The sequence below is a fragment of the Brevibacterium sp. 91QC2O2 genome (assembly GCF_024580695.1).
GTDB lineage: Bacteria > Actinomycetota > Actinomycetes > Actinomycetales > Brevibacteriaceae > Brevibacterium > Brevibacterium moorei.
On the sequence record NZ_JANIJY010000001.1, the window covers coordinates 1 to 56,196 of the forward strand.

Annotated in this window: 51 protein-coding genes, 2 tRNA genes, 1 other RNA gene and 1 pseudogene (1 of these 55 only partly in view); 31 read left to right on the forward strand and 24 right to left on the reverse strand. The window is 66.6% G+C overall.

Going from position 1 to position 56,196, the window contains the following annotated elements; all coding sequences use genetic code 11:
• Positions 1 to 93 precede the first annotated feature (93 nt).
• Positions 94 to 2,856 (reverse strand): pyruvate dehydrogenase (acetyl-transferring), homodimeric type, encoded by a 2,763-nt coding sequence (gene aceE, locus NQ036_RS00005; protein WP_257046919.1) that lies wholly within the window; start codon positions 2,854 to 2,856, stop codon positions 94 to 96.
• Between the two features lie 280 nt (positions 2,857 to 3,136).
• Between aceE and NQ036_RS00010 the strand changes: the two genes are divergently transcribed.
• The 4 genes from NQ036_RS00010 to NQ036_RS00025 are packed head-to-tail and all read left to right on the forward strand — an operon-like array spanning position 3,137 to position 5,467.
• Positions 3,137 to 3,595, forward strand: coding sequence for a DUF3052 domain-containing protein (locus NQ036_RS00010; RefSeq protein ID WP_257046918.1), 459 nt, complete (start codon positions 3,137 to 3,139; stop codon positions 3,593 to 3,595).
• A 1-nt stretch (position 3,596) separates the two neighbouring features.
• Entirely contained in the window at positions 3,597 to 4,052 is a 456-nt protein-coding gene (locus NQ036_RS00015) for a redoxin domain-containing protein (RefSeq protein ID WP_257046917.1), read from the forward strand.
• A gap of 12 nt (positions 4,053 to 4,064) precedes the next feature.
• Positions 4,065 to 4,493: an HIT family protein gene (locus NQ036_RS00020; protein WP_257046916.1), complete on the forward strand. Its 429-nt coding sequence runs from the start codon at positions 4,065 to 4,067 to the stop codon at positions 4,491 to 4,493.
• Entirely contained in the window at positions 4,493 to 5,467 is a 975-nt protein-coding gene (locus tag NQ036_RS00025) for an Fpg/Nei family DNA glycosylase (RefSeq protein WP_257046915.1), read from the forward strand. Before NQ036_RS00020 ends, NQ036_RS00025 begins: the two co-directional genes overlap by 1 nt.
• A 25-nt stretch (positions 5,468 to 5,492) precedes the next feature.
• Here the strand turns inward: NQ036_RS00025 and NQ036_RS00030 are convergent, their stop codons facing one another.
• The 3 genes from NQ036_RS00030 to pta all read right to left on the reverse strand — a co-directional run bounded on the left by NQ036_RS00030 (position 5,493) and on the right by pta (position 10,274).
• The gene (locus NQ036_RS00030; protein ID WP_257046914.1) at positions 5,493 to 6,809 is read right to left on the reverse strand and encodes an MFS transporter; all 1,317 of its coding nucleotides are present in this window, start codon (positions 6,807 to 6,809) and stop codon (positions 5,493 to 5,495) included.
• Between the two features lie 109 nt (positions 6,810 to 6,918).
• Positions 6,919 to 8,133: an acetate/propionate family kinase gene (locus NQ036_RS00035; protein WP_257046913.1), complete on the reverse strand. Its 1,215-nt coding sequence runs from the start codon at positions 8,131 to 8,133 to the stop codon at positions 6,919 to 6,921.
• Positions 8,130 to 10,274, reverse strand: a complete 2,145-nt coding sequence (gene pta, locus NQ036_RS00040) for a phosphate acetyltransferase (protein ID WP_257056800.1) — start codon at positions 10,272 to 10,274, stop codon at positions 8,130 to 8,132. Before pta ends, NQ036_RS00035 begins: the two co-directional genes overlap by 4 nt.
• A gap of 186 nt (positions 10,275 to 10,460) precedes the next feature.
• Between pta and NQ036_RS00045 the strand changes: the two genes are divergently transcribed.
• From NQ036_RS00045 to NQ036_RS00055, 3 genes are all read left to right on the forward strand, one after another.
• Entirely contained in the window at positions 10,461 to 10,766 is a 306-nt protein-coding gene (locus NQ036_RS00045; protein ID WP_257046911.1) for a DUF6506 family protein, read from the forward strand.
• A 111-nt stretch (positions 10,767 to 10,877) separates the two neighbouring features.
• Positions 10,878 to 11,123, forward strand: coding sequence for a hypothetical protein (locus tag NQ036_RS00050; RefSeq protein WP_257046910.1), 246 nt, complete (start codon positions 10,878 to 10,880; stop codon positions 11,121 to 11,123).
• The gene (locus NQ036_RS00055; protein WP_257046909.1) at positions 11,120 to 12,115 is read left to right on the forward strand and encodes an SRPBCC domain-containing protein; all 996 of its coding nucleotides are present in this window, start codon (positions 11,120 to 11,122) and stop codon (positions 12,113 to 12,115) included. Before NQ036_RS00050 ends, NQ036_RS00055 begins: the two co-directional genes overlap by 4 nt.
• 28 nt (positions 12,116 to 12,143) lie before the next feature.
• On the opposite strand, the gene NQ036_RS00060 is transcribed toward NQ036_RS00055, so the two are convergent.
• Positions 12,144 to 13,790, reverse strand: a complete 1,647-nt coding sequence (locus NQ036_RS00060) for an ABC-F family ATP-binding cassette domain-containing protein (RefSeq protein ID WP_257046908.1) — start codon at positions 13,788 to 13,790, stop codon at positions 12,144 to 12,146.
• Positions 13,791 to 13,989: 199 nt separating this feature from the next.
• The gene (locus NQ036_RS00065) at positions 13,990 to 15,090 is read right to left on the reverse strand and encodes a CoA transferase (protein WP_257046907.1); all 1,101 of its coding nucleotides are present in this window, start codon (positions 15,088 to 15,090) and stop codon (positions 13,990 to 13,992) included.
• A 453-nt stretch (positions 15,091 to 15,543) separates the two neighbouring features.
• Between NQ036_RS00065 and NQ036_RS00070 the strand changes: the two genes are divergently transcribed.
• Both NQ036_RS00070 and NQ036_RS00075 read left to right on the forward strand, forming a co-directional pair.
• Complete coding sequence (locus tag NQ036_RS00070) at positions 15,544 to 16,131, forward strand: TetR/AcrR family transcriptional regulator (RefSeq protein ID WP_257046906.1); 588 nt, start codon at positions 15,544 to 15,546, stop codon at positions 16,129 to 16,131.
• A pseudogene (locus tag NQ036_RS00075) lies at positions 16,128 to 16,349 on the forward strand (DoxX family protein); the annotation flags it as partial. The gene NQ036_RS00070 and the pseudogene NQ036_RS00075, both read left to right, overlap by 4 nt.
• Positions 16,350 to 16,484: 135 nt before the next feature.
• Here NQ036_RS00075 and NQ036_RS00080 read toward each other — a convergent pair.
• Positions 16,485 to 16,841 carry a VOC family protein gene (locus NQ036_RS00080; protein ID WP_257046905.1) on the reverse strand — a complete coding sequence of 119 codons (357 nt, stop codon included), beginning with the start codon at positions 16,839 to 16,841 and terminating at the stop codon, positions 16,485 to 16,487.
• 108 nt (positions 16,842 to 16,949) lie between these two features.
• Here NQ036_RS00080 and NQ036_RS00085 point away from each other — a divergent pair, with 108 nt between their 5' ends.
• Entirely contained in the window at positions 16,950 to 17,573 is a 624-nt protein-coding gene (locus NQ036_RS00085) for a hypothetical protein (protein WP_257046904.1), read from the forward strand.
• A gap of 159 nt (positions 17,574 to 17,732) precedes the next feature.
• Here NQ036_RS00085 and NQ036_RS00090 read toward each other — a convergent pair.
• Both NQ036_RS00090 and NQ036_RS00095 read right to left on the reverse strand, forming a co-directional pair.
• A tRNA-Val gene (locus NQ036_RS00090) sits at positions 17,733 to 17,806 on the reverse strand.
• A 48-nt stretch (positions 17,807 to 17,854) separates the two neighbouring features.
• Positions 17,855 to 18,445: a TetR family transcriptional regulator gene (locus tag NQ036_RS00095; protein WP_257056801.1), complete on the reverse strand. Its 591-nt coding sequence runs from the start codon at positions 18,443 to 18,445 to the stop codon at positions 17,855 to 17,857.
• 158 nt (positions 18,446 to 18,603) lie between these two features.
• Between NQ036_RS00095 and NQ036_RS00100 the strand changes: the two genes are divergently transcribed.
• Positions 18,604 to 18,677: transfer RNA gene (locus NQ036_RS00100), tRNA-Pro, on the forward strand.
• A 67-nt stretch (positions 18,678 to 18,744) separates the two neighbouring features.
• On the forward strand, positions 18,745 to 20,451 hold the full coding sequence (locus tag NQ036_RS00105) for an ABC-ATPase domain-containing protein (protein ID WP_257046781.1): 1,707 nt from the start codon (positions 18,745 to 18,747) through the stop codon (positions 20,449 to 20,451).
• Here NQ036_RS00105 and NQ036_RS00110 read toward each other — a convergent pair.
• Positions 20,415 to 21,131, reverse strand: coding sequence for a peptidyl-tRNA hydrolase (locus tag NQ036_RS00110; RefSeq protein ID WP_257046780.1), 717 nt, complete (start codon positions 21,129 to 21,131; stop codon positions 20,415 to 20,417). The two genes, NQ036_RS00105 and NQ036_RS00110, sit on opposite strands and share 37 nt — an antisense overlap.
• Positions 21,128 to 21,820, reverse strand: a complete 693-nt coding sequence (locus tag NQ036_RS00115) for a metal-dependent transcriptional regulator (protein ID WP_257046779.1) — start codon at positions 21,818 to 21,820, stop codon at positions 21,128 to 21,130. Before NQ036_RS00115 ends, NQ036_RS00110 begins: the two co-directional genes overlap by 4 nt.
• A 161-nt stretch (positions 21,821 to 21,981) precedes the next feature.
• On the opposite strand from NQ036_RS00115, the gene NQ036_RS00120 reads away from it, so the two are divergent.
• The 6 genes from NQ036_RS00120 (at position 21,982) to NQ036_RS00145 (ending at position 28,670) form a co-directional block, all read left to right on the forward strand.
• Entirely contained in the window at positions 21,982 to 23,202 is a 1,221-nt protein-coding gene (locus tag NQ036_RS00120; RefSeq protein WP_257056905.1) for an alpha-hydroxy acid oxidase, read from the forward strand.
• An 88-nt stretch (positions 23,203 to 23,290) separates the two neighbouring features.
• Entirely contained in the window at positions 23,291 to 24,526 is a 1,236-nt protein-coding gene (locus NQ036_RS00125) for an NAD(P)/FAD-dependent oxidoreductase (protein WP_257056802.1), read from the forward strand.
• A gap of 36 nt (positions 24,527 to 24,562) precedes the next feature.
• The gene (locus tag NQ036_RS00130; RefSeq protein ID WP_257056803.1) at positions 24,563 to 25,798 is read left to right on the forward strand and encodes an alpha-hydroxy acid oxidase; all 1,236 of its coding nucleotides are present in this window, start codon (positions 24,563 to 24,565) and stop codon (positions 25,796 to 25,798) included.
• A 187-nt stretch (positions 25,799 to 25,985) separates the two neighbouring features.
• A complete protein-coding gene (locus tag NQ036_RS00135) occupies positions 25,986 to 26,936 on the forward strand; it encodes an ABC transporter substrate-binding protein (protein WP_257056804.1) in 951 nt (316 codons plus the stop codon).
• A 1-nt stretch (position 26,937) separates the two neighbouring features.
• Positions 26,938 to 27,909, forward strand: coding sequence for an amino acid ABC transporter permease (locus NQ036_RS00140; protein ID WP_257056805.1), 972 nt, complete (start codon positions 26,938 to 26,940; stop codon positions 27,907 to 27,909).
• Positions 27,909 to 28,670 (forward strand): amino acid ABC transporter ATP-binding protein, encoded by a 762-nt coding sequence (locus NQ036_RS00145; RefSeq protein ID WP_257046774.1) that lies wholly within the window; start codon positions 27,909 to 27,911, stop codon positions 28,668 to 28,670. The genes NQ036_RS00140 and NQ036_RS00145 overlap by 1 nt, the downstream gene beginning before the upstream one ends.
• A gap of 112 nt (positions 28,671 to 28,782) precedes the next feature.
• On the opposite strand, the gene NQ036_RS00150 is transcribed toward NQ036_RS00145, so the two are convergent.
• A complete protein-coding gene (locus tag NQ036_RS00150) occupies positions 28,783 to 30,300 on the reverse strand; it encodes a fatty acyl-CoA synthetase (protein WP_257056806.1) in 1,518 nt (505 codons plus the stop codon).
• Positions 30,301 to 30,365: 65 nt separating this feature from the next.
• On the opposite strand from NQ036_RS00150, the gene NQ036_RS00155 reads away from it, so the two are divergent.
• Complete coding sequence (locus NQ036_RS00155; protein ID WP_257056807.1) at positions 30,366 to 31,259, forward strand: Nif3-like dinuclear metal center hexameric protein; 894 nt, start codon at positions 30,366 to 30,368, stop codon at positions 31,257 to 31,259.
• Positions 31,250 to 31,978 carry a hypothetical protein gene (locus tag NQ036_RS00160; RefSeq protein WP_257056808.1) on the forward strand — a complete coding sequence of 243 codons (729 nt, stop codon included), beginning with the start codon at positions 31,250 to 31,252 and terminating at the stop codon, positions 31,976 to 31,978. The genes NQ036_RS00155 and NQ036_RS00160 overlap by 10 nt, the downstream gene beginning before the upstream one ends.
• Here NQ036_RS00160 and NQ036_RS00165 read toward each other — a convergent pair.
• On the reverse strand, positions 31,968 to 32,729 hold the full coding sequence (locus NQ036_RS00165; protein WP_257056809.1) for a peroxide stress protein YaaA: 762 nt from the start codon (positions 32,727 to 32,729) through the stop codon (positions 31,968 to 31,970). The two genes, NQ036_RS00160 and NQ036_RS00165, sit on opposite strands and share 11 nt — an antisense overlap.
• Positions 32,730 to 32,770: 41 nt before the next feature.
• On the opposite strand from NQ036_RS00165, the gene rnpB reads away from it, so the two are divergent.
• Positions 32,771 to 33,159, forward strand: an RNA gene (gene rnpB / locus NQ036_RS00170) — RNase P RNA component class A.
• Between the two features lie 48 nt (positions 33,160 to 33,207).
• On the opposite strand, the gene NQ036_RS00175 is transcribed toward rnpB, so the two are convergent.
• From NQ036_RS00175 to map, 3 genes are read right to left on the reverse strand one after another with little or no spacing between them, the layout of a single operon-like run.
• On the reverse strand, positions 33,208 to 33,675 hold the full coding sequence (locus tag NQ036_RS00175; protein WP_257046769.1) for an NAD(P)H-dependent oxidoreductase: 468 nt from the start codon (positions 33,673 to 33,675) through the stop codon (positions 33,208 to 33,210).
• Between the two features lie 38 nt (positions 33,676 to 33,713).
• Entirely contained in the window at positions 33,714 to 34,559 is an 846-nt protein-coding gene (ppgK, locus tag NQ036_RS00180) for a polyphosphate--glucose phosphotransferase (RefSeq protein WP_257046768.1), read from the reverse strand.
• 23 nt (positions 34,560 to 34,582) lie between these two features.
• Positions 34,583 to 35,482, reverse strand: coding sequence for a type I methionyl aminopeptidase (gene map, locus NQ036_RS00185; protein WP_257046767.1), 900 nt, complete (start codon positions 35,480 to 35,482; stop codon positions 34,583 to 34,585).
• Positions 35,483 to 35,545: 63 nt separating this feature from the next.
• Between map and NQ036_RS00190 the strand changes: the two genes are divergently transcribed.
• From NQ036_RS00190 to NQ036_RS00205, 4 genes are all read left to right on the forward strand, one after another.
• A complete protein-coding gene (locus NQ036_RS00190) occupies positions 35,546 to 36,301 on the forward strand; it encodes a FadR/GntR family transcriptional regulator (protein ID WP_257046766.1) in 756 nt (251 codons plus the stop codon).
• A gap of 72 nt (positions 36,302 to 36,373) precedes the next feature.
• Positions 36,374 to 36,577, forward strand: a complete 204-nt coding sequence (locus NQ036_RS00195) for a hypothetical protein (protein WP_257046765.1) — start codon at positions 36,374 to 36,376, stop codon at positions 36,575 to 36,577.
• A gap of 5 nt (positions 36,578 to 36,582) precedes the next feature.
• Positions 36,583 to 37,920 carry a glutamine synthetase family protein gene (locus NQ036_RS00200; RefSeq protein ID WP_257046921.1) on the forward strand — a complete coding sequence of 446 codons (1,338 nt, stop codon included), beginning with the start codon at positions 36,583 to 36,585 and terminating at the stop codon, positions 37,918 to 37,920.
• A gap of 7 nt (positions 37,921 to 37,927) precedes the next feature.
• A complete protein-coding gene (locus NQ036_RS00205) occupies positions 37,928 to 40,948 on the forward strand; it encodes a bifunctional [glutamine synthetase] adenylyltransferase/[glutamine synthetase]-adenylyl-L-tyrosine phosphorylase (RefSeq protein ID WP_257046764.1) in 3,021 nt (1,006 codons plus the stop codon).
• Positions 40,949 to 41,077: 129 nt separating this feature from the next.
• Here the strand turns inward: NQ036_RS00205 and glnA are convergent, their stop codons facing one another.
• Positions 41,078 to 42,502 (reverse strand): type I glutamate--ammonia ligase, encoded by a 1,425-nt coding sequence (glnA, locus tag NQ036_RS00210; protein ID WP_257056810.1) that lies wholly within the window; start codon positions 42,500 to 42,502, stop codon positions 41,078 to 41,080.
• Positions 42,503 to 42,709: 207 nt separating this feature from the next.
• Here glnA and NQ036_RS00215 point away from each other — a divergent pair, with 207 nt between their 5' ends.
• Entirely contained in the window at positions 42,710 to 43,150 is a 441-nt protein-coding gene (locus tag NQ036_RS00215) for an RDD family protein (protein WP_257046762.1), read from the forward strand.
• Between the two features lie 111 nt (positions 43,151 to 43,261).
• On the opposite strand, the gene NQ036_RS00220 is transcribed toward NQ036_RS00215, so the two are convergent.
• Genes NQ036_RS00220 through lipB form a run of 3 tightly spaced genes read right to left on the reverse strand, consistent with a single transcriptional unit; the run spans position 43,262 to position 45,749 of the window.
• Positions 43,262 to 43,996 (reverse strand): DUF4191 domain-containing protein, encoded by a 735-nt coding sequence (locus tag NQ036_RS00220; RefSeq protein WP_257046761.1) that lies wholly within the window; start codon positions 43,994 to 43,996, stop codon positions 43,262 to 43,264.
• A 29-nt stretch (positions 43,997 to 44,025) separates the two neighbouring features.
• Positions 44,026 to 45,072, reverse strand: a complete 1,047-nt coding sequence (gene lipA / locus NQ036_RS00225; protein ID WP_257056811.1) for a lipoyl synthase — start codon at positions 45,070 to 45,072, stop codon at positions 44,026 to 44,028.
• Positions 45,073 to 45,110: 38 nt separating this feature from the next.
• On the reverse strand, positions 45,111 to 45,749 hold the full coding sequence (lipB, locus tag NQ036_RS00230; protein ID WP_257046759.1) for a lipoyl(octanoyl) transferase LipB: 639 nt from the start codon (positions 45,747 to 45,749) through the stop codon (positions 45,111 to 45,113).
• A gap of 165 nt (positions 45,750 to 45,914) precedes the next feature.
• Between lipB and NQ036_RS00235 the strand changes: the two genes are divergently transcribed.
• Positions 45,915 to 47,363, forward strand: coding sequence for a hypothetical protein (locus NQ036_RS00235; protein ID WP_257056812.1), 1,449 nt, complete (start codon positions 45,915 to 45,917; stop codon positions 47,361 to 47,363).
• Between the two features lie 74 nt (positions 47,364 to 47,437).
• Here the strand turns inward: NQ036_RS00235 and sucB are convergent, their stop codons facing one another.
• The 3 genes from sucB to NQ036_RS00250 form a co-directional block, all read right to left on the reverse strand.
• Complete coding sequence (sucB, locus tag NQ036_RS00240) at positions 47,438 to 49,174, reverse strand: 2-oxoglutarate dehydrogenase, E2 component, dihydrolipoamide succinyltransferase (protein WP_257056813.1); 1,737 nt, start codon at positions 49,172 to 49,174, stop codon at positions 47,438 to 47,440.
• A 21-nt stretch (positions 49,175 to 49,195) separates the two neighbouring features.
• Complete coding sequence (lpdA, locus tag NQ036_RS00245) at positions 49,196 to 50,587, reverse strand: dihydrolipoyl dehydrogenase (RefSeq protein ID WP_257046756.1); 1,392 nt, start codon at positions 50,585 to 50,587, stop codon at positions 49,196 to 49,198.
• A gap of 136 nt (positions 50,588 to 50,723) precedes the next feature.
• Positions 50,724 to 52,232 (reverse strand): leucyl aminopeptidase, encoded by a 1,509-nt coding sequence (locus NQ036_RS00250; RefSeq protein WP_257056814.1) that lies wholly within the window; start codon positions 52,230 to 52,232, stop codon positions 50,724 to 50,726.
• A gap of 77 nt (positions 52,233 to 52,309) precedes the next feature.
• On the opposite strand from NQ036_RS00250, the gene NQ036_RS00255 reads away from it, so the two are divergent.
• The gene (locus tag NQ036_RS00255) at positions 52,310 to 53,410 is read left to right on the forward strand and encodes a quinone-dependent dihydroorotate dehydrogenase (protein ID WP_257056815.1); all 1,101 of its coding nucleotides are present in this window, start codon (positions 52,310 to 52,312) and stop codon (positions 53,408 to 53,410) included.
• A gap of 79 nt (positions 53,411 to 53,489) precedes the next feature.
• Here the strand turns inward: NQ036_RS00255 and NQ036_RS00260 are convergent, their stop codons facing one another.
• Positions 53,490 to 54,110 carry a DUF3043 domain-containing protein gene (locus NQ036_RS00260; protein WP_257056816.1) on the reverse strand — a complete coding sequence of 207 codons (621 nt, stop codon included), beginning with the start codon at positions 54,108 to 54,110 and terminating at the stop codon, positions 53,490 to 53,492.
• A gap of 20 nt (positions 54,111 to 54,130) precedes the next feature.
• Here NQ036_RS00260 and NQ036_RS00265 point away from each other — a divergent pair, with 20 nt between their 5' ends.
• From NQ036_RS00265 to aat, 3 genes are all read left to right on the forward strand, one after another.
• Positions 54,131 to 55,516 carry a dipeptidase gene (locus tag NQ036_RS00265; RefSeq protein WP_257056817.1) on the forward strand — a complete coding sequence of 462 codons (1,386 nt, stop codon included), beginning with the start codon at positions 54,131 to 54,133 and terminating at the stop codon, positions 55,514 to 55,516.
• A gap of 90 nt (positions 55,517 to 55,606) precedes the next feature.
• Complete coding sequence (locus NQ036_RS00270; protein ID WP_257046751.1) at positions 55,607 to 55,957, forward strand: iron-sulfur cluster assembly accessory protein; 351 nt, start codon at positions 55,607 to 55,609, stop codon at positions 55,955 to 55,957.
• A 26-nt stretch (positions 55,958 to 55,983) separates the two neighbouring features.
• Positions 55,984 to 56,196, forward strand: the 5' end (the start) of a protein-coding gene (aat, locus tag NQ036_RS00275) for a leucyl/phenylalanyl-tRNA--protein transferase (protein ID WP_257056818.1). Its footprint extends 420 nt past the window's final position; 213 of the gene's 633 nt are visible here — the first part of the coding sequence; the start codon lies at positions 55,984 to 55,986; its stop codon lies beyond the right edge, outside the window.

Below are 56,196 nucleotides of genomic sequence, written 5' to 3' on the forward strand. Positions count from 1 at the left end.
GTCCCGGCGGATCACTGTGGATCCGCCGGGACCGCCGCCCCCGTCGTCAAGCCGCGCGAATCGGGGCGCGGCAGGGAGGGGTGCGGGACCCGGTCAGGCCGCGGAACCCTCGGTCGAGCCCGAGTCACCGGCCGTCGGATCGTCGAGCTTGTACTTCTTGGTCGCCTGGGCGGCCAGGGCCGAGTCGACCAGTCCGAGATCGGCCAGGCTGATGAGCGTCTGCACGACGACAGAGGCGGCATCGATGAGGTAGTGACGGCGTGCGGCCGGACGGGTATCCGAGATCGCATAGTCGTCGGCGCCCAGCGACACGAAGTGATTCGGCACGTACTGCCGGATCATATCCGGCACGCCACGGGAGAAATCACTTGTGGCGATGACGGGGCCGTCGGCGCCGGCCAGCTGCTGGGCGACGAAGGGCACGCGCGGCTCGGCCTCCGGATGGAGCAGCCGCTCGTCGTCGCAGGTCAGGCCGTCACGACGCAGTTCCTGCCAGCTGGTGACCGACCAGACGTCGGCGCTGACACCCCAATCCTCTGCCAGCATCTGCTGGGCCTGCAGGATCCACGGCACACCAACGCCGGAGGCCATCAGCTGGGCCTTGGGCGCTCCGGAGATCGCAGGTCCGTCCTTGAGCTTGTACAGGCCCTTGAGCAGGCCGTCGACGTCCAGGCCCTCCGGCTCGGGCGGCTGAACCATCGGCTCGTTGTACATCGTGATGTAGTAGCTGACGTTCGGGTCGCGGGAATCGGCCGGGTCGTACATACGGTGCAGACCGTCGCGCACGATGTGGGCGATTTCGTAGACATAGGCCGGATCGTAGGACACGATCGACGGGAAGGTCGAGGACAGGATGTGCGAGTGACCATCGCCGTGCTGCAGGCCCTCGCCGACCAACGTCGTGCGGCCGGCGGTGGCTCCCAGGATGAAACCGCGCGCCATCTGGTCGCCGGCGGCCCAGAATCCATCGCCGGAGCGCTGGAACCCGAACATCGAATAGAAGATGTAGAACGGGATCATCGGCTCGCCGTGCGTGGCATAGCTGGTGCCGGCTGCCGTGAATGCGGCGGTGGAGCCGGATTCGTTGATGCCCATGTGCAGCAACTGGCCGTCCGTGGCCTCCTTGTAGGCCAGGAACAGATCGCGGTCGACGGAGATGTAGTTCTGTCCGTGCGGGTTGTAGATCTTGGCCGTCGGGAAGAACGAGTCCATGCCGAATGTGCGGGCCTCGTCGGGAATGATCGGGACGATGCGCTTGCCGAACTCCTTGTCGCGCATCAGATCCTTGAGCACGCGCACAAAGCCCATGGTCGTGGCGATCTTCTGCTTGCCCGAGCCCTTGTAGCCGACCTTGAAGTCCTTGTCATCGGGCAGCTTGATCTGCGTGTACTTCGAGCGGCGCTCGGGGACGAAACCGCCCAGCTCGCGGCGGCGTTCGCGCAGGTACTGGACCTCCGGGGCGTCGGGGCCGGGGTTGTAGTACGGCGGCTTCTTCGGGTTCTCCTCGAGCTGCTTGTCGCTGATCGGGATGTTGAAGTGGTCACGGGCCAGCTTCAGATCCTCGATCGTGAGCTTCTTCATCTGGTGCGTCGCGTTGCGGGCCTCGAAGTGCGGTCCCAGTGAGTAACCCTTGACGGTCTTGACCAGGATGACGGTCGGCTGTCCCTTGTGCTCCATCGCCGCCTTGTAGGCCGCGTAGACCTTGCGGTAGTCATGGCCACCGCGTTTGAGGCCCCAGATCTGGGCGTCGGTGTACTCCTCGACCATGGCCTTGGTCCGGGGATCGCGGCCGAAGAAGTTATCGCGCACGAAACCACCGGACTCACCCTTGTACGTCTGGTAATCGCCGTCGGGGGTCTGGTTCATCAGGTTGACCAGTGCGCCGTCACGGTCGCGGGCCAGCAGGTCATCCCATTCGCGGCCCCAGATCACCTTGATGACGTTCCAACCGGCACCGTGGAACTGTGCTTCCAGCTCCTGGATGATCTTGCCGTTGCCGCGCACCGGGCCGTCCAGGCGCTGCAGATTGCAGTTGATGACGAAGGTCAGGTTGTCCAGGCCCTCGTATGCCGCGGTCTGGAGCATGCCGCGGCTCTCGGGCTCGTCCATTTCGCCATCGCCCAGGAAGGCCCAGGTGTGCTGTTGCGAGGTGTCCTTGATGCCGCGGCCCATCAGGTAGCGGTCGAACTGGGCCTGCGCGATCGCATTCATCGGCCCCAGGCCCATGGACACGGTGGGGTGCTCCCAGAAGTTCGGCAGCTGGCGCGGGTGCGGATACGAGGGCATGCCGAAGGGCTTGCCGTCGATGCGGTGGGAGACCTGCTGGCGGAAACCGTCGAGCTGGTCTTCGCTCATCCGGCCCTCGAGGAGGGACCGGGCGTACATCCCGGGGGAGGCGTGGCCCTGGAAGAAGATGTGATCGCCGCCGCCGGGGTGGTCCTTGCCGCGGAAGAAGTGGTTCAGGCCGACCTCGTAGAGTGTCGCGGCAGAGGCGTAGGTCGAGATGTGACCGCCGACCTCGATGCCGGGACGCTGTGCACGGTGGACGAGCATTGCGGCGTTCCAGCGGTTCCAGCTGCGGTAGCGGCGTTCGACCTGTTCATCACCGGGGAACCACGGTTCGTTCTCCGGGGCGATCGTGTTGATGTAGTCGGTGGTGACCAGGTTCGGCACGCCCACGTTCTTCTCGCGGGCCCGCTCGATGAGGCTGAGCATGATGTAGCGGGCGCGCTCGGGGCCCGCGTCCTTGACGACTCCATCGAGGGAGTCGAGCCACTCGCGCGTCTCCTCCGGATCGATGTCCGGTACCTGGGCCGGTAGGCCGTTGAGGATCGGACCGTTGCTCTTGTTGTCCAAGGCGCATTCCTTCCGCTTGGGATTTGGTCGGAAACGTTGTCTGCCCATGCCAGTTGAACGGTCGTTCGAAAGGTATGGAGTTTAGACTTTTACCGTCACTAGTTTATGACAGTCAGGGTCCCGATATGTCGTGGCCGGGCGCATTGTGCCCTGTCAGAGCCCTGATCGGGTTGTGGAACCGATCACCGGCGCTGGTCGGTGTCTCCCATGGTGGGACGGACGGGCACGTTTCTGGCCGGGCATTTGCCCGAATGCCGCTTCACATGAAAAATTAAGGAGTATGGCAACGACTTCCTCTAGTAGGACGAGCAATAAGGATTCCGCACCAACCGCAGCCACCGACCCGGGGGCGAACAATCCACTGGGGCTGAGCGCGGGACAGTACATTCAGGAATTGGGCTACGACGACGATGTCGACTTCGCGCTGCGCGATGCCATCGCACAGATCACGGGCGAGGACATGGCCGCCGACGACGTCGAGGACGTTTTCGACGCCGTGGTGATGTGGTGGCGTTCGGACGACGAAGATCTGGTCGACGGCTTGGTCGACGCTCAGACCATGCTCTCCGAGACCGGCACGGTCTATCTGCTCACCCCCAAGGCCGGGCGACCCGGACACATCAGCCCGGTTGAGATCAACGATGCGGCGCCCACCGCCGGCATGCACGTGACGACCACCGTCAGCGTCGGCCCGGACTGGTCGGGCGTGCGTTTGGTCGCCAAGAAGAGCAACGGCTGAGATGAACGGCGCGGCTCCGGTCCCCGGCGTTCCGGCGCCGGAACTGATTCTGCCGGACCAGTACGGCTCGACCTTCGTGCTCTCCGAGGCCAGCCGGGAGTCGGCAGTCCTCTTGGTGTTCTACCCGTTCGCATTCTCTCCTGTGTGCGGCCGGGAGATGTCACTGCTGACGGATCTGGCCCGGACCGGGGAACCAGGCGGCGGAATCCGTGCAGTGGGCATCAGCGTCGACTCGAAGTACACCCTGGCGGCCTGGAGCCGGGAGGCAGGGATCGGCATCGAGTTGCTCAGCGATTTCTGGCCGCACGGTGCGGCCGCACAGACCTATGGGGTGTTCGACGAACAGCGTGGTGCCGCCCGACGTGGTACTTTCCTCATCGACACCCACGGAATCATCCAACGCGCGGAGACCGGCCCTGTGGACCGGGTCCGCGACCTCGCTTCATGGTTGCACTGAGGAGGCCACACCATGCCCAGCATCTTCTCCAAGATCATCTCCGGTGAAATCCCCGGCACTTTCGTCTACCAGGACGACCTGTGCGTCGCGTTCCTGGACATTCAGCCACTGACCGCCGGCCACACGATGGTCGTCCCGCGCCAGGAGATCGACCACTGGCTCGATCTGCCCACCGAACTCAACGCACACCTGTTTACGGTGGCGCAGCTGATCGGACAGGCCCAGCAGGCCGCCTTCGGCTGCCAGCGGGTGGGCGTCATGGTGCAGGGCTACGAGGTGCCCCACGTCCACATCCATGTGTGGCCGACGAACTCGCTGAAGGACTTCCATGTGCTCGAGCGCGGCTCGGTCGCCTCGCCGGAGACCCTGGAGGCGGCGGCGGCCAAGATCCGCGCACAGCTGGGCGAGCAGGCCGCGACCGGCCCCGGCGCCACGGCCTGATGCCCGAGGGACATTCGGTCCACAGAATCGCGGCCCGCTTCGCCGACCTGATGGTCGGCAGGCGGGTCGCGGTGTCCTCGCCCCAGGGCCGGTTCGCAGCCGGCGCCGCGCTCCTCGACGGCCGGACGATAGAGGAGTCCTACGCGGTGGGCAAGCAGCTCTTCCTGTCCTTCTCCGGCGAGCTGTGCCTGCGGGTCCACCTGGGGCTCTACGGGGCCTGGGATTTCGCCCGGCTGACCGGGCAGGGGGAGCGCGCGGGGCAGACGGGCGAGTACTCGCTGGCCCAGCGCAGCATGGGCGCGCCCAGGAAATTGCGCGCTGGCCGGGTGACCCGGCTGCGGGCCGGTGAGAACGAGTTGCCCCGCCCGGATGAAACCGCGGCCGAAACCGTCGGCGGGCCCGTCTGGCCCCCGGAACCCGTCGGCGCGGTGCGTGCCCGCCTGCTGACAGCCGACGCCTGCGCCGATCTGCGCGGGCCCACCGCCTGCGAGGTCTTGGAGCCAGGGGAACTGACGGCCCGTTTGCGGAAACTGGGTCCCGATCCGCTGGTCGACGGCCGGGCCGCCGGGGGCCGCCGGTTCATCTCCGTGGCCCAGCGCAAGCGCACGCCGATCGGCACAGTGCTGATGGACCAGGCGGTGGTTGCGGGAATCGGCAATATCTACCGGGCCGAGCTGCTGTTCCGGGCCCGGGTGAACCCCCATACGGCGGCGAATGCCCTGCCCGTCGAGGTGCTGCGGGCCCTGTGGGACGATTGGTGCCGACTGTTGCCGATCGGCGTGGAGACCGGGGTGATCGTCACCCGTACCCGACTGCGCGGTGCGGCGAAGCAACTGGCCCTCGAAACGGTCGAGGGCCGACACGCGGTCTACGGTCGGGCCGGGCAGCCGTGCTACAGGTGCCACACCCCCGTGGCCCTGGAAGTCGTGGCCGGGCGCAAACTGTACTGGTGCCCCGGCTGCCAACTCGCCTGAGCCTGCAGCCGGGGCGCCGCGGGCATCACCAGGCGGCTTTGGCCCGCTGGACCTGCTTCATGCCGATGAACAGGCCGATGGCCGAGAGTACCCCGCCCAGTGCGACATAGGCCGAGATGCCCGCCGAGCCGGCGCCGGAGGCCAGCAGCGCCTGGGCGATCGAGGGGGAGAGGCCCCCGCCGAGTACGGCTCCCAGGTTGTAGGACACTGCGACCCCGGAATACCGGTGCGCCGGGTCGAACAGGCTGACGTAGAACGCGGCCATGGGACCGAAGACGAAGCTCAGTCCGATGTAACCGACGACCACGGCGAGGTAGAGGCCGACCACGGAACCCGAGTCGATCAGCAGGAAGTACGGGTAGGCCCACACCAGCTGGAACAGGGCCCCGCACATCATGACCTTGATCAGGCCGAAGCGGTCGGCGGCCCAGCCGGCGACGAAGACCGCGATCAGCATCCCCAAGCCGCCGACCAGTCCGGAGATCAGCGTGTCGGTCTGGCTGAACCCGATCTGCTTGACGGCGTACGACGTGGTGAAGGAGTTGATGATGAACATGAACTGGTTGAAGCCCAGGTTCACCAGGACGCCGGCGATGAGGAACGGCCAGGCGTGTGCGATGACGCCGGCCAGGGGCAGTTTGGCGACGGCACCGGCCTTGGAGATCTTCTTGAAGGACGGGGATTCGTCGATGCCCACGCGCACGTAGATGCCGATGATGATGAGGATGGCCGAGGCGATGAATGGGATGCGCCAGCCCCAGGTGGCGAAGGCGTCGCCGGTGAACAGGGCCGTGAGCTGGAATACGCCGATGCCCAGCAGGGTGCCGATGGGGGAGCCGGCTGTGACGAAGGCGCCGAAGAAGGCCTTGCGGCCGCGCGGGGCGTGTTCGGTGACCATGATGAAGGCGCCGGACTGTTCGCCGCCCATGAAGAAGCCCTGGAGGATGCGCAGGGACACCAGCAGGACGGGCGCCAGCGCACCGACCGTGCCGTAAGTGGGCAGGCACCCGATGAGGACCGTGCAGGTGCCGGTGGCGACCAGGCATATGACCAGCATGGTCTTGCGCGAGACCCGATCACCGAAGTGGCCGAAGACGATTCCGCCCAGGGGCCGGGACAGGAAGCCCGCGCCGAAGGCCATGAAGGACTGCAGCGTGCCCATCAGCGGATCGGAGCCGGGGAAGAACAGCTTGGGGAAGATAAGGCCCGCGGCCAGGCCGAAGATCAGGAAGTCGTAGAGCTCGATGCCGGTGCCGAAGGCGCTGGCGGTGGAGATCTTGCGCATATCCTTGGGGGATGTCTGATTGGCGGGCGCCGGGGACGCCGCCGCTGGAGCGGTCATAGGAGAACGGTCACTTTCGATTCCGGGGAGTTAACCGGAATATTATCCGCCCGCCGCCCGCCCCGACGCGCGTCGTCTCAGAGTGCAAGAATCACTTCAGACATGTGTTTCACGCGTTCGCGGCCTCCAGGGTCTGCCGGGCGATTTCCAACTCCTCGTTCGTCGGCACCACCAACACCGTGACCGGCGAATCGTCCGGGGATATCACACTGATGCCGGAGCCGGCTTGGGCATTGCGCACGGGATCGATGTGGATGCCGGCGAAGCCCAGCGTTGACAAGGCATCCGCCCGGACCGCGGGGGAGTGTTCGCCGACCCCGGCTGTGAACACGATGACGTCGGCCCCGCCGAGCTGTGCCAGATACGAGCCCGCATAGGCGCGCAGCCGGTGGACGTAGACGTCGTAGGCCAGTGCGGCATCCTGATCGCCTGCCTCCCTGCGTTCGAGGACGTCGCGCATATCGGATGCCCCGGTCAGGCCGAGGAGGCCCGAGCGCTTGTTGAGCAGCGTGTCAAGGTCACCGGTGGACATATCGGCGCGCCGGGCCAGGTGGAACAGCGCGGCCGGATCGATATCGCCGGACCGGGTGCCCATCACCAGGCCCTCCAAGGGGGTGAAGCCCATGGACGTGTCGACGGATTTGCCACCGGACACGGCAGTGGCAGACGCCCCATTGCCCAGGTGGAACACGATCTGTTTGAGTTCCTCCGGCTGCCTGCCCAGGAACTGGGCCGCGCGTTCGGAGACGAACTTCACACTGGTGCCGTGGAAGCCGTACTTGCGGATACGGTTCGACGTGGCCACCTTCTTATCGATCGCGTAGGTGTAGGCCGCCGGCTCGATCGTCTGATGGAAGGCCGTGTCGAACACCGCCACATGCGGCACCCGGGGGAAGGCGACCTCGGCGGCGTGGATGCCGGCCACAGCACCCGGATTGTGCAGCGGGGCCAGCAGGGAGAGCTCGTCGATGTTGATCTCCACCAGCGAGGTGATGACCGTAGGCGCGAAGAACCGGGCGCCGCCGTGGACCACCCGGTGACCCACGGCGACCGGCGGGTGCTCGTACAGGGAGGGCCCGTACTGGGCGAAGGCGTCGAGCATCACCCGGCAGCCGGCGGCATGGTCCGGGATCGGCAGGTCCTGGGTGAACACGCTGTCACCGCCCTCTGCGTGCGGCCAGTGGTGCACGGTGTGCCTGGCCCGGCCCATGTCCTCGCCGATCCGCTCGACCACCCCGGAGGCCAGCGGGATCTCCGCTTCGACGGCCATCAGCCGGTACTTGAACGAAGAGGAACCGCTGTTCATGACGAGCACGACGCTCATGACCTACCACCCTGTGCCTGGATCGCGGTGATCGCGATCGTATTGACGATATCGTCGACCAGCGCGCCACGGGACAGATCGTTGATCGGCTTGTTCAAGCCCTGGAGCACCGGCCCGATCGCCAGTGCGCCGGCGGACCGTTGGACCGCCTTGTACGTGTTGTTTCCGGTGTTGAGGTCCGGGAAGACGAACACCGTCGCCCGGCCCGCCACCTGCGAACCCGGCAGCTTCTTGCCGGCGACCGCAGCATCGGTCGCGGCGTCGTACTGGATCGGACCCTCGACTGCCAGATCCGGGCGACGCTGGTGGACCAGTCGGGTCGCCTCGCGGACCTTGTCGACATCCGCACCGGATCCGGAATCGCCCGTGGAGTACGACAGCATCGCCACCCGCGGCTCGATGTCGAATCCAGCGGCTGTGGTGGCCGAGGAGATCGCGATATCGGCCAGTTGCCCGGCATCGGGATCCGGTATGACCGCGCAGTCGCCGTAGACCAAAACCCGGTCGGCCAGTGCCATGAGGAAGACCGAGGACACGACCTGTGCGTCGGGGCGCGTCTTGATGATCTCGAACGCCGGCCTGATTGTATGCGCCGTGGTGTGCGCGGCTCCGGAGACCATGCCATCGGCCAGACCCTCGTGGACGAGCAGGGTGCCGAAGTACGACACGTCGGTCACGGTATCTGCCGCCCGGTCGTACGTCATGCCCTTGTGGGCCCGCAGCCTCGTGTAGACCTGGGCGAAGCGGTCGACATATCCGGGATCGAAGGGACTGATGACCGTGGCGGCGTCCAAATCGCAGCCCAGCTCCGCTGCCCTGGCGCGCACCTTCGCCTCGTCGCCCAGGATCGTCAGGTCCGCGATGCCGCGACCCAGCACGCGCGCCGCCGCCCGCAGGACTCGGTCGTCATCGCCCTCTGGCAGGACGATCCGCTTGCGGTCATTGCCCGCCCGCTGCGCCAGGCCGTACTCGAACATCAGCGGGGTGACGACCTGCGAGCGCGCCAGGCCCAGGCTCTTGGCCAGCACCCCCGCGTCGATGTGGCGCCGGAACAAATTCAATGCCGCATCGTAGCGTGTCGGCGAAGCCGCAGCCTGTCTGCTCTGCGTGCGCATCACGCGCGCCGCGGTGTCGAAGGTGCCGCCGGGGGTGGTCAGGACGGGCAGCGGCGAGCCCAGACCCGCGACGAGCCGGTCGACGGCCTCTGGCAGGTCGAAGGGGCCGTTGAGTACGATGCCGGCCAGGGATGGGAATGTGGCCGATGCATGGGCCAACAGACACGAGAGCAGCACCTCGGTGCGGTCGGCGGCGACGATCACCAGGGAGCCGTCGTGCAGGCGGGGCAGTACATTGTCCATCGACATGCCCGCCATCACGACTCCCATCACCTCGCGCTCGAGCAAGGCGGGATCCCCACCGACGAACTCAGCGCCCAGGCAGTCGCGTACATCGGCCACCGACGGCGCTACCAGAACCGGGTCCTCGGGCAGGGCCCACACCGGCAGCGCGGCATCCGTACCGCCGACCGGCGGAACGGCGCGGGCCGCGGCCTCGCGCACGGCTTCGGAGGTAGCCTCCAAAGCGTCCGGGTCCGCCCGGTTGACGGCGATCGCGAACAGTTCAGCCCGTTCCTGGCCGAGTTCGGAGAAAGCCACGGTGGCCACCTGCGCGAGTTCGGCCGGGGTGCGGGCGGTGCTGCCGCCCAAACGCACGTTCTCACCCTGTGGGGCGCGCCCGCCGAGTACCAGCAGGACCGGGGCGCCCAGGTTCGCAGCGATCCGCGCGTTGTCCGCCAGCTCGGCCGGGGTGGACACATCGGTGTAGTCGCTGCCGAGCACGACGACGAATTCGCATTGGGCCTCGACGGCCTTGAAGCGCTCGACGATGAGCGCCAGGGCGGCGTCGGGATCCGCGTGCAGCTGTTCATATGTGGTGCCGATGCACGTCTCGTAGTCCAGGCCGGCGGTGGTGTGCTCCAGGAGCATGTCGAGGACGTAGTCCCGGGAATCCCGGGTGCGGGTGACCGGCCGGAACACCCCGACCCGTGGACTGGTGCGGCCGATGACGTCGAGTACTCCGAGTGCGACCGTGGACTTCCCGGAGCGACCTTCTGCTGATGCGATGTATACGCTTGCGGACATGTCTCAGCCTAAACACGGATCGGGCGCCGAAGATAGTGCGGAGTCCGAATATGATCGCCGGGCGCTCGCAGGCTGGGATCGGTGGTCATCGCAGGCGGAAAAGGGCCACACTGGCGGTGGGTGGCCCCTCGAGGGCCCACCGGGAGCGACCGACAGCGAAGTCGGCGACATCGAAGGAGAGTAGTGATGAAACTCAAAGCGGCATTCATCTTCCTGGCACCGGGTGCCGATTGGCACACCGACAGGCAGACCGTCGAGACACCGGGGGTCGACCTGACGGTCGTCGGTGCTGCGGACTACGCCGATTCCGAGGCCGCGGCCCGGGAGCTGGCGGCCGCCGGGGTCGGCGCGATCGAATTGTGCGGGGGCTTCGGGATCGAGGGGACCGCGCGGATCAAGGCCGCGGTGCCGGATACCGTGGCCGTCGGCGTGGTCCGCTTCGAGAACCACCCCGGGCTGGAGTACAAGAGCGGCGACCAGCTGTTCGGGTGAGGTCGGGGACTGCCTGCACGGTGGGCTGCATCGGGACGCGGGAGAAGGGGCTGATCATCTCCGTTGGCAACAATGGTTGACAACTGACCGGTAGCAACATAGGTTGACTGCATGGAGTCAACACAGATAGCCGAAACGGCTGCCGACACACGGGATCCCCGAGCGGGGCTCAGAGCCATCTCCTCCCTGCGTGCGCTCACAGAGCGCCTGGAACTGGCGCAGGTTGAAGCAGGACTGTGGGCCGGGATGAGTTGGCAGGACATCGCCGGCGCGCTCGGAGTCTCACGCCAAGCGGTGCACAAGAAGTATGCGAAGCGAATCGACCCGTCGATTCCCGTCCCCAGGAGGACCCGATGAACAAGCTCAGCGTCCAAACCGCAACCAGTCACACTCTGTCCATCACGGCCATGGAGGAAGCGTCCCGCCGCAAAGAGCGGACTGCGGGGATCGACGACCTGTTCCTCGCCCTCGTCCTCAGTGAACAGCGTGCCGGCCAACTCCTACGGAGCCTCGGCATCACCCTGGAAACCGCTCGCGACGCCATAGAGCGGCAGCACGAGGAACAGCTGAACTCACTCGGGATCCGGACCGAGTCCCCACAGCCCGGCAGGATCACCTTCCATGAAACCGGAGCAGTGGATTGGCACCCCCGGGCTTTGGAAATCATCAAGAACTCGGCTCGGGATGGGAAGCGGGGCGATGCGGCAGCGATTCTGCGTGAACTGGTCGTCGAACCCAGCGGATTGATCGAAGCCGTGCTCGGGCGCCTGGGCACGACGCCCGCAACCGTGATCGCCCGACTCGACGAGGCCGAACGCCATGCCCACGACGCTGTGGGTGGAACCGAGGCGGATAGCCTGTCGGGGACACGGGAGTGCTTCGTGCCAGCCCCCATCGACCGGGTATGGGAGCTGCTGGCCGACCCTGCGCGAATGCCGGAATGGGAGCCAGGCACCGGATGGATCGAGGCTCCGCCCGCCGTGGTGAGTGTCGGTTCGACGTGGACGGCACACGCCGTGACCGAACACCCCGACGGCAGACCCTCCCGGGTGAAAGCGCAGCATCGATCCGCGCGAGTGGAGACAACCGACTGGCAGGAGGGGCTGCTGGGCGAATGGCGCTTCACCTGGCCCGATGCCCCGAAGGCCAACGCCCGCGTGATCCGGATCGAATTGGAGCCGGCCGCCGGCGGCAGTCACCTGCACATCACCACCGCGTGGGTGCACAAGGGTCGCCGGCGAAACGTCCTCCGGGCTGCAGCGGGCCGGGTGCTGCGACCGGTGCATCACTTCGCCATCTGGCTGCAGCTGAGCCAGTTGGCGGCGGCGATCAGCCGGGTGTTCCGGTGACCGGCCTCGGGCTCATCGAGAGTGCCGGCTATCTGAGAGCAGCAGGGGTCGCCACCTCGATGCTGGGCCAATCGGATATGTCCCGGCGCAGCTGCCGGTCATGGGTCGACATGACCACGGCGGCACCAGTCGCCCCCAGGGCCTCGGTGAGTTCATCGACGAGTGCGATGGAGAGATGGTTGCTCGGCTCGTCCAACAACAGCACGTGCGGCCGACGCGCCAGCACCAGGGCCAATTCGAGGCGCCGCTGCTGCCCCATCGAGAGCTCTGCCACCCGTTTGCCCGACTCGCCGGGCTTCAACAGGCCCAGCTGCGACAGGCCGATCGCCTCGGCCTGCGGCAGAACCCCATCCGCTAGGAGCGCAGCGAGGCGCGAGGCGTAGAGCTCGCTTGCGCGCAGCTGGCCGGGCAGCGCCGATTCCTGGTGCAGGAAGCCCAGCCGTGTGCCGCCGGATAACCGGGCCGAACCGGTATCGGGGGCCAGGTCACCGGCACAGACTCGGAGCAGGGTCGATTTGCCCGCACCGTTGGGGCCGAGCACTGCGAGCCTGCCGTGCTGTGAGAGCGAGAAGGACACCGGTCCGGCCAGTCGGCCGGAGACGCCGACCTGGTCGACGGTCAAGAGCGATGCTCCGGCGCGTACGTGCAGTTCGGGGAAGTGGAACACCTGGGGCGGCTGCGGAACCGTAATGGCGTGCGCCTCGAGTGCTGCCTGGCGACGGTGGACGCTCTGGACCAGACCGCCGGCCCGTGTGGCGCGGCCGTGCTTGTTCGTGCCCTTGTCCGGCCGCCAACCGGAGACCAGGCGATTTTGCGCGGAACTGAGGCTGTCCTGCAGGCGGCCTCGTTCGGCTCGTTGGCGCTCATACTCCTGCTCCCACCGTTCCCGCAGGGCGATGCGCCCCGTCCGGTAGCCCTCATATCCACTGCCGTAGATCGCGGGACGGCCGTCCGGAGTCGGATCGAGGTCGACGACGGTCTCGGCGAAGTCGGCAAGTAGCGCCCGGTCGTGGGTGACGACGGCAACGCCGCCGGACCTGGAGCGCAGCTGGGCCGTCAGGAATTCGAGACCGCCGCGGTCCAGGTGGTTCGTCGGTTCGTCGAGCAGGAGGAAGTCGGTCTCGGTGCCCAGCAGGCAGGCCAGCCGGACACGATACCGTTGTCCGACGGACAGTTCGGCCAGGGGCCTGGCCATATCGGAATCGGCCTGGAGTGCATCGAGGGCGATCCGGACGCGACGTTCGGCATCCCAGGCGTCGAGCGCCTCGGCGCGCTCCAAAGCGGCGGTGTATCTCTGGACTGCTGTCTCGGCTCCGCCGGCCAGGGCGCCGCTTGCCGCGTCGAGCTCGGCGAGTGCCGCCAGGGATTCTGCGATCGCCTCCGCGACTACCTGGCCCACAGTGCGGCCATCCGTGGCGTCGAACTCCTGTTCGGCCACGGCGATCGTGCCGATCCGGTCAACCGTGCCGGCATCGGGGGCGAGATCACCGGCGAGCACGTGGAGCAGCGTGGACTTGCCCCTGCCGTTCTCGCCGACCATCGCCACGCGCGACGTCGGCGAGAGGTTCAGATCGACATGGTTGAGGATTGGCGTTGCACCGCGTATGACGGAGACGTCGGTGGCAATGAGTTGCGCGCTGGAGCGCGCATGGGCGTGAAGTGATGAGGTTGGCACAGTAGATCCTTTGAACAAGCGCAGCCACTGGCTCGGAGGCCCGGAAAATGGGTGCGCGAAATGACGGTGACCCGCACAGGGGTCGGGAGAGGCGGTCGCCGCGGCTCGGAGGAATTTCGACGAGTGCGGTGGACCTACTCGGCCGTCACAGGAAATACAAATGCATGGGCGCAAGTCTAGCGCCCATCATCGGGCAGTGCTACGGCCGGTCCGTCCACTGTGCGCCGTGCCGGGCCAGTGGTCCGGCAGGATATGCCCAAACCGGCTGGACACCCGCTATATGGCCGGGCAACGGCACCCGTAGTGCGGGGCCCCAATCCGTTTGGGTCTCCTCCAAGCCGGGCTCGGCCTGATTCCCCGGCACCGGTGGTCCATCCGGTGGACTCATGGCATAGGGCAGATTGGCCGTGCCGATCAGCGAACCGGTGATGTGTGAGACGGTGGACGATGAGAGCCGACGGTGCAGCGCTCGGGTGATGGCCGTGGCCAGGAGCCACCCGCTCGCATGATCAAGGGCTTGGACGGGCAGCGGGACCGGCTCCTCACGGGCGTAGGCGGATGCTCCAGTGGCGGCGATTCCACAACTGAACTGCACGAGGCTGTCGAACCCGCGCCGATTCCGCCAGGGCCCCGCCCATCCATAGGCGTTGAGCTGTGCGGTGATGAGGCCCGGATTGAGGGCGGCCAAGCGGGCCCTGTCATAGCCGATGCGTTCCAGGGCATCGGCCCGGTAGCCCATCACAATGACGTCGGCCGTTCTGACCAGCTCCTCGAACGTGCTTCGCCCCGCACGGTTAGCCAGATCGAGCGCTGCCGCGCGTTTGCCCAGTGTGGTCTCAGACAACAGGGAGGCCACCTCGGTGAAACCTGGCGGGTCGATGCGCAGCACTTCGGCACCGTAGCCGGCGAGGATCTTGGTGTACACCGGCCCTGCGATGACGCGCGTGAGGTCGAGGAAGCGGACTCCGCTCAGGGGTAGATCCGCAGTGGTCTGCGCCCAGCCGACCCTTGCGGTGCCGGGGTGTTCCCGGACTGTGATCGGGGGAGCATCACGGGCGGCGCGACCCGCTGCGGAATCCAGCCAGGCCTCACGGGTGTGCAGGGTTGCTGCCGCGCCGCCCGCAGCGACGACGGCGCGCTCGATCTCCTCGGCCGGGAGTGTGGCCACCGCTGCCTCCACGCCGGCGCGGTCGTGAACGCCCAGCACATGGACGACTGCGTCACGGTGGTGACTGTAATTGGTGTGCAACCGGATCCAGTCGGTCGCAGTGCGATAGTCGCCCGCCAGGGGATCCCACAACGGGGCAGTTCCCAGCCGACTGGTGTGAACAGCCGTTCGGCGGCGAACGCGGCACAGGCCTCGGCGCTGTCGACGGTTACAGGGGCGGCAGGCCTTGCCCATCGGGCGGCGTGCAACCGAGCCAGCGCCAGCGTGGTGGCCGCGATTGCCCCGGTGGCCAGCCCCGTCACGTCGAAGGCGGAGGGAAGCACCTCCCGGGGGCCGGCGAAGGTCACCGCGTCGAGGGCCTGTGGCACCGTGGAGTCGGACGTGCCGGTGATCGCCCAGATGCGGGACAGGATGTCTGGGAAGGGTAGGGGTTCCGGGTACGACGCGGCCATGGTTCGATCATCCCCATTGGACCCCTACTGTCAAGCGATTCGTTACGTTCGGTTTCGATTCACCCTGGCCGGGTGGGCTCGTCATAGCATAGGATGAACATGTTCAGTGAACATGTTCATAAGGGTGGGGACGATGAAGACTCGTGACGTTCAGCGCCGCGCGACCAACGCGAAAGTGCTTGCAAGCGCGGACCGCTTGTTCCGCACCCAAGGATTCGCCCAGACGACCATTCGAGAAATTGCAGCCGCCGGCGGGGTGAGTGTCGGGACGGTCATGTCCGTCGGTGATAAAAATGCGCTGCTCCTGGAGTGTTTCGACCAGCGGATCCGCGAAGTCCATGTCCAACGAGGCGGTGCTGCCGATAGTCGGGTCCAGGCGGGCATCACCGAGCAGATCATGGAACTGTTCGGGCCATTCCTCCTCCTGTTCTCCAGTGACTTTGCTCTGGCGCGCACCTACGGTTCCATCCTGGTCCTGGGCGCACACGAGTCGTCGGTCTTCACGGAGTTGGCCGCGCGGCTGTCCGGTGAAATAGCCGCGGTCCTGCGCGAGGGAGGGGTACCCGTCGAGCGGGCCGCTGCGCTCGCCGGGGGAATCTACTTCGCATACATCGGGCGGCTCTTCACCTGGCCTGGTGATGCCCCGGATGTCCACGCACTGCGCGATAGTCTGCGCAGCGTGATCGCCGCACTCACCAAACACGCGGGGGAGGGGGAATGAGCCTGATCCCCGATCCCTGGTGGTTGTCCTGTCTCCTCGGCGCAGCGCTGCTCTTCGATGTGATCGTCTCGCTCCGGCCGCCGAGGTTCATCAGCGACTGCCTTGAAGGTGTGCGGTTCCCGCGTGATTGGTGGTGGGCGCTCGTCGTCGTCAAGGCGTGTGCGGTGGTGGGTTTGATCGCCGGTCTGTGGGTGCCCGGCGTCGGACTGGCCGCGCATGCCGGGGTCATCGTGTACTTCCTCTGTGCAATCGCAGCGCATCTGCGAGCGCGGTTTCCGGGGCGCGCGTGCTGGGTTGAACTGCCTGGGAATGTTCGGCCGTGCAGTCGTCACCCTGGTCTTCGGTTACCTGATCTAGGAACTGTGCATTCCGACGTTGACGACTTTTCCGCCGCTGTCGCGGTAGAAGAACCGGGTGACTCCCCATGGTTCTTCAGTGAGTGGATGCACGATCTCCAGCCCGGCCGAGCGGACTCGATTCAGCGCTTCGGCCACGTCGTCTACGAAGATCGAAACCGCCGGGTTCATCGGGGCGGAGGCGTCGGCGGTCATCAGACTGAGCTGATGTCCTTCATCGTCGCCAAGCGTGACAATCCAGCCATGGTCCATGAGCACGTCTAGCCCAAGAGCGGCCCGGTGTTCGTCGACTGCTTTGGACAGGTCCGTGACGGTCAAGTTCGGCACTACTCTGTGAACGATCATGCTGCCCATTGTGACAGCGGATGTGCGCGATGGCGGTGGCGTCGTACTAATTGAACAGAACTGCCATTCCGATTCACGCCCTGGCCGCCGGCGCCCTAGGTGTGAGGAGTGAGCGAGATGCTCGATGAGCTCGGTAGTGGGCACGATGACGCAGCTCGGGGAACCGGGGCCGGGGTGCGTGGCATGATGGGCCGCCAACCAGGCACACAGTTCCTCGACGGTTGCGAACGAGACGACGGCGAGCTCCTCTCCACGGTCGGGGAGGTTGCCTGCACGGCCCTCTACCTCGGGCCGGCCGCGAACGCGCGCTCCATCAAGGACACTGACATGACACCACGAATCAACGACTCACGCGGAGACCGCCCGGTTCCACCCCTGATCCTCGTCGGCCTGGGAGCCCAGATAGTCGGAGTAGCCGCGCAGGCCGCCTTCCACCTGTCCGATGGGAACCTGCCATCGTTGACGGAGGCGGGCACCTCTGTCATGGACCACGTCATTTCAAATGTGGGCGTCGTCTGCCTGGCGTGGCAGGCGGGGCGCTGGCTCCGCGGGCGGTCCGCATGGTCGACTCTTAGTAGGCGGCTCATGATGATCGGTACCGGCGTCGAGGTTGCAGGAGCGATGCCCGACGGGATCGGACACGTCGTCGGAGGCGAGTTCCGAGCCGCCTTCGCCGCCATCGGCGTTGGCTTCCTTCTGGTCTCAGGAGGTGCCATGATCAGCACTCGGTCCGCACACTAGACCGACCCCGCCAAGAGCTACCAGTCACCCATCCGCAAAACCGGATGAACCCCCATCCGAGTCCGGACAACACGAAGGCCCCGGAGGGAAAACTCCGGGGCCTTCGTGTCAGCCCTGTCGCGGCTCATCTGTCAACGATCTCGCGACTCAGGACGTGGGTGGGCCCAGAGGGACTCGAACCCCCGACCCCCTCGGTGTAAACGAGGTGCTCTAGCCAACTGAGCTATAGGCCCAACGGAAACCAAGTATGCCACAGGTGTGGTGGACCGCCAAAAGCGGAGTCAGGCCTCGGAGGCGGTGCCGACCAGCCTCTGCAGTCCGGCGGCGAAGACCTCCTCGGCGCTGGGCATTCCGAGCGGCGAGGAGTTCCTCGCCGCTGCGCGCGCAGCCGAACCGGGCCCTGTGTCCAGCCGGGCCAGCAGGTCCCGATTCTGTTCGATCGCGGTCAGCCCCAGCACATAGCCGATCCACGCGTCGACCTCGCCGGTCCGGTCCGCGGCTGCCGCCGCTGCGGTCAGTGTGCCGGGCAGGACCTCGGTGCCGGCCTGAGCGTAGGCGACAGTGAAGATCTCCGCACCGTCGCGGTAGCGCAGCAACACCGTGCGCAATGCCGCGAGCGCCTCGGCGATCCCGGTCTGCGTCTCGGTGTTCGGGCCGCCCTGTCGCGAACCACCCTGCAGGGAATCGACCTGTGCGGACATGCGTTCGGCCAGCAGGACGAACACGTCCTGTTTGTTCTTCACGTGCCAGTACAGTGCCGAGGGTTGCACGCCCAGGTCGCGGGCCAGTCTGCGCATGGACAGATCGCCCAGGCCGAACTCGGTGAGGATCGCCAGGGCGGCGTCGGTGATGAGGGCGCGGGTCAATGCCATAGGGCGATCCTATCGGCACCGCCGGCGGCTCCCCGATAATCACCCTACAAACGTGTGCTTGCTCACTTTGGGTCGAATCGGGCCGTCTCGATTTGCGCGGCACCCTGGGACCGGATATTGTTTTATTCGTTGCCAAGCACGGCAATGAGAAGTGAATACGGGATATGGCGCAGGTTGGTAGCGCGCCTCGTTCGGGACGAGGAGGTCGTGGGTTCAAATCCCGCTATCCCGACAGATACCCTGGGTCTTCGGACCCGGGGTTTTTGTTTTCCCCAGACTCATACTCCACGGAGGCAGGCATGCGATCCGACCACCACCTGACCGAACTGCTGCGTCGCCTGGACGGGCGCAGCTACGGGGGATATAAAGAACTGCGCGGGGACTTCGACTTCGGCGATGTGATCGTCTCCATCGACAAGGTGCAGACGGACCCCTACGCCCCACCCTCGCTCATGCGCGCGGCCTTCGACATCCGCGACGCCGCCATTCCCTCCCACCTCATCGACGACCGCGAGGGCCGCATCGCCACCGCGGACTTCCTCACCCGCGCCTTCGAAGCGGCCATCGGCAACCGGGCGATCGGCGTGGGCCGGGTGGGTCAGGAGGTGCTGGAGCGGACCAATGTGCTCATCGCCCCGGACTTCGTCGAGGCCCGTCTATCGGTCCAACTGCCTGCCGCCGGTCGGCGCATCAAGGGCCGCGAGGCCGAACGCCTGCTGACCCGCGAACTGCCGGCGGCCGCTCGCGCCGGCCTGCTGTACGAGAACCTGGACCATGCGGCATTGGCCGCGCACGTCGCGCTGTACCGCGATCAACAGGCACTGCGCCGGGCCCTGCGCGAACGCGGCCTGGTGGCCTTCGTCGGTGACGGGGCGATCCTGCCGCGGCGCTCCGGCGATTCCGACCTGCCACTGGCCCGCGGTGCAGTGCCCTTCACCTCACCCGATTCGCTGCGCTGCACCTTCGAACTGCCCAGCGGACGCACGGTCACCGGAATGGGAGTGCCCGTGGGCATCACCGTGATCGTCGGCGGTGGCTATCACGGAAAATCGACGCTGCTGCGCGCCCTGGAGCGCGGCGTCTACCCGCATATCGCAGGCGATGGCCGCGAATGGGTCCTCACGGTCGACGATGCCGCGGCCATTCGCGCCGAGGACGGCCGGGCGGTGACCGGTGTGGACATCTCCCCGTTCATCTCCGGTCTGCCCTCGGGTGCCGACACCCGCGATTTCTCCACCACGAATGCCTCGGGGTCGACCTCGCAGGCGGCCAATCTGGTCGAGGCCGTCACCGCCGGGACGAGCGCGCTGCTGATCGACGAGGACACCTCGGCGACGAACTTCATGATCCGCGACGAGCGGATGCGCGAACTCATCCCGGCCGACCGTGAGCCGATCACCCCCTTCGTCGACCGGATCCGGCCCCTGTACGAACAGGCGGGGGTGTCCACAGTGCTGGTCGCCGGCGGCTCCGGGGCCTTCTTCGCAGTGGCCGACACCGTGGTGGCGATGGACGCCTATGTCCCTGCCGAGGTCACTGCGCGCGCCAGGGAGATCGCAGCCGCCCACGCCGAGCGGCCTGCGCCGGGGGAGGCCGCCGCAAACGAGACCACGATCGCGGGGCTGTTCGCCACCTCGGGCCGACGGGTGCCGGTCGCCGGCGCGCTGGAACCCGCCGATAAGCGCAAACCGGCGCGCGCCCGCGGCCTGGGGGAGATCCAGCTGGGCCGCGAGTCGATCGACATGTCTGCGGTGGGCCAGCTGCTCGACGCCGCGCAGACTGCCGGTGTGGCCGCTGCCCTCGAGCGGTTGTCCCGCCGGTTCGACGGCCGCGTCGACGCCCTCACCGCAATCGCCGAGCTCGCAGCCGAGCTGGATGCCGAGGGCCTGGACGCCCTGGCCGTCGGCCGGGCCAATCCCGGCCATCTGACGCGGCCCAGGATCCAGGAGATCCACACGGCGCTGTGCCGCTATCGCGGCCTGCGACTGTCCGCTGCGCGCCAGTAGGCGCGCACCGTCTCCGTAGGGCCGGAGAGTTCGGTCAGACCGGCGTCCACGATCGACACGGGACGCTCGTTCACCGCCCATTGCGCTTGCGTGGGGACGCGCACGTCGATGGCGTAATCGGCTGCCCGCCAGGCGGCGAGGACATCGTCCGGCGCCTCATCGAGGACGGCCTGCACGGCGTGACCCACCTGGGCCGCGGTCTTGCCCGTGCTCATCTGAAGACCGGGGTCGACCTCCACGATGACGATGGCATCCGCTGCGCTGTCGGCGGATCCGGTTGTATCACCCGACTCGTCCGTGCGCGGGAACTCGGTGCCGCCGACCTGCAGTCTGGACAGCTCCCTGGGCAGGGGCCGCAGGGGAGCCGGGGGATAGGCGCGGACCCGCGCGGTACCCGAGGCCCGGGTCACCCCGGGCAATTCGATCGCGTCACGCCAGCGCTTTCCATCGGCGCGGCGGGCCACCTTGCGCACCCAGCCGGCCCGCCAGTGTTCCACCGCCGAGCTCCAAACGCCGCTGCGGGACCGCTCATCGTCGAGCAGGGCCGCCACGGCGGCACCGGCGGCGCGCAACACCTCGGTATGGCCGGCAGGGTTCGCCCGATCGCGGAAGATCACCATCTGCAGTGCCCAGGGCTCGGCGTGGTCGGGCCGGAGCTGTTCTGCATCGGGCTCGCTCATGCCCCGTCCCCCTGGTGTGGGTGAACCGGGAGTACGCGCACTGCGTCGGCGGCGCTGAGCCCCAGTTCCACTGAGCGGTCGTCGATGCGCACCGAGACCGTTCCGGCGATCGGATTCGCCGAGACCAGGGTGAGCTCGGTGCCTACCTGCAGGCCGTGGCCGGCCAGATAGCGCAGCAGTTCATCGGACCGGTCGGAGACCCTGGCGACTCGGACGGTGACCTCCTGGGCCACATCGAGCAGGGGGATGGAGGAGTCCACGGCGACGGTGCCGTCGGCTGTCGGAATCGGATCTCCGTGGGGATCGTGGCTGGGATGTCCCAGGGCGGCGTCCATCTTCGCGAGCACCAGATCCGACAGGGCGTGTTCGAGCCGATGCGCCTCCTCATGGACCTGGTCCCAGGTCAGGCCCAGGGCCCGGACCAGGTAGGTTTCGAGGATCCGGTGGCGGCGCACGACGCCGATGGCGATCTGAGTGCCCGCCGGCGTCAGGGTGATGGCCCCGTAGGGGCGATAGTCGATGAAACCGTCGCGCGAGAGCTTCTTGAGGTTGGCGGAGACCGTGGGCGCGGTGACGCCGAGCTGTTCGGCCAGATCACCGGTCGACGGGCCCTGGCCGGGCAGTTCGTGGGCCTTCCAGATGATCGAGGTGTAGTCCTCGACCAGGCGGGAATTCATGGGAGTGGACATCGCCACGATTCTACTTTGATTTCGTCTGGGTCTGCGGTCGTGTAGCGTATAAGGTAAGGCGCGCCTACGAACGTTTGCGCGTCCGTGTGAACGCTCACCTGAACGAAGGAGAGAATCCTGTGAAGCATCAGTTGCCCGACCTCGACTACTTGAAATCCGTCATGGTCTTCAAGAACCCGGTGAAGAACCCCAAGACCGTCCGTCTTGCCAAGGCTCCGACGGTATGGGATCTGCGCCGCATCGCCAAACGCCGCACTCCCAAGGGCCCCTTCGACTACACGGCGGGCGCGGCCGAGGGTGAGGTTGGCCTGCAGCGGGCCTATGACGCATTCCGAGATGTGGAATTCCATCCGACCATCCTGCGTGATGTGTCGAAGGTCTCGACCTCATGGGATGTGATGGGTGCGCCGGTCGCCTATCCCTTCGGCATCGCCCCGACGGGGTTCACCCGGCTGATGCACGCAGCGGGGGAGCGCGCGGGGGCTGCGACCGCCCAGGAATTCGGCGTGCCGTTCGCCCTGTCGACCCTGGGCACGACGGGACCGGAGGCCGTGCGCGAGGCCGCGCCCACCGGGCGGCTGTGGTTCCAGTTGTACATGATGAAGGAACGCTACCGCTCCTATGAGCTGGTGGAGAGGGCCAAGGCGCAGAACTTCGACACCCTCCTGTTCACCGTGGACACCCCGGTGGCCGGGGCCCGGCACCGTGATAAGCGCAACGGCATGTCCTTCCCGCCCCAGCTGACCTTCAAAACGGTGCTCGACGCGGCACCCCGTCCGGAATGGTGGTTCAACTTCCTGACGACCGAACCCTTGGAGTTCGCGGCCGTGCGCAACTGGAACGGCACTGTCGGAGAACTCCTCGACTCGATGTTCGACCCGACCGTTAGCTTCTCGGACCTGGCAGAGGTCCGCGAAGTGTGGGGCGGGAAGATCCTGGTCAAGGGAGTGCAGAACGTCGACGACGCCAAACACCTGGCCGATCTGGGAGTCGACGGGATCCAGCTGTCCAACCACGGCGGTCGCCAGCTCGACCGCGCACCCGTGCCCTTCCGCCTGCTGCCCGAGGTGGTGCGCGAGGTCGGACAGGACCTCGAGGTCCATGTGGACACGGGCATCATGTCCGGTGCCGACGTCGTCGCGGCCATCGCCCATGGAGCCCGCTACACGCAGGCCGGGCGCGCCTACCTCTATGGCCTGATGGCTGGCGGCCAGGCGGGTGTCCACCGGATGTTCGAAATCGTCACCGGGGAGATCGAACGGGTGATGCGCCTGCTGGGCGTGTCCTGCCTGGAAGAACTCGAACCCCGCCATGTGACCCTGCTGGACAATCTGCGCCCCCGCCTGGCACAGGAGGCCGCCCGCGAGGCCGAACGGGCCTGAGGTCGGCCCGCCCCGGGAATGTCCGAATCCCGGGGCGGCTCCCACTCCGGCGATGGCCGCCGGCACCGGGGCGGCATAGGCTGGCCCCGTGAGCGCTACACCACCGCAACCATCCTGCCGGCACTTCGCCGCATTGATCATCGGCGCAGGACAGGCGGGACTGGCAGCCGCGCACGAGCTGGTGCACCGCGGCCTGGTACCGGGAGAGGACTTCCTCGTCGTCGACGCGAACACCGGTCCCGGGGGCGCCTGGCAGCACAGATGGGATTCCCTGACCCTGGGCCGGGCCCACGGAATCGCCGACCTGCCGGGCCTGCCACTGGGCGATCCGCCGGCGGATGTCCCCGCCGCGCGCATCGTCGCCGACTACTACGGCCGCTACGAGGACGCCTTCGACCTGCGGGTGCACAGGCCCGTCACTGTCACCAGGGTCGACTCCCCACAGGGCCGGCGTGAAGGACCCTTGCACGTCACCCTCCGCGACGAGTCGCGGCCCGGGGCCGCTGGGGCGGACCAGGCGCTCACCGCCGACCTGATCCTCAATGCGACCGGCACATGGACCAGGCCATTCATTCCCTACATCCCCGGACGGGAGACCTTCACCGGCCGGCAACTGCACACCCACGACTACACCAGGGCCGAGGACTTCCGCGGCCTGCGCACCCTCGTCGTCGGCGGGGGCCTATCGGCCGTGCAGTTCCTGCTCGAGCTGGCTCCGGTCACCAAGACCCTGTGGGCCACCCGCCGACCGCCGAACTTCCTGGCACGCGCACACGACCCCGAATGGGGCAGAGCGGTGGAAGCCGGCGTCACCACACGCATCAGGGCAGGTCTGCCAGCGGCCAGCGTGGTGCGCCATACCGGGATCCCCCTATGGCCCGAATACGTCGAGGGAGTGCACGACGGCACGCTGATCAGCCACGGCATGTTCAACCGGATCACCCCGCATGGTGTCGTCTTCGCCGGCCCCACGACGAATGCCACCGCCGGACTGGGACCGGCCGGCGGGCGAACCGCCCTGGTCCAGCCCCGATCCTGGCAGCCCTACCCGGGCGGACACACCGAGGACGTCGACGTGATCTTCTGGAACACGGGCTTCCGCCCCGCCCTGGACCACCTCGCACCCCTGCACCTGCGCGGGCCCAACGGCGGCATCGCGATCGCCGACGAGGTCACCGTCGACGCCGACCCGCGGATCTACCTGGTCGGCTACGGTTCCGCGGCCTCGACCATCGGAGCCACCCGCGCCGGCAGACTGGCCGGACGCGCGGCCGCCCGAAGGCTGACCCGGGCGGGCCACGGTGTGGAATCCGCGCACGTCTAGAGACCACGACAGAAGACAACCGAAGAAAGGCACTCGATGAAACACCAACTGCCCGACCTGGACTACCTCAAGCAGATCCTCGTCTTCAAGAATCCGGCGCGCAACGCCGCCGTGGCCCGTCTGGCCAAGGCCCAGACCGTCTGGGACTTACGCGACATCGCCCGCAGGCGCACCCCGAAGGGCCCCTTCGAATACACCTTCGGGGCAGCCGAGAACGAAGTCGGCCTGCAGCGGGCCTACGACGCCTTCCGCGACGTCGAATTCCACCCGACCATCCTGCGCGACGTCTCGCAGGTCTCCACCGGCTGGGACGTCATGGGACGCCACGTGGACTATCCCGTGGGCATCGCGCCCACCGGTTTCACCCGCCTCATGCACTCCGCCGGGGAGTCCGCCGGGGCGAGGGCCGCACAGAACTACGGGGTGCCCTTCGCCCTGTCCACCATGGGCACGACCAGCCCCGAAGACGTCAGGGCCGCCGCACCCGGCGGCCGCCTGTGGTTCCAGCTCTACGTCATGAAGGAACGCGAGCGCAGCTTCGAACTGGTCCGCCGTGCCAGGGAACAGGGGTTCGACACCTTACTGCTGACCGTGGACACGCCCGTGGCGGGCGCCCGGCATCGCGATAAGCGCAACGGCATGTCCTTCCCGCCCCAGCTGACGCTCAAGACCATGTACAACGCCGCACCGCGGATCGAATGGTGGTTCAACCTGCTGACCACCGCACCCCTGGAATTCGCCGCGATCAAGAACTGGCAGGGCACACCCGGCGAACTGGTCGACGCGATGTTCGACCCGTCCCTGAGCTTCGATGACCTCGCCGAAATCCGCGACATGTGGGACGGCAAGATCATGATCAAGGGCGTGCAGAACGTCGACGACGCCCGCCGTATCGCGGACTTCGGCGTCGACGGGATCCAGCTGTCCAACCACGGCGGTCGCCAGCTCGACCGGGCGCCCGTGCCCTTCCGCCTGCTGCCCGAGGTGGTGCGCGAGGTCGGACGGGACCTGGAGATCCACATCGACACCGGCATCATGTCCGGTGCCGACGTCGTCGCGGCCATCGCCCAGGGTGCCCGCTACACCCAGGTGGGGCGGGCCTATATGTACGGGCTCATGGCCGGGGGTGAAATGGGGGTCAACCGGATGTTCAGCATCATCACCGGGGAGATCGAACGGGTGATGCGCTTGCTGGGCGTGTCCTGCCTGGAAGAACTCGAACCCCGCCATGTGACCCCGCTGGACCGGCTGCGCCCCCGCCTGTCCGAATAGCTCCGGAGCAGTCGACCGGGGCCGGTGGCCCTCCGAGCGCGTTATGCCCCGGAGGATCATCGGCTCCGGTGTTGTATTGCGGTAAGGTTTACGGCGAATATCCACTATGTGTCATAAATCACCGGATGAGGAAAAACACGTTAGGATTCCCTAGGCCAGTACACCGACAACAAAGGACACAGCACCCATGAAGGGGATGAAGACGCTTGCGGCGGCAGCCTGTGCCACTGCGCTCGCGTTCACACTCAGCGCCTGTGGCGCCAGACCGCTCTCGGAGCTCTACGAACAGAAAGCCGGCGGCGCCGTCGAGGTGAAGGTCCCCGCGGACGAGAAGGCCAAGGGCGTTCTCGACGCTGTCCAGGCCGATCCGCAGCTGACCGAACTGGTGCCCGAGGACATCAGGGCCACCGGTATCAAAATGGCCAACTCCGTGGGGTATCCGCCCATGGAGCTCTTCGCCGACAATGGCAAGGACATCCTCGGAGTCGATCCTGCGATCGCCGCGGCCATCGCCAAGAAGTTGGGCATCGGCTTCCACGTCGAGGACCAGGAGTTCGCCTCGATGATCCCCGGTATGAAATCCGGCCGCTACAACTTCGTCATGTCCTCGATGACCGACAACAAGGAGCGCCGGGCCCAGGCCTTCATGGTCGACTACGTCAAGGCCGGCAACGCCATCCAGGTCTCTAAGGGCAATCCCAAGGGGATCAAGGGCCCGCAGGACCTGTGCGGCCAACCGGTGTCGACAGTCCAAGGCGGGTCCTCCGAAGCCCGGCTGAAGACCTTCTCCAAGGACTGCGAGTCCAAGGGGAAGCCGGCGATCAAGATCCTGGGCTTCTCCGCCGACGGGGAGGCGGGGCTCGCCATCAAATCGGGCAGGTCCGTCGCCTCGCTGACCGACTATCCGCCCGCAGCGGATCGTGCAGCGGATCCCGAATCCGGATTCGACGCGGTCGAGGTCTCCGGTGGCGAGTCCATCTGGGGGATCGCCATCGACAACAAGAACAAGCCCTTTGCCGAAGCCGTGCAGAAGGCTCTGCAATCGTTGATCGACGACGGTAGCTACGGCAAGATCCTCGATGCCTGGAGCGTGGACAAGCTGGCCATCGACAAGGCGACCATCAACGGAGGCGACTGAGATGAGCAAGCACAGAACCGCCGACATCGTCGCGGCCGACGGCACCGCCGTCGCGATCAAGCGCCGGATCCCCTGGGCCCGGGTCGTCGTCGCCGTCATCGTGGTCTACATCGTCGCCTGGATGCTCAAGACGCTGTTGTTCAACGAGAACATCCAGTGGGCCACGGTGGGCGAATACCTGTTCAACGAACGCATCGTCTCCGGCATTGGCGTGACCATCTGGATCTCCATCGCCGCGACCGTCGTGGGCCTGGTCCTGGGCGTCCTCCTGGCCGTGATGAAACTATCGGTCAATCCGGTGCTGCGTTGGATCGCCGAGGCCTATATCTGGTTCTTCCGCGGCACCCCGGTCATTGTGCAGCTGATCTTCTGGTTCAACCTGGCCTTCCTGCTGCCGCACATCATTGTGAAGATCCCCTTCACCATGGTCGGCGTCTACTGGGACACCAATGAGCTCATCACCGGTTCCACCGCCGCGATCCTGGGCCTGGGCCTGAATATGGCCGCCTACTTTGCAGAGACGGTGCGCGCCGGTATCCAGGCAATCGACGCGGGCCAGTCCGAGGCCGCGCAGGCATCCGGTATGACCCGTGGACAGACCATGCGATTGATCGTGCTGCCGCAGGCCATGCGGATCATCATCCCACCCACGGCCAATGAGTTCATCTCCATGCTCAAGACCACCTCTCTGGTCATGGTCGTCGCCGGCACCGACCTGATGACCAACGCCTCGCAGATCTACAAGGTCAACAACCTGGTGATCGAACTGCTCATCGTGGTGAGCATCTGGTACATGCTGATGACCGCGATCGCCACCTATCTGCAGAGCCTGTTGGAGAATCGCTTCGGTCGCGACCGGGTCCGCCTGGTCCGCAAGGGCTCCTGGATGCAGCGCCTGTTCGATACCCGGTCGGGCACGAAGCCCGTCACCACCCTTCCCGATTCCGCCACCGAGGCCAAGGAGAACATCTAATGGCCGAGTCCATCATCACCGCGCACGGCGTCACCAAGGCATTCGGTGATCACCAGGTCCTCAAGGGCGTCGACTTCGCCGTCGCCCCGGGAGAGGTCAGCTGTATCATCGGGCCCTCGGGATCGGGCAAGTCGACTTTCCTCCGGGCCGTCAACGGGCTCGAGACCATCGATTCCGGCAGCCTCGAGGTGCTGGGCGATCAGGTCGGCTACTCCCGCCATGGCGATCACTTCACCGAATGGGGCGATAAGCGCTTCGCGGAATTCCGCGCCCGGATCGGTATGGTCTTCCAGCGTTTCAACCTCTATGCCCACCTCGACGCGGTGGAGAACGTCGCGCTGGCGCTGACCCACGTCAAGGGGATGAGCCGGCATGCGGCACAGGCCAGGGCGAAGGAGGAACTGGCCAGGGTGGGCCTGGCAGAGCACGGGCACAAGAAGCCCCACCAGCTCTCCGGTGGCCAGCAGCAGCGGGTGGGCATCGCCCGTGCGCTGGCGATGGATCCCGAGCTCATGCTCTTCGACGAGCCGACCTCGGCACTGGATCCGGAACTCGTCGGGGAGGTGCTCACGACCATGCGACAACTGGCGGACGACGGGATGACAATGGTCATCGTGACCCACGAAATCGCCTTCGCCCGCGAGGTCGCCGACACCGTGGCCTTCTTCGACCAGGGGATCGTGATGGAGAAGGCGGCGCCGGCCGACCTGCTGACCTCGACGAATCCGCGCGTCAAGGGATTCCTCGACAAGGTGCGCTGAGCCAGCACCACCGCATCGCACGGACGAGACGGGGGCCGGAAGTCCATCGACTTCCGGCCCCCGCTACATGCCCACCCCATTGTGGGCGAGGACGTGGTGCGTCCGCGCCCGCCTACGAGGCCTCGGCCCGGCGCAATTCGCGCTTGAGGATCTTGCCCGCGGAGTTCTTCGGCAGGGTCTCGACCAGGTGGACGGCCTTGGGCACCTTGAAGCCGGCCAGGCGGGTCCTCGTATGGGCGATGACCTCCTCGGCGCTCAGCGGGCCCTTGGGCACGACATAGGCTGTGACCGCCTCGATCCACTTCTCGTCAGGCAGCCCGACCACCGCGACCTCGGCCACATTGTCCAACTCGAAGATCGCGTCCTCGACCTGCCGCCCGGCCACCAGTACGCCGCCGGTGTTGATGACGTCCTTGACCCGGTCGACGACCTGGATGAAGCCATCGGCGTCCTGGATCACCAGGTCGCCCGAGTGGAACCAGCCGCCGGCGAAGGCCTCGGCGGTGGCCTCCGGTTTGTTCCAGTAGCCCTCGCACAGCTGCGGGGAACGGTAGAGGATCTCGCCCTGCACTCCGGGTTCGACATCCACGCCGTCGCCGTCGACCACGCGGGTCTCGACGAAGAGCACCGGCTTGCCGGCCGAACCGGGATGCTCGACATGGTCCTCCGGGCGCAACACGGTGCACAGGGGGCCCAACTCCGACTGGCCGAAGCAGTTGTAGAAGCCCAAGTCCGGCAACAGCTCCTGCAGCCGGCTGAGGACCGGTCCCGGCATAATGGAGGCGCCGTAGTAGGCCTTCCGCAGAGTGCTCAGATCGACCTTTGTCAGATCCGGATGATTCGCCAGCGCCACCCACACGGTGGGCGCGGCGAAGAACGTGTCGATGCTCTGCTGGGCGAACATCGCCAGCAGTTCTCCCGGTACAGGGGCCGGCACGATGATGTTGTACGACCCCTGCATCAGGGCCGGCAGCAGGAACACGTGCATTTGCGCCGAATGATACATGGGCAGTGCGTGGACCTGCCGGTCAGTCGGCCCGAAGTCCAGGACATTGACGGCGGAGAGGTACTCGGCGACCAGAGCCCGGTGCGTCATGATCGCGCCCTTGGGAGCGCTGGTGGTGCCCGAGGTGTAGAGCAGCTGGGCGATATCGCCGTCGGTGGCCGCGAACTCGTCGAGGCCGGCCGGCTCCCCGCCGGTGCGCGCGGGCTCCAGCAGCGATTCGAAGGTCGCGAAGTCCGTGGCCCGGCCGGTATCCGTGGCCTGGACATAGGTGGAGAAGTCCTGATCGGCGATGACGAGGTCGGCGCCGGAATCGGCCAGAATGTATTCGAGTTCGTCACCGGTGAGTTGATAGTTCACCGGCACGTGGATCAGTCCGGCCCTGGCGCAGGCCAGGAACAGGAGGAGGTACAGGTCCGAGTTCTTCCCATAGGCGGCGACCCTGCACCCGGGCGTCAGCACCTGGGATAGCAGGTGCCGGGCGACGTCGGTGATCGCCTGGTCCAATTCCGGATAGGACCAGGATCGGTCCCGGAAGACCACGGCGGTTTTATCGGGGTAACGGGCGGCCGAACGGCGGACGATATCGGCGATGGTATTCGTCCGCAAACCTGTGAGGTGCGTCATGTGTTCAATGTAGCAATGCGCCGTGCGCCTGCCAAGCGGCCGTGGACGCCAGTAGAGTTGATCCTATGACCGCACGTGTATCCGATGTCATGGCAGCAGCAGAGTCCCTCTGGCCGGCGGCCTGGGCCGAACCCTGGGACACGGTGGGCCTGGCCGTGGGCGATCCCGACGCCGAGGTCTCCACCATCCTGGCCGCACTCGATGCCACCGACGCCGTCGTCGACCAGGCGATCGGGATCGGCGCCCAATTCCTGTTCACCCACCACCCCCTGCTGCTGCGCGGGGTCACCTCGGTGGCGGCGGACACCCTCAAGGGTGGGGCCGTGACCCGGCTCATCCGCGCGGGGATCGCGCAGTTCAACGCCCACACCAATGCCGATTCCGCACCCGGGGGAGTCACCGATGTGTTGTGCGATGCGATCGGACTGGGACAGCGCGCCCCACTGGTTCCCCAGAACGTTCCAGGAGTGGGCATCGGACGTGTCGGCACCCTGGCCACCGCCTGCACGGTCGAAGAGCTGGCCCGTCGGCTGGCAGCATCCGTTCCCGCCACTGCCACCGGAATCCGCATCGCCGGAGACCCCACCGCCCGCATCGAACGGGTTGCGGTGCTCGGCGGGGCGGGGGACTCCGAATTCGATGCGGTCCGCCGGGCTCGGGCGCAGGTCTACATCACCTCCGATCTGCGCCACCACCCTGCCACCGAGGCCATCGACACGGGCCACCGCACCGGGGCCGGTCCGCAATTGATCGATATCGCCCACTTCGCAGCGGAATCCCCGTGGATCACCACCGCCGCACACCAGCTCACCTCCGTTTTGGCCCAGGCCGGGCACCGGGTGCGCCTCGCGGTATCCCACGTCAACACCGACCCCTGGACCATGCGCATCGCGCAGGCCGGTGCACCGGCTGCGGAATCGAATACGAACACGGAACGAGGAAGCATCACATGGCTTTGACCACCTGGACGGCAGACCCCGCCGCAGCCGCAGAACTCATCGCACACCTCAGGGAGTCCCGCCGGGAGACCCATCGCAGGGCCCAGACGGAGCTCGTGGCCGAACTGACCGAACTGGCCGCCCGGCACCGGGAACTGGCCGTCCGGAGCGGGGAACTCACGACCGCGTTGGAGGACAAGCACAGACAACAGCGTGAAACGGCGGCCAGGACCGCTGACCAGCAGAGCAAGATCTCCGCGATGGAGGCCCGGCTGAACGCAGGCGAGGGCATGACCTCGCGGGACCTGGTGGCGCTGCAGGGCGACATCGACTCCGCCAAGGCGGCTCTGGCGAAGCTGGAGGACGCGGAACTCGAGCTGCTCGAATCGATCGAGGAGCTCCAAGGGGACGTCGCCGGGCTCAAACAGGAGTCTGCCGGAATCGCCGCGCAGGGCAAGGAGAAGCAGGCACTGCGCAAACAGGTGGAAGCCGAGATCGCCACCCGGCTGGCCGAACTGGAAACGGCCACCGCCCAGGACCTGGCGCACATGGGCCCCGCCGCAGACCCGGTCAGGGCGGACCTGGACGCCGGTGGCCCGGGCCTCATGCCCTGCGACGCCGGCGCCTGCGGCAACTGCGGCGATGCCCTGGCCGGGGCGGACCTGGCCGAGTTCAAGGCCCTGCAACCGGGCACCGTGTTCAGCTGCCCCGACTGCGAGGTCCCCCTGCTCAGGCAGTGAGGATGATCGCCAGCTCCGCCGGCTTCCTGGGGCCGGCGGCCGTCAGCTCGACCGTGAAGGCCTCGCCCGCGGCCCCGGCCAGTTCCTGCGGAGAGTCCGGGTCCGAGCCGGTGCGCTCGAGCAGGTGCCGGGCCAGCAGGCCGCGGGTGTGTTTGGCATTGTGGCTGACCACGCTGCGTTTGCCGGCCCGCTCGGTGTAGACATTGACCACCACCGTGTGGGCCGGATCGCCCGGCCAGGACTTCCGGTAGTCGCCCGAGCGGCAGTCGACGACGAGTTCATCGGCGAAACGGGCATCGAGCACAGGGGTCAGGCGCTTCTTCCACCAGGTCGAGAGCACGCCGGTTTCGGGCAATCTGACCTTCATCGCCAGTCGGTAGGCGGGGATGAGGTCGCCGGCTGCCACGATTCCGAACAGCCCCGATGACACATACAGCGAACCCAGCCTGTGCTGGGCCGTGGTGGTCAGGGTCGGTGCATCGAGGGCTGCGAACAGCACCCCGGTGTAGGTCTGGAGTGCGGGGGCGCAGGGGATCCGGGTCAATTCCAGATTGCGCGCCACCTCGCCGGACAGGGTAGGTCCGACCCCCAGGATCTGCAGGGAGTCCGGGGCGGCCGAGGTCTGCTGCAGGGCCTCGAGGACCTCGAGCCGGGCGGCGGTGAGTTCGGGGAAGGCCAGGTCCTCGAGGTTGAGTGCGGGTCCGGTGGAGGCGGGGGTCTTGCCCTCGGAGGGCGGCAGCAGAATGATCACAGTCCAACCCTACCCAGGTAGGGGAGTAGACTTGGGCGCGGACAGGTCGTCGAACGGTCGCGTCGACACGCCCGGAAGGGTGCGTCGCCGAGGAACGTCCGGGCTCCACAGAGCACGGTGGTGGGTAACGCCCACCCGGGGTGACCCGCGGGATAGTGCCACAGAGAACAGACCGCCCCTGCTCCACCATTGGTGAGGCGGGGGTAAGGGTGAAACGGCGGTGTAAGAGACCACCGGGGACCCAGGTGACTGGGTCTGCCAGGTAAACCCCACCGGGAGCAAGATCAGACAGATGGTTCGGGCTGCTCGTCATGCCATCGGGTAGATCGCTCGAGGCCGTCGGCAACGGCGGTCCTAGATAGATGACCGTTGATTGGGATCCGGGTAACCGGCCCATGCACAGAACCCGGCTTATAGGCGGCCTGTCCACCCTCACCAGGGAAAACGCTAGATTAGGGCGCGTTTCGTCACCGAATCGTCACAGCGCACTGGCCAGGACGGTCGCCGTCATCTCCTGGACCCGGTCGAGCTGCTCGGTCTGCACCTCGCCTGTCCACACGACCGGCTCGTGGACCAAAGACCACCCCAGGCCCGTGGTGATGGCCTCCATCGCCCGCTGCGCGCCCGTCGTGTCGTAGCCGCCGTGGATCCAATACGAGAACGGCCTGCCCGCCGTGGGCTCGCGCACCTGGTCGTAGACGGTGTCGAAGAAGTGCTTGAGCGCGCCGCTGATATAACCGAAGTTCGCGGTCGTGCCGAGCACATAGGCATCGGCGGCCAGGACCTGGTCGATGTCCGGTTCGAGCGCTGCGGTCTCCACGAGTTCGAGCTGCCCGTCGCTGACCAGGTCGTGCAGATCATCGAGCCGGAGGGCCGCCAGGGCGGCATCGGCGATCCGCCTGGTCGCGGGAGTGGGCGAGTGATGGATGAGGAGTACGCGTGTCATCCCTTCACGCTAACGCACAAGCGCCACCCCGGGGCGGATCAGCGGGATTTCTTGCCACGCAGTCGCTTGGGCACCCCCGCCTTGGGCTTGCCACCGTGGGCGGCGAAGAGAGCGGCGCCTACGATACCCGCCTCATTGCGCAACTGGGCGGGTATCAGGGCAGCATTGGTATGGATGAGCGGGAGGAATTCCGCATGCCGTTTCGACACCCCACCGCCGACGATGAAGGCATCGGGGTTGAGGATCTTCTCCAGCTCCGCATAGTACCGTTGCAGGCGCTCGGCCCAAGCCGGGAAGTCCAGTCCTTCCCGCACTGCCACTGACCGTGCGGCCACGGCCTCGGCCTCGGCCCCGTCGAGTTCGATATGGCCCAGTTCGCTGAACGGGAAGAGCCGGCCGGCGGTGAACAGTGCAGTGCCGATCCCGGTGCCCAGCGTGGTGATGACGACGGTGCCCCGTCTGAAGCGCCGACCGGCCCCATAGGCCATCTCCGCCAGTCCAGCGGCATCGGCGTCGTTGAGCACATGGGCACAGCCGGTCAGCCGGCCTGCCAGCTCGCCCAAGTGTGCGCCGATCCAGGAGGGGTCCAGATTGGGTGCATAGCCGACCACACCCTCTTTGACGACCCCGGGGAAGGCGGTGCCGGCCGGCAGTCGGTCCAGCCGCGGCGCCCTGTCCGTACCGTACTCGGCCACCGTCTGCGACTGCAGGTCCGCCAGGGCCGCACGCAGGGATTGCTCCACCGCCGCCGGCGTCGCCGGCTGTGGCGTATCCACTCTGGCCCGTTTGCCGACCAGGCGCCCGCGTGCCACGTCGACCAGCCCGGCCTTGATGCCGGTGCCGCCGATGTCGATGCCGATGGCGAGATTTCCGTGAGTGGGCATGCTCGGGGTCCTTTACGTCGAGGCTATTTCCAGAAGTCGGTGAGCTCGTCTGCGAATTCGCCGGTGGGCAGGGTGAGGATCTCCGGACCGTCCTCGGTCACAACCAGGGTGTGTTCGAACTGGGCGGAGGGGAGCAGATCGGCGGTCACCACTGTCCAGTCGTCGTCCCATTGCCGCCAGTCGGCGGTCCCCAGGTTCAGCATCGGCTCGACTGTGAACACCGTGCCCGGCTCGATCACCTCGGCATGGGCCGGTGCGGCATCGTAGTGGGGGACCACCAGGCCGGAGTGGAAGTCCCTGCCGACTCCATGACCCGTGAAGTCGCGCACCACGCCGTAACCGAAGCGCTTGGCGTATTTCTCGATGACGCGGCCGATGACGTTGACCTGCCGACCGGGACGCACCGCCTTGATCCCGCGCATGGTCGCCTCGTAGGTGTGTGCGACCAGGTCCTTGACCTCCGGGGCCACTGTGCCGACGCCGAAGGTGAAGTTGGTGTCCCCGTGTACGCCGTCCTTGAAGACGGTGACGTCGAGGTTGAGGATGTCCCCGTCGGATAGCACCGTGGAGTCGGGAATGCCGTGGCAGATGACTTCGTTGACGGATGTGCAGATGGACTTGGGGAATCCTCTGTATCCCAGGCACGAGGGATATCCGCCCATATCGCAGATGTACTCATGGGCGATCCGGTCCAGTTCGTCGGTTGTCACGCCGGGGGCGATGGCACGTCCGGCCAAGGCGATCGCGTTGGCGGCGATGGCTCCGGCGGAGCGGATATGCTCGATTTCCTCCGGTGTGTGTTTATCACCGGTGCGCCCTTCACGCGGCTCTGGCCGGCCCACGTACTCGGGGCGGTCGATGGAGGTGGGAACTCTCCGGTGCGGGCTCAGGGTGCCTTTTTCAACGTGGGTGTTCTTTGCCATGATAGGAATCAGTCTAGACGTCCGAACAATCGAACAAGCGAACAATCGAACAGGTGGTCGTTTATGCAGGAACTCAAAGGGTTGGAGACAGTGGTCTCCGTGCCGACGACGGGCCAGCAGATATCCGATCACATCCTCTCGGCGATCGCCGTCGGCGCTCTACCGGTCGGTACGCCGCTGCCGAGCGAACGTGAGCTCGCACAGGCCCTGCAGGTCTCGCGCTCATCGGTGCGCGCCGGCTTGGACCGCTTGGAACGGGCCGGCTTCGTACTCCGGCGTCGCGGCAGGGGCGGGGGCACCTTTATCGCAGCGGGCGACGCGGGCGAACTGGCCGGACAGCAGGAGCACCTGGCGACCTTCCGCGCCGAACGCGAATCGCTGCTCGACGCCAGGGCGATCGTCCACGGGCGACTGGCCCATGTGGCGGCGCTGCGCCGCACGCCGGCGGACGCACACGATATCAGTGCCGCCGCCGCCCGCTATGCACAGATGGCTGATCCGATCCACGCCCGCAGCGCTGACGCGCATTTCCACCATACGATCGCCAGGGCGACCGGAAACGAGGAACTGGTCAGGATCTCAGTCGACCTGGACCGGCGGATCAACGCCGGCTTCCGACACGACCCGTTTTCGCCCGAACTGTTCGCAGCAGCCCAGCGCGACCACGCTGCGATCGCCACTGCCATCGCAGCGGGACGCGCGCAGGAAGCCGGCGTCCTGTGCGAGGAGCACTTCCGCGCTACGACGATGCAACGGGGTTCCGCCGGGGCCGAAGAGGACGCTCGTGCACTCGGGGACGACACAGTCGGCAGGCGATAGGCTAGAGGCGATACGCCAGAAGGCGGTCCACGACTCCGCCGGGTGGCGGACACGGCCGAAGAAGGAGACGAGATGGCTGAGGAGAACGGACTTCCCGGTGACGTCAAGTACTGGTTCAACGTGCGCACCGGCCAGGTCGAAGAGGGCCCGCTGAGCGGTTGGGAGAACCGCATGGGCCCGTACGATACGCGTGAAGAGGCACAGGCGGCGCTGCGCACGGCCGCCACCCGCAATCGGGATTGGGACGACGAGGACAAGGACTGGGACGGCAAATGACCGGGTTGAGTAAACAAGAGGAATTCGTCCTGCGCACGGTCGAGGACCGCGATGTGCGCTTCATCCGCCTGTGGTTCTCCGACGTCCTGGGTCGGTTGAAGTCGGTGGCGATCGTGCCGGCGGAACTCGAAGGATCCTTCGGCGAGGGCATCGGGTTCGACGGTTCGGCGGTCGAGGGCCTGTCACGCGTGTTCGAGGCGGACATGGTCCTCAAACCGGACCCCTCGACCTTCAGCCTGCTGCCGTGGCGCGGAGAGGAAGAGCCCACAGGGCGGATGTTCTGTGACATCATCTCGCCCGACGGTGGGCCCGCGATGTCGGATCCGCGCAATGTCCTCAAGCGGACGATGGACCGTGCCGCTGCCCTGGGCTTCACGTTCTACGTCCACCCGGAGATCGAGTTCTACCTGTTTCAGTCGGGGGAGCTGAACGGCGGACTGCCCATTCCCGTGGACTCCGCCGGCTATTTCGACCACGTCAACGGCGGCACGGCCAATGACTTCCGCCGCACCGCGGTGCAGACCCTGGAGGCCATGGGGATCTCCGTCGAGTTCTCCCATCACGAGGCGGGACCTGGCCAGAACGAGATCGACCTGCGCTACGCCGACTCCCTGACCATGGCCGACAACGTCATGACCTTCCGCGCGATGGTCAAGGAGGTGGCGGCCGCCCAGGGCGTGTACGCGTCCTTCATGCCCAAGCCCCTGGCCGACCAGCCCGGCAACGGCATGCACACGCACGTCTCCCTGTTCGAGGGCGAGGAGAACGCCTTCTACAGCCCATCGGGGGACTATCAGCTCTCGACCACGGGACGCCAGTTCGTCGCGGGCCTGCTGCGCCATGCCCCGGAGATCTCCGCCGTGACCAATCAGTACGTCAACTCCTATAAGCGCTTGTGGACCGGGCACGAGGCCCCGTCCTACATCTGTTGGGGCCACCGCAACCGTTCGGCCCTGATCCGGGTACCGCAGTACAAATCGGGGAAGTCGTCCTCTGCCCGGATCGAGTTCCGCGGGCTGGATTCCTCAGCCAACCCCTATCTGGCGTATTCGCTCATCCTGGCTGCGGGCCTCAAGGGCATCGAGGAGGGCTACGAACTGCCCCCGGAGGCCGAAGACGATGTGTGGCTGCTCTCCGACGGGGAACGCCGGGCACTGGGCATCGAGGCCATGCCGGCCTCGTTGAACGAGGCGATCATCGCGATGGAGAACAGCGAATTGGTCGCGCAGACCCTGGGCGAGGAGGTCTTCGACTACTTCCTGCGCAATAAGCGCAAGGACTGGGAGGACTACCGCGCGCAGGTCACCCAATTCGAACTGAGCCGCGACTTCAGTTCCCTGTGAGCAGCTGATGCCGCAGACGCGACGGTCCCAGCCGACGGGCCGGCCGGGCAAATCGGGCCGGCCCCAGGCCAGTTTCCGCTATCCCCGCTTCCTCACCGAGGCCGCGCAGTTGCTGGACCGACCTGCGCTGTCCGCCGCTGCCGCCACGGCACTGGCGCGTTCGGTGGCCGACCCCGACGCCGCCGGTCTGGCGGTTATCCGTGTGGCCGAGGCCGTGGCAACTCATCCGGATGCCTCTGGATTGGCCGACCTGCTGGCCACGTCACAGGTCCTGCGTCGGGTCATCGCCCTGGGTGGGTATTCCGAGGCGTGCATCGACTTCATTATCCGGCATCCGCAGTCCCTGCGAATGCTGGCCCTGCCGGAACCGGGGTCCACCACCTGCCTGCTGGGAACCTCTGCGGCGGCGCAGCCGGCCCTGCGCGCGCACCTGTTCGACGCCGTCGGAGCGGACCCGGAGGCACCTGCGCCAGTGGCCATGGTGCGCGGGGAGGAAGGCCGGACCGCACTGCGCGTGGCCTACCGGGAACTGCTGATCCGGCTGACCGCCGATGATCTGCTCGCACAGTGTCCCACTGATGTGGTCGCCGAGGTTTGCCGGATCCTGGCGGACATGGCCGCCTCGGCGATCGATGCGGCACTGGCGGTGGCACGGGCGGAATTGGATCCGGATGCCCGAGTCCGCTTGGCCGTCATCGGAATGGGCAAGTGCGGCGCACGCGAATTGAACTACGTCTCCGATGTCGATGTCGTCTACTGTGCGGAGCCTGCGGCCGAACGCGAACTGGCCACTGCACTGGCCAACCGCGTCGCCGAGCTCATCGACCGGCCGGCCGCGGAGCCCGCACTGTGGGAACTCGATGCGGCACTGCGTCCGGAGGGCAAGGCCGGCCCGCTGGTCCGGCCCCTCGAGGAATTCCGCTCCTACTATGAGCGAACCGCTGAGAACTGGGAGTTCCAGGCCCTGCTCAAGGCCCGTCCGATCGCCGGCGACGTCGCGCTGGGGCACGAGTGGTTCGAGGCGTTCAATCCGCTGGTGTGGACGGCGGCGGCCCGTCCGGGCTTCATCGACGGGGTACGCGCCATGCGGCGGCGCGTCGTCGATCTGATCCCGGCCAACGAGGCCGCCCGCCAGCTCAAACTGGGCAGCGGCGGACTGCGCGACGTGGAATTCTCAGCCCAGCTGCTGCAATTGGTCCACGGGCGCGAGGAGCAGGAGATCCGTGTTACGGCGACCCTCGACGTGATCCCGCGGCTGGCTGGATTGGGCTATATCGGGGCCGATGACGGCCGCGATCTGGCCGCGGCGTATCGGTTCATGCGGGTCGTCGAACACCGTCTGCAGATCCCCCGGATGCAGCGCACGGCTTTGTTGCCGGATGATCCGGGCCGACTGCGGACCCTGGCCAGGGCCGTCTACGCCGATGGGGACCGAAGCGCCGAGCGCCTGGCGGCCGAGCGGACTGTCCACTCCCGCCGAGTGCGGGTCCTACACCAGCAGATCTTCTACCGGCCCATTCTGCAGGCCGCCGCGGGAGCCGACTCCATCGTGCGGATGTCCGATTCGGCCGCCCGCGACCGCCTGGCCGCCTTCGGCTACAAGGATCCGAAGTCCGCGCTGCTGCACATCGGCCGCCTGGCCCAGGGCACCGGGCGCAGCGCACACGTGCAGAAGCAGGTGTTGCCGGCCCTCCTGGACTGGTTCGCCGACGGCGTGGATCCGGATGCGGCTCTGCTGTCCTTCCGCCGCCTGTCCGAGTCATTGTCCGGTTCGACCTGGTATCTCAAGATGCTGCGCGACTCGGGTGTGGCGGCCAGGGCAATGGCCCGTGTCCTGTCGCTTTCGGCGTATGCTACGGAACTCCTGTTGAAGAATCCCTCGGCGGTGGCCTGGCTCGAAGAGCCACTGACGCTGGCCGTGCGCAGCGATCTGCGGGCCGAGACGGCGGGCCTGCTGCGCCGGCACGGCGCAGAATCGATTCCGGCTATCAGAGGCCTGTACGGGCGCGAACTGTTGCGCTGTGCGCTGGCCGATGTGCTCGAAGTCGGGGACCGAACGGAGATTCCGGCCCGGCTCGCGCAGATCGTCGATGCCACGATAGCGGCTGGCTGCCAGGCCATGCGCCTGGCCATGGACACCCCGGAAACGCCCGCCTACGAGTTCGCGGTCATCGCGATGGGCCGGCTGGGCGGTGCGGAGGTCGGCTATTCCTCCGATGCGGATGTGATGTTCGTCTACCGTCCGGCAGGCGATCTGGACGACGACGCCAGGAGCCGTCTGGCCACTCACGTTAAGAAGCTCGCCCTGCGCCTGATCCACGAGCTGGGCCAGGCGGGCGCCGCCCCGGCCGTCGAGCTGGACGCGGATCTGCGGCCGGAGGGCAAGAACGGACCGCTGGTGCGCACCCTGGAGAGCTACCGGGCGTACTACGGCAAGTGGTCGGAGCCCTGGGAGGCTCAGGCCCTGCTGCGGGCGCGTCCGATCGCCGGCGATCAGAGTCTGGCTGCGGACTATCTCGAACTCATCGAGCCGCTGCGCTACCCGGCAGTCGTCCCCGAGAGCTCTTTGCGCCAGATGCGCAGGCTCAAGGCGCGGATGGAGGCCGAGCGCTTGCCGCGCGGGGCCGATATCCGCAGGCATTTGAAGTTGGGCCACGGGGGACTATCGGACGTAGAGTGGACGGTTCAGCTGTTGCAGCTGGTCCACGGGCACGGGGAAGCGGCCCTGCACACCACCTCGACCCTGCCGGCCTTGCACGCTGAGGTGGCACTGGGCGTAATCGGTGGGGAAGACGCACAGGTTCTCGAGGAGGCCTGGTTGGCGGCCACCCAGATCCGCTGTGCAGCGGTGCTCTTCCGCGGGCGCATCGCAGATTCCCTGCCGGCCCGGCCGGAGGACCTGGAAGCGGTTGCACGGCTGATGGGTTACGGCCCTGGTCTGTGGCAGGAGTTCCAGGACGACTATCTGCGTGCGGCACGGCACGCCAGGAAGGTGGTCGAGCGGCTGTTCTTCGGCTATGAGGAGTGACGCGAGTCGAGATCCGAAGCGCGGTGCCAGGGCAGCGTGCGTTCCACCCACAGAGAACGATAAGGGCTGTGGCCCGCAACCGAAGCGGTTGCGGGCCACAGCCCTTATCGTTGAGCCGGTCTGATCGGATCAGACGGTGTAGTACAGCTCGAACTCGGCCGGAGTCGGGCGCAGGCGCACGACGTCGAGTTCGTTCTCACGCTTGTACTTGACCCACGTTTCGATCAGATCGGGCGTGAAGACATTGCCGGCGGTGAGGAACTCGTGGTCGGCCTCGAGTTCGGCCAGGGCATCCTCGAGGGAGTTCGGGGTGAGCTTGATGTCGCCCAGTTCCTCCGGGGGCAGTTCGTAGAGGTCCTTGTCGATCGGCTCCGGCGGCTCGATGCGGTTCTTGATGCCGTCGAGGCCGGCCATCAGCTGGGCGGCGAAGGCCAGGTAGGGGTTCGACGAGGGATCGGGCACGCGGAACTCCAGGCGCTTGGCCTTGGGCGACGAGCCGGTGACCGGGATGCGGATGGCGGCCGAGCGGTTGCGTGCCGAGTAGACCAGGTTGACCGGTGCCTCGTATCCGGGAACCAGACGACGGTAGGAGTTGATCGTCGGGTTCGTGAAGGCCAGCACGGCGCCGGCGTGTTCGATCAGGCCGCCGATGTACCAGCGGGCCAGATCGGAGAGGTTGGCGTAGCCGTTCTCGTCGAAGAACAGCGGCTTGCCGTCCTTCCACAGCGACTGGTGGCAGTGCATGCCGGAGCCGTTGTCACCGTACATGGGCTTGGGCATGAAGGTCGCGGTCTTCTCGAATTCGTTCGAGACGTTCTTCACGACGTACTTGAAGTCCAGCAGCTGGTCGGCGGCCTTCTGCAGGCTGTCGAACTTGTAGTTGATCTCCTGCTGGCCGGCTGTGCCTACTTCGTGGTGGGCGCGTTCGACGGAGAAGCCGATCTCCTTGAGCGTCAGTGAGATAGCATCGCGGATGTCGGCGAAGTGATCGGAGGGGGAGACGGGGAAGTAGCCGCCCTTGATGGGGGTCTTGTAGCCCAGGTTGTGGCCGCCCTCTTCGGCGCCGGTGTTCCAGGCCGCTTCGACGGAGTCGATCTTGTAGAAGGCGCCGCCGGGCTGGCTGTCGTAACGGATCGAGTCGAACAGGTAGAACTCGGCCTCAGCGCCGAAGAAGACCGTGTCGGCGATCCCGGTGGACTTCAGGTAGGCCTCGGCCTTGGCTGCGACCTGGCGGGGATCGCGGGAGTAGGGCTCGTCGGTGAAGGGATCGACGATCGAGTGCGTGACGACCAAGGTCTTGGCCTCGCGGAACGGGTCGATGAAGGCCGAGGTGACATCGGCCAGCAGCTTCATGTCCGATTCGTTGATCGACTGGAAGCCGCGGATGGACGAGCCGTCGAAGAGCAGGCCCTCTTCGATTTCGTCCTCGCCGTAGGCCTCAGCCGGCATGTTGAAGTGCTGTACGGTGCCCGGCAGGTCGCAGAAGCGGACGTCGACGAACTCGACGTTCTCTGCCTTCAGATAGGCGACGAGTTCAGAGGCTGATGTAAACAAGCTCACTCCCAGTGTCAATCGATACGCGATACATATGAATTACCGCGTTGCTCTGACCACTTTAGCCAGATGCCGTAACCGCTGAGTGTCCCGAATGTTTCGGAGATGTTTCAGCGACCACTCCTTCATCCTATGCGGTGCAGCCCTGCAATGTGGCGAAGGCCTCCGGATGCGGTCGGGAATCGTCTCAGGCGATACCCTGGTGGGGTGATCGACAGAGATGATATCGGCTCCTGGCTCAACGGCCCCGACCTCTCCATGCGCCCGGGCGACTGGCCCGGCAAACGCCTGGGTCTGCCGCAGGAGGGCCCGGGCTCGGTTGCCCCACACTGGAAGAGGTTCCTGTCCCTGTGCATCGACTGGGGCCTGTGCCTGCTCATCTCCACCGCGTTCTTCCACGGGGACTCCTGGGTGACGCTGGGGCTGTTCCTGGTGGAGAACTGGGTGCTGCAGTCCACCCTGGGGTACACGATCGGTCAGCGGGTGCTGCGGGTGCGGCTGCTGGGCCCTGGCGGGACTCGCCGCAATCCGGGCTGGATCCTGGTGCGGGTTGTCTTGCTGGCTCTGGTCATCCCGGCAGTCGTCTACAACGGCGATCGTCGCGGTTTGCACGACTTGGCGGCGAACGTCACCGTGGTCAGAATGTGACCGATGTCCTCCGCATTCGGATGGAGGGGACGACGAAGACGATGAAACAGGGCCCCTGTTCACCACACGGAGTGTGGATGGAACAGGGGCCCCGTTTCGTGCTGCGAGGTATCAGCGACCACGCATGGCGCGGCGGTCCGGGCGCGCCCGGCTGGGGTCGATGCCCTTGGGGATCGGAGCCCGCTTCGAAATGGTGCCCAGTGCGGTCAGGCGCTTGCGAATGACCAGGACCTCCGACTTGTTGAGCTTCCGCGGGATCTTGTAGACCTCCTTGGTCAGCCGATTCATCGGGATCTGTCCCTCGCCCTCGCCACCGAGCAGGGTGTTGACCGGAACACCGGGGAGCACCCGCTCATGGCGCTTGCGTTCTTTGTCCACCAGCTTGGCCACACGGCCGGCGGGGCCCTCGCCCACCAGGACGACGCCGCCGCGGCCGGTGGCGCGGTAGACGAGGTCGCGTGTCTTGGGGTCGACTGCCACTGGCTCGTCGTCGGCCAGCCAGGACTTGCGCACCGTGTTGAGGACCGCACCGTAGGCGCCGGGCTTGCCACGCATCTCCTCGAACGCCGCGGTTTCGGCGAAGCGGCCCAGGATGAAGGTGGCACCGAGTACGCCGACCATCAGGCCGAGGATGATCCACAGCCAGATGGGCGGTAGGAGCAGGCCGACCAAGGCGCCGAGGGCGCCACCGCCGAGCACTGCGGCGGCCAGGATCCACGGCAGGGCCTTGTAGTGCTTGGCCGCCAGCTTGTAGACCTGCTTCATCTGGGCGATCCGGCCCGGATTGTTCGGATCTTTCGGCTTGCGCTTGAAGCGTTTGGGCTTCGGTTCGTTCGAAGTAGACATGGACTCGTTTCTTGACAGTTGCGGACTGCTCAGTATTTTACCTCTTCGCCCGCGCCGAAGGTATCGACCACCGCCTGGGCCTCCTGCCTGGCCGGGGATTCGGAGTCACGGTCGAGGTGGGCCAGGTGGGCCGGAATCGGGCGCCCCTTGCTGCGCATGGCCTGCGCCCACAACTGCCCCGCCCGGTATGAGGAGCGGACCAGCGGTCCCGACATGACCCCCAGGAAGCCGATTTCTTCGGCTGCATCGCGCAATGCGACGAAGTCCTGTGGTTTGACCCACCTGTCGATCGGATGATGGCGCGGTGACGGGCGCAGATACTGGGTAATCGTCAGCAGGTCGCAGCCGGCGGCGTGGAGGTCCTGCATGGCTGCGACGACTTCGTCGTTGGTCTCTCCCATGCCGAGGATCAGGTTCGATTTCGTCACCAGGCCGGCCGCGCGGGCCTTTGTCAACACGGACAGCGAACGGTCATAGCGGAAGCCGGGGCGAATACGTTTGAAGATGCGGGGGACCGTCTCGACATTGTGGGCCAGGACCTCGGGGCGGGAGGAGAAGACTTCAGCGAGCTGGTCGTCGTCCGAGTTGAAATCGGGGATGAGCAGCTCGACGCCGGTGCCCTGTCCGTCGGCGGTGTCCAGCCCGTGGATGAGGCGAACCGTCTCGGCGTAGAGCCAGGCCCCACCATCGGCCAGATCATCACGGGCCACGCCGGTGATCGTCGAATACCGCAGGCCCATGGTGGCGACCGATTCGGCGACCCGGCGCGGTTCGTCGGCGTCGAAGTCGGCGGGCTTGCCCGTGTCGATCTGGCAGAAGTCACAGCGTCGGGTGCACTGTTCGCCGCCGATGAGGAAAGTCGCCTCGCGATCCTCCCAACATTCGAAGATGTTCGGGCACCCGGCCTCTTCGCATACCGTATGCAGCCCGGACGTGCGCACCAGGGATTTCAATTCGGAGAATTCGGGGCCGATATGGGCCTTCGCCTTGATCCAGTCGGGTTTGGACTCGATCGGGGTCTCCGAATTCCTGGCTTCGACGCGCAGTAATCTGCGTCCCTCGGGTGCGATTGTCACGTGCTGGTCCTTCCTGTGTGGGGTCAGGCTGTGTGGGGTCAGGCGGTGATATGGCGATTCAGAAGTGCGATGGCCTCATCGGCGAGTGCGGCGGGAGTGACCTCCCTGTGAAGCTCGCGGCTGATGGAGGTCACCCCGGCGTCGACTATTCCGCAGGGGACGATGTTGTCGAATCCGGAGAAGGAATTGGAGCAGTTAATGGCGACGCCGTGCATGGTCACGCCGTCGTGGATGCGAATGCCAATCGCGGCGATTTTGCGTTCGGGACCGGTGGCATCGGCCTCCAGCCAGACTCCGGCACGCCCGTCCACGCGTCCGGCTTCGATTCCCAGGCCGGCGAGCAGTTCGATGACGGCATCCTCGATTTGGCTGACGTAGAGGCGAACGTCCTTGGCGTCGTTGAGTCGGTATACCGGGTAGAGGACCAGCTGGCCGGGTCCGTGCCAGGTAATCTTGCCTCCGCGGTCGATGTCGATGACCTCTGTGCCGTCGAGGGGGCGCTCGTGGGGCTCGGTACGCTTGCCCGCCGTGTAGACGGCCTCGTGTTCGAGTGCCAGGAGCGTGGAGTCCCGTGTGCCGGCGACGACCTCGTCATGGTAGGCGTTCTGAATGCCCAGGGCGTAACGGTAATCGACGAGTTCGGGGGCGAAGCCGAGTTTTTCAACGGTGAGGACCATGGCACCACCCTATGTCCCGCCGGGTGCTGTGGGCAAAGACACCCGGCGACGGGCGCTGGGAACCGACGGGAGGAGTGATTCAACCGGTGTCGGGCTATTTCTGGTGGAGAGCGTTATCTATTATCAACAAAACGAGATAAACGCTCTTAGCCATTGGAACTGATTATGAACGATGACGAGCAGCAGGAAACAACGGGTGTCCGCGAGGATGACCAGGAAAAATGGACGCTTGTCCATCAGCTGGAGCCCGACCTCTTCCGTGTTGAAGCGGATGGCCGCAGCCGCTGGTTCGTCACCGGCGCCGACGCTCCCGGTGGCGCTTGGACGGGTGCGCGGCCCCGCGTCGCGCGGATGTACGACCCAATTGACGGACAGACGTTAGAGGGCCTGCTGGTGTCCCGCTGTGAAGGCGGGACCCTGCGCATGTATCTGGGTACGGCAGGGCCGCTGAGCGTGTCCCGCTGTCTGTTCCTACTGCACCGGGTGGTCGAGGTGCTCGACGGCGCGCCACCGCCACCTGAGGGGATGAGCAGGGTGCACCTCGATGCCTTCGGCGTGGATGCGAGAGGCGACATCGTGCTCGTCCCCGGGAGGTACGGCTCCGCCGCGGGACGGGATGAGGCATGTGCTCTGGCCCGTCTGGCCGTGGTAGCGCTGAGTGGAGACCTCACCGCCGACATCGGCACCCCGCCCGCTTTGCTGGCACCGGGTATGCCAGACGAACTGGCCGAGTTCCTCAGCGACCTGGCTTACGGCAGCGCCCGCTACGCCACGGACTACGGCCTGGCCACCGAGCGGGTGCGCGAACGTCTCGACGCCTGCGGCCAAGGTGAGCCCCTGCCGTTCATCGCGGCGGAGACCGGCGTGGCCGTCGAACAGGCACGGACGGCGAGCACGCCCGCCATCGGGCCGGGAGCGGAGGCGCTGAGCGCGCGTCGTGCAGGTGTGCGGTCGAGGCCGCACGAAGACGGTCAGGCGGACTCCGTTGCGTTATTGCGGGCCGCACGGGGGAGCCGGCTGGTCCGCCGGTCAGCGGAGCCGTCCGAGGGCCGGATGGGTCGGCGTCGGTCCCGTCGGTCCGGAGGATGGGCAGTCTTGGTGCGGCGTTCGGCCGTACCCGTGCTGGGTGGGGCGTTGCTGCTCGTGGGGGTTGGGATTCTCCTGTCCGGTCCCTGGCATGATGCCGAGAAGATCCCGGCGGTGGGGGAGGCCGGCGGAGCGACTTCATCGGCCGTGGCGGCCGAGTCGGATTCACTGCACGATCCGGAGGAGCCGGTCGGCGCCTGGCGGGCACTGACGCGCTTGCGCGAGGCCGCGTTGGAGACCGGGGATGCTGGGGCGCTGGCAGACCTCAGCGTGCCGAACTCACCTGCGGCTCGGGCTGACGCGCAGACAGACCCGGGGACGCACCGGGGATCCGACGTGCAACTGAGCGTTGAGCCGGGCGCTCCGGAGGTGGTCGGCGCGCAGCGGGTGCGGCTGCGCAGCACCATGGGCGCGAAGGTGACGGGTGCCTCGGGCACGGTGGACTACGGCACGCGCACGGTGTGGGTCGAACTGAGGTTCGCCAACGGCGTCTGGAAGGTCTATTCGGTCCTTGAAGCCGAAGGTTAGTCCAGACGCCGAAGCGGCGGGGCGGAGCGGGATACCCGCTCCGCCCCGCCGCTTCACACGGGGTCGTGGAGTGCTCAGAGGTCCAGATCGGCCTCGAAGTTGCCGTCCTCCAGACGATCCTTGACCGTCTTGAGGAAGCGACCGGCGTCTGCGCCGTCGACCAACTCGTGGTTGTACGTCAACGGCAGGTAGACCATATCGCGCAAGGCGATCGTGTACTCGCCGTCGGCGCCCTTGACCGCCACCGGACGCTTGGTGATGGTGCCGGTGCCCAGGATGCCCACCTGCGGCGAATTGATGATCGGCGTGTCGAACTGCGCGCCGAAGCTGCCGATGTTCGTGATGGTGAAGGTACCACCGGTCAGTTCATCGGGACCGATCTTGTTGTCGCGGGTGCGGGAGGCGACATCGTCGATGGCCTTGGCGATCTCGGCGACGGACAGACCGCCGGCGTTCTTCACAATCGGCACCACCAGACCGCGCGGAGTGTCGACGGCGAAGCCGATGTCCTCGTGGTCGAAGTAGGTGATCTGCTTCGAGGCGACATCGTACTGGGCGTTGACCGCCGGGTGGATCTGCAGTGCCTCGGCGACGGCCTTGGCGAAGAACGGCAGGTAGGTCAGCTTCACGCCGTGCTTGGCCTGGAACTGTGCCTTGTGGGCCGCCCGCAGCTTGGAGACCTTGGTCATGTCGACCTCGGTTACCTGAGTGAGCTGCGCCGTGGTCTGCAGCGACTCGCGCATGCGCTTGGCGATCGTCTGCCGGATCCGCGAGGCCTTCTGCGTGGTGCCGCGCAGCTTCTTGGCCTCCTCCGGGATCTCCAGCTGGAAGGGTGCCCGCGGTGCACCGGTTGCAACCGGCGCGGCGGCGGGCGCCCCGGCGACCGACTGGGCCGCCTGGGCCACAGCAAGCACGTCCTGCTTGCGGATACGTCCACCGACTCCGGTACCCGACACGGTCGACAGGTCGACGCCCTTCTCCTTGGCCAGCTTGCGGACCAGGGGGGTGACGTAGGCGGAGACATCCGAGCTGGCCACGGTCTGTGCAATCGAGGGCGCGGGTGCGGCGGCGGGTGCCGGAGCGGGCTCCGGTGCCGGCGTCGGCTCAGCGGCGGCCTGTGGTGCGGGCTCAGGCTCGGGTGCCGGTGCCGGTGCCGGTTCGGGCTCAGGCTCGGGTGCCGGTGCAGCGGGCGCTGCAGCCGGGGCACCGGAGCCGACGAGGGCCAGCGCTCCGCCGACCTCGACTTCGTCATCCTCTTCGGCCAGGTGCTGGAGCACTGTTCCGGCGACGGGGCTGGGAATCTCGGTATCGACCTTGTCCGTCGAGACCTCGAGCAGCGGCTCATCGACGTCGACGTGTTCGCCGACCTCCTTCAGCCAGCGGGTCACGGTGCCCTCGGTGACCGACTCGCCCAGCGCGGGCATCACGACGGTCTCGGAGTCGCCGGAATCACCGGATGCGGTCGGTGCTGCGGATTCCGCGGCGGCCGGGGCCGGTTCGGGTTCCGGAGCAGGTTCGGGTTCCGGCTCGGCGGCCTGCGGTGCAGCGGCGGCGGGTGCCTCTGAGGCGCCGGTGCCATCGCCGATGACCGCTAGGTCGCCGCCGATCTCGACTTCGTCGTCCTCATCGGCCAGGATCTTCTCGACGACGCCGGCGTACGGGCTGGGAATCTCGGTATCGACCTTGTCCGTCGAGACCTCGAGCAGCGGCTCGTCGACGTCGACGTGTTCGCCGACCTCCTTCAGCCAGCGGGTCACGGTACCTTCGGTGACCGACTCACCGAGGGCCGGCATCTGTACGGTATTTGACATGGTTTACGTCTCCCTCGTGGGTCAGTTGTGGAAGTGGAGCGGCTTGCCGGCCAGGGCCAGGAAGGCCTCGCCCAGTGCTTCGTTCTGCGTCGGATGCGCGTGGATGAGCTGCGCTACCTCTTCGGGGTAGGCCTCCCAGTTCACGACGAGCTGTGCCTCGCCGGCCTGCTCGCTGAGGCGCGCGCCGATCCCGGTGACGCCAACGACGGGGCCGTTCTTGACGCGGATCGCCTTGATGAAGCCCGTGGTCTTCAGGATCGCGGACTTGGCATTGCCGCCCAGCGGGAACTTCACGGATTCGATGTTGTCCGCGCCGTACTCCTCCTTGGCCTTCTTCTCGGTCAGGCCGACGGAGAAGATCTCCGGATCGGTGTAGGTCACGCGCGGGATGCCGGATTCCACGGGTACCACCGGGTTGAGGCCGGCGATCTCCTCGGCGACGAACATGCCCTGGGCGAAGGAACGGTGTGCCAGCTGCAGGCCGGGGACGATGTCGCCGACGGCCCAGATGTTGCCCACACCGGTGTGGAACCGGTCGTTCGTGATGACGAAACCGCGGTCCATGGTGATGCCCTGCTCTTCGAAGCCGAACCCCGCGGTCACGGGACCGCGGCCCACGGCTACCAGCAGCACCTCGGCCTCGAGGCTGGTGCCGTCGGCCAGCGTTACGTGCACTCCGTCCGCGTCCTGCTCGACACCGTCGAAGAATACTCCGGTCTTGAAGTTGATCTTGCGCTTCTTGAATGCACGTTCGAGGGCCTTGGAGATGTCCTCGTCCTCATTGGCCGCCAGATGGGGCAGACCCTCGACGATGGTCACATCCGCGCCGAAGGAGTTCCAGATGCTGGCGAACTCGATGCCGATCACGCCGCCGCCGAGGACGATGGCCGACTTGGGCACGCGGTTGAACTTGAGCGCCTCGGTGCTGGTGAGCACGCGGTCGCGGATCTCGATGCCCAGGGTCTTGGAGGTCGAGCCGGTGGCCAGGACGATATTCGCGCCCTTGACGTCGATCACGCCGTCATCGGTGGTCACCCGCACGGTGTCCTGCGACACGAGCTTGCCCTCACCGGAGATGGTGTCGATGCCGGCGACCTTCACCAGGCCGGACAGGCCCTTGTAATTGCCGTCGATGATGCCCTGTTTGAACTTCAGGACACCGTCCATGTCGATGCCGCCCAGATCGGCCTGGATGCCGAAGGCCGCGGCGTCACGGACGGTGTCTGCGACCTCGGCCGCGTGCAACAGGGCCTTGGTCGGAACGCAACCACGGTGCAGGCATGTACCGCCCACCTTGTCGCGTTCGATCAGTGCGACCTTCATATCCAGCTGGGCAGCACGCAGTGCTGTCGCGTATCCGCCCGTGCCACCACCCAAGATGACGAGATCGTAGGTGTTGTCGGAATCGCTCACGAATTTCTCCTCTTATAAGAGTTGACTTCGGACCGCCAAGCGCGGTTTGTCACTAGTGTTCCATTCATCGCCGCACCGGTGGGACCCGGGCGCCGTGTTCCGCGCGTGAGATCGGAGGAATGGTTACGTTCCAATGTTATTCTTCTGCGTCCGTCGTACTCAATCCACGAGCCACTTCGATCAGTGTGCGGACGGGCACACCGGTGCCCTCCTTGGGGGTGTATCCCCAGGCGCCGTGGCCGTTGAAGGCGGGACCGGCCACATCGATGTGCGCCCAGGCCTGCTCGGATGTGACGAGTTCCCCGAGGAAGACGCCGGCCAGGAGCATGCCCCCGGGGCGTGGTCCGGCGTTCTTGAGGTCGGCGGTGTGGGAGTCGAGGCCCCTGCGCAGTTCCTCGGGCAGTGGCATGGGCCAGACGGGTTCGCCGGCTGCTTGGCCGGCCAGGACGACACGGTTGCGTGCACCCGTGGTTCCCATCACGCCGGAGGTGCGTTCTCCGAGGGCGACGATCTGGGCGCCGGTGAGGGTCGCGACGTCGATGACCAGATCCGGATCCTCCTCCTGCGCGGCCACCAGGCCGTCGGCGAGGACCAGGCGTCCCTCGGCATCGGTGTTCGTCACCTCGACGGTGGTCCCGCCGTACATCTTGAGGACATCAGACGGGCGCTGGGCGGATCCGCCCGGCATGTTCTCGGCCAGTGCCAACCAAGCGGTGACTCGGACCGGTAGCTGGAGATCGGCGATTGCGAACAGGGCCTGACCGACGGCGGCGGCGCCGGCCATATCCGACTTCATCTCCTCCATCGAAGCCGGCGGCTTGAGTGACAGTCCGCCGGAATCGAAGGTGATGCCCTTGCCCACCAGGGCCATGTGCTTGAGTGCCTTCTTGGGGGAGTACTCGAGCTTGACCAGGCGGGGTCCGCGCGGGGACCCCTGACCCACTCCGGTCAGTCCGCCGAAGCCGCGTTCGCGCAGAGCCTTGTCGTCGATCACCGTGACCTTGAGGCGTCGTTCTTTGGCCTGCGTCGCGAATTCCTGGGCCATGGACTCCGGGTACAGATCGGCGGGCGGCTGGTTGACCAGATCACGGGTGCGGTTGACGGCCTGGGCGATGAATCCGGCATTGCGGACGGCAGCGCCGTGGTCCTCGACCGTCAACATGGTGAGCGCACCGGGTTCGGTGGCGGAGGCGGATTTGTAGGAGTCATAGGTGTAGGCGCCCAGCAGCGCTCCGGTGGCCACCGCCTCGGCAGCGGAATCGTCGGTGGTCGGCAGGGCCAGGGCCACGGAATGTCGCCGCTCGACCGTGCGCAGGGCAGTACCGGCGGCCCGCCGCAGCGCCTCGCGCGCGGCTTCGGAGGTCTCGGCGTCCTCGAGCAGATCGGCGGTGAAGTCGCCCAGCCCCACCAGCAGTACGGCGCGGGCCTTGAAACCGGCCGGCGCGGGCAGCATGACGGTGGCCATGCTGGACCCGGTGAAGCCCACTGCCTGTGCCGCGTCGGCCAGGGCCAGGAGCTGGCTTGCCTCGAGGCGGGTTCCCGAACCCTCGGGCCCCGATTCGGTGAATCCGACGACCAGAACGTCGGCGGGGACGTCCTGTGGTCTTGTGGTGTTGGGCGTGAGCGCGCGGAGGGCGTTGGCCATGACGGTCCTTTCCTAGGGCAGTGGTTCCCGGACATCGTATCGTGGGTCTCCTGCGCCGGATCGGAGCGGAGGCCGATATGCTGAAGCGCGTGTATCGCCTTATCTACAATGCCGTCCTCAGACACATCGATGCTGAGCGGATTCATCATCTGAGCTTCTCCGCCCTCAAAGCGATCGACGCGGCGCCCTGCGGTGGTCGTCTCATGGACCTGGCCTTCGGCAACCGGGCACATCCCGGCTCCCGCGCCACCGTCATGGGGCTGGACTTCCCCAATCGGGTGGGCCTGGCCGCGGGCTTCGACAAAGAGGCAACTGGCGTGCGGGCCATCTCCCGGATGGGCTTCGGCCATGTCGAAGTGGGGACCATCACCGCCGAAGGGCAACCGGGCAATCCGCGTCCGCGCCTGTTCCGACTGCTGTCCAAACACGCGATCCTCAACAGGATGGGGTTCAATAACGCCGGGGCCGTGGCCGTGGCCGGTTGGCTGCGCGAACAGCGGGAACTGTTGGCGGAACTGCCACAGGGAAAGCGGCCGGTGATCGGAGTCAACATCGGCAAGACGAAGGTGGTCCCGGCCGCCGAGGCCGTTGCCGACTACCGTGCCAGCACCAGGGTGCTCGCGCCCCTGGCCGACTACCTTGTCATCAACGTCTCCTCCCCGAATACTCCGGGGCTGCGCGACCTGCAGGCCGTCGAATCCCTGCGGCCGATCATCACCGCGGTGCAGGAAGAGGCCGAGGCGGTCGTACGGGAGCCGCGCTCGACCCTGGGCCATGTGCCTCTCGTGGTGAAGATCGCACCCGACCTGGGCGATGAGGACGTCGAAGATGTCGCTCGGATGTGCGTGGCCGCCGGCGTCGACGGAATCATCTGCACGAATACGACCATCGATCGCGATGTGGTTGATGGTGCTGATCGCGAGTTCGCGCAGTCACAGGCCGGCGGCATCTCCGGTCCGCCGGTCGCCGAACGCTCCTTCGAGGTGCTGCGTCTGGTGCGCCGGACGGTTGGAAGCGCACTGACCATCATCAGCGTCGGCGGAGTGACATCACCTGCTGACGCACGGGCCCGGCTGGGCGCCGGCGCAGATCTGGTGCAGGGCTATACCGGTCTGATCTACGAGGGTCCGTGGTGGCCGGGACGGCTGGTGCGCGGGTTGGCCCGCTCACGGGTCTGAGGAGAACGAGGGGGCCGGTTCCGAAGAATCGGAACCGGCCCTTCATGACGGCCTCTACCGGCCGGGACGACTCCGGCTATTACTCCGGGTACTGGCGACGTTTGACCTGCGGCTTGGGCATGCGCAGGGGGCGCAGCTGAATGGCGCGCATCACCGCGTACCAGGTGGTGCCGCGCTGGATCTTGTCCTTGCCACCGAACTTGACGGCCATCCGGCCCTTGAGTTGATAGTTCAGGACGAACGAGTCGAGGATCAACAGGGCGAAAAGCGCATAGACGACGATCGTCGCGTAGACCTGGACCGTCTGGTTGGTCAGGAAGCCGATGATGAGGACCACCACGGCCACCGGGATCAGCAGCTCGCCGATCGAGTACCGCGCGTCGATGAAATCACGGACGTAGCGGCGCTGTGGGCCCGCATCGCGGGCCGTGAGGTAGCGTTCGTCTCCGTTCATCAGGCCGAGGCGGGCATCCTCGCGCTGCTTGCGCATCTCCTCCTTTGACGCCTTGTCCGCGGCCTTGCGGTCCTCTGGCACCAGGGGACGGCGGTTGGCCGCCTGCTGCTGGCTGCGCTTGGGCGTGGGGCGGTTCTTCTTCTGCTCCGCGGGGTTCCCCTGTGGAGCGTCCTGCGCCGGCGTTGCGGCAGGTCCGGCGGTCACGCCGGGGACTTCGTCTTGACTCTTCTTATTGCGTCCGAACACGATGCCCATAGTATCGGACTATGACACACAGCGATTTCACGTCCCCTGAACTGACCGCGGACACACTCCACACCGAACTGGGGCGACTCATGCCCGAGGTGATCGAGCGGTGGCGCACCCTGGTCGCCATCCCCTCGATTGCCTGGCCCAGCTATCCGGCGCAGGAAGTGCGTCGCAGTGCGGAGCAGGTGGCCGACTTCGCGCGCAGGGTCGGATTCGAGACGGTCGAGGTGCTGACCGCGGCGCGTCCCGACGGCACCGAGGGCTATCCCGCCGTCATCGCGCGCAAGCCCGCTACGGCGGGAAGACCGACGATCGTGCTCTACGGCCACCACGACGTGCAGCCGGTCGGTGACGAATCCCTCTGGGACACCCCACCGTTCGAACTGACCCAGCGCGGGGACCGCGTGTTCGGTCGAGGCGCTTCGGATGACAAAGCCGGTGTCATGGTTCATCTGACAGCGCTCGAACTGCTGGGTGACCGGTTGGGCGTCGGCGTCACGATGTTCATCGAGGGCGAGGAGGAAGCCGGGTCCCCGAGTTTCTCCGACTTCATCCACCGCTATCGTGACAGGCTGGCCGGCGATGTGATCGTCGTCGCCGACTCCGGCAACTGGGCTCCCGGCGAGCCCGCGCTGACGGCGAGCCTGCGCGGGATGGTCGCCCTGGAATTCACCGTGCGCACGCTGGACCATGCCGTGCATTCGGGAATGTACGGTGGCCTGGTGCCAGACGCCGGCCTCGCACTGACCCGACTGCTGGCATCCTTGCACACGGCGGACGGCTCGGTCGCTGTCGCCGGTCTGGTGTCGAACACCACCGGGGGAGTGGAATACGCAGAGGACGTGCTGCGCGCGGATTCGGGAATTCTGCCCACATCCGAGTTCATCGGCCACGGTCCATTGTCCAGCCGGGTGTGGAATCAGCCCAGCCTGACGGTGATCGGTGTCGACCTGCCCAGCGTCGACCACTCGTCGAACACCCTGCAGCCGGCTGCCAGGGCCAAGGTGTCGATGCGTCTGGCGCCCGGGCAGGATCCTCAGGCGGCTCTGGCGGCTCTCAAAGAACACTTGCGCGCCAATGTGTCCTTCGGAGCACAGGTGGAATTCGGGGCGGCGGAGGCGGGCAGCCCGTGGAGTGCCGATCCGCACGACCCCGTGGTTGAAACGGCCCATGCCGCGCTCAGTGAGGGCTTCGGACACCCCAGTGTCGCCATGGGCCTGGGCGGGTCCATTCCGTTCATCGCGGATCTGCTCGAGGTATTCCCCTCGGCCTCGATCCTGGTCACCGGAGTCGAGGACCCCGATTCGCGGGCGCACAGTGCCAACGAGTCGCAGTATCTTCCCGATCTGCGCAATGCAATCGTCTCCGAGGCCCTGTTGCTGGACAAACTCGCGCGGGGCTGAGCCGAGGGGGAATAACGGGGAAACGCCGTCGGTTACGGTATATGCTCGTCCCAGCAGCGGGGCATCGCTGAGAGTCTGCTAAGGAGAATTATGACCGTCACGACTGAAATGCCGACCCACGAAGTCGAGCTGTCGGCGCCCGCCGCGGGCAAAGTCCGCAGCCTGCTGGAGCAGGAAGGGCGAACGGATCTGCGGCTGCGCGTCGCGGTGCAGCCCGGTGGCTGCTCCGGATTGATCTATCAGCTGTACTTCGACGAGCGACTGCTCGACGGGGATGCGGTACGCGACTTCGACGGGGTCGAGGTCGTCGTGGACAAGATGAGCGTTCCGTACCTCAACGGTTCGACCATCGACTTCGCCGACACCATCGAGAAGCAGGGCTTCACGATCGACAACCCGAATGCCCAGGGCTCCTGCGCCTGTGGCGATTCGTTCCACTGAGCCCCACGGACTCGGGAGGCGAATACATGGACCTGGGGGAGGTCAGCGCGGTTACGCCGGCGTTGACCATCCCCCAGGTCCTTCGTGCTTATCGGACGGGGATGTTCCCGATGGGCCTTGGCGAGAGGGGAGCGGCGCCCTATGGCTGGTGGTCTCCACATATGCGCGGGGTCTTGGAACCGGGACGTCTAAAGATTACAAAAAGTTTGCGGAAATCAGTTCGGCGTTTCTCGTGGAGT

What these genes read in the sequence shown, in the direction of transcription:
- NQ036_RS00195 (WP_257046765.1), top strand. Translation starts at nt 36,374, where the DNA reads ATGGCTGAGGAGAACGGACTTCCCGGTGACGTCAAGTACTGGTTCAAC.
- NQ036_RS00135 (WP_257056804.1), top strand. Translation starts at nt 25,986, where the DNA reads ATGAAGGGGATGAAGACGCTTGCGGCGGCAGCCTGTGCCACTGCGCTC.
- NQ036_RS00235 (WP_257056812.1), top strand. Translation starts at nt 45,915, where the DNA reads ATGAACGATGACGAGCAGCAGGAAACAACGGGTGTCCGCGAGGATGAC.
- NQ036_RS00155 (WP_257056807.1), top strand. Translation starts at nt 30,366, where the DNA reads ATGACCGCACGTGTATCCGATGTCATGGCAGCAGCAGAGTCCCTCTGG.
- NQ036_RS00150 (WP_257056806.1), bottom strand. Translation starts at nt 30,300, where the DNA reads ATGACGCACCTCACAGGTTTGCGGACGAATACCATCGCCGATATCGTC.
- NQ036_RS00160 (WP_257056808.1), top strand. Translation starts at nt 31,250, where the DNA reads ATGGCTTTGACCACCTGGACGGCAGACCCCGCCGCAGCCGCAGAACTC.
- NQ036_RS00025 (WP_257046915.1), top strand. Translation starts at nt 4,493, where the DNA reads ATGCCCGAGGGACATTCGGTCCACAGAATCGCGGCCCGCTTCGCCGAC.
- NQ036_RS00250 (WP_257056814.1), bottom strand. Translation starts at nt 52,232, where the DNA reads ATGGCCAACGCCCTCCGCGCGCTCACGCCCAACACCACAAGACCACAG.
- NQ036_RS00050 (WP_257046910.1), top strand. Translation starts at nt 10,878, where the DNA reads ATGGAGTCAACACAGATAGCCGAAACGGCTGCCGACACACGGGATCCC.
- sucB (WP_257056813.1), bottom strand. Translation starts at nt 49,174, where the DNA reads ATGTCAAATACCGTACAGATGCCGGCCCTCGGTGAGTCGGTCACCGAA.
- NQ036_RS00080 (WP_257046905.1), bottom strand. Translation starts at nt 16,841, where the DNA reads ATGGGCAGCATGATCGTTCACAGAGTAGTGCCGAACTTGACCGTCACG.
- NQ036_RS00270 (WP_257046751.1), top strand. Translation starts at nt 55,607, where the DNA reads ATGACCGTCACGACTGAAATGCCGACCCACGAAGTCGAGCTGTCGGCG.
- lipB (WP_257046759.1), bottom strand. Translation starts at nt 45,749, where the DNA reads ATGGTCCTCACCGTTGAAAAACTCGGCTTCGCCCCCGAACTCGTCGAT.
- NQ036_RS00105 (WP_257046781.1), top strand. Translation starts at nt 18,745, where the DNA reads ATGCGATCCGACCACCACCTGACCGAACTGCTGCGTCGCCTGGACGGG.
- NQ036_RS00190 (WP_257046766.1), top strand. Translation starts at nt 35,546, where the DNA reads ATGCAGGAACTCAAAGGGTTGGAGACAGTGGTCTCCGTGCCGACGACG.
- NQ036_RS00140 (WP_257056805.1), top strand. Translation starts at nt 26,938, where the DNA reads ATGAGCAAGCACAGAACCGCCGACATCGTCGCGGCCGACGGCACCGCC.
- NQ036_RS00130 (WP_257056803.1), top strand. Translation starts at nt 24,563, where the DNA reads ATGAAACACCAACTGCCCGACCTGGACTACCTCAAGCAGATCCTCGTC.
- NQ036_RS00110 (WP_257046780.1), bottom strand. Translation starts at nt 21,131, where the DNA reads ATGAGCGAGCCCGATGCAGAACAGCTCCGGCCCGACCACGCCGAGCCC.
- NQ036_RS00010 (WP_257046918.1), top strand. Translation starts at nt 3,137, where the DNA reads ATGGCAACGACTTCCTCTAGTAGGACGAGCAATAAGGATTCCGCACCA.
- NQ036_RS00045 (WP_257046911.1), top strand. Translation starts at nt 10,461, where the DNA reads ATGAAACTCAAAGCGGCATTCATCTTCCTGGCACCGGGTGCCGATTGG.
- NQ036_RS00115 (WP_257046779.1), bottom strand. Translation starts at nt 21,820, where the DNA reads ATGTCCACTCCCATGAATTCCCGCCTGGTCGAGGACTACACCTCGATC.
- NQ036_RS00070 (WP_257046906.1), top strand. Translation starts at nt 15,544, where the DNA reads ATGAAGACTCGTGACGTTCAGCGCCGCGCGACCAACGCGAAAGTGCTT.
- NQ036_RS00205 (WP_257046764.1), top strand. Translation starts at nt 37,928, where the DNA reads ATGCCGCAGACGCGACGGTCCCAGCCGACGGGCCGGCCGGGCAAATCG.
- NQ036_RS00220 (WP_257046761.1), bottom strand. Translation starts at nt 43,996, where the DNA reads ATGTCTACTTCGAACGAACCGAAGCCCAAACGCTTCAAGCGCAAGCCG.
- pta (WP_257056800.1), bottom strand. Translation starts at nt 10,274, where the DNA reads ATGTCCGCAAGCGTATACATCGCATCAGCAGAAGGTCGCTCCGGGAAG.
- NQ036_RS00085 (WP_257046904.1), top strand. Translation starts at nt 16,950, where the DNA reads ATGCTCGATGAGCTCGGTAGTGGGCACGATGACGCAGCTCGGGGAACC.
- ppgK (WP_257046768.1), bottom strand. Translation starts at nt 34,559, where the DNA reads ATGCCCACTCACGGAAATCTCGCCATCGGCATCGACATCGGCGGCACC.
- NQ036_RS00020 (WP_257046916.1), top strand. Translation starts at nt 4,065, where the DNA reads ATGCCCAGCATCTTCTCCAAGATCATCTCCGGTGAAATCCCCGGCACT.
- NQ036_RS00015 (WP_257046917.1), top strand. Translation starts at nt 3,597, where the DNA reads ATGAACGGCGCGGCTCCGGTCCCCGGCGTTCCGGCGCCGGAACTGATT.
- NQ036_RS00175 (WP_257046769.1), bottom strand. Translation starts at nt 33,675, where the DNA reads ATGACACGCGTACTCCTCATCCATCACTCGCCCACTCCCGCGACCAGG.
- NQ036_RS00035 (WP_257046913.1), bottom strand. Translation starts at nt 8,133, where the DNA reads ATGAGCGTCGTGCTCGTCATGAACAGCGGTTCCTCTTCGTTCAAGTAC.
- NQ036_RS00255 (WP_257056815.1), top strand. Translation starts at nt 52,310, where the DNA reads ATGCTGAAGCGCGTGTATCGCCTTATCTACAATGCCGTCCTCAGACAC.
- NQ036_RS00120 (WP_257056905.1), top strand. Translation starts at nt 21,982, where the DNA reads ATGGTCTTCAAGAACCCGGTGAAGAACCCCAAGACCGTCCGTCTTGCC.
- NQ036_RS00055 (WP_257046909.1), top strand. Translation starts at nt 11,120, where the DNA reads ATGAACAAGCTCAGCGTCCAAACCGCAACCAGTCACACTCTGTCCATC.
- NQ036_RS00030 (WP_257046914.1), bottom strand. Translation starts at nt 6,809, where the DNA reads ATGACCGCTCCAGCGGCGGCGTCCCCGGCGCCCGCCAATCAGACATCC.
- NQ036_RS00265 (WP_257056817.1), top strand. Translation starts at nt 54,131, where the DNA reads ATGACACACAGCGATTTCACGTCCCCTGAACTGACCGCGGACACACTC.
- NQ036_RS00145 (WP_257046774.1), top strand. Translation starts at nt 27,909, where the DNA reads ATGGCCGAGTCCATCATCACCGCGCACGGCGTCACCAAGGCATTCGGT.
- map (WP_257046767.1), bottom strand. Translation starts at nt 35,482, where the DNA reads ATGGCAAAGAACACCCACGTTGAAAAAGGCACCCTGAGCCCGCACCGG.
- NQ036_RS00095 (WP_257056801.1), bottom strand. Translation starts at nt 18,445, where the DNA reads ATGGCATTGACCCGCGCCCTCATCACCGACGCCGCCCTGGCGATCCTC.